This is a genomic window from Pseudomonas sp. NPDC087346 (genome assembly GCF_044744235.1).
Taxonomy (GTDB): domain Bacteria; phylum Pseudomonadota; class Gammaproteobacteria; order Pseudomonadales; family Pseudomonadaceae; genus Aquipseudomonas.
This window is the reverse complement of the sequence record NZ_JBIUXX010000007.1, coordinates 1-57,671: the sequence shown is the minus strand read 5'-3', so window position 1 is coordinate 57,671 and position 57,671 is coordinate 1. Positions and strand designations below refer to the sequence as shown.

The following is a 57,671-nucleotide window of genomic DNA, read 5'->3' as shown; positions in this document are numbered from 1 at the left end:
CAGCGTCACCACGTTGGTGGCGTCATTGATGGCGGCTGACGGGGTAAAAGTTGCCGTCCAGGTAACGCCGCCGTCAGCACTGCTCACCGCCGTCAGCGAGCCGTTGGCAATCGTCAGGTCAGCGTTGGTGAAACCGCTCACCGCTTCGCTGAAGGTGATGGTTACCTGCGATGAATCGCCGATTTTCAGGTTGCTTTGCGCGAACACGATAGTCGAGGTCGGGCGCTGGGTGTCGACTGCGTAGTTGTTCGAATTTGTGGTGCCGGCGCCGGCATTTCCTGACAGGTCAGCGACACCAGTGTTGTCCAGCGTGATGACGTTGGTGGTGTCGGTGATGTTGGAGGTTGGCGTGAAGGTTGCCGTCCAGGTGATGCCACCGTCTGCGCTGCTCACCGCCGTCAGCGTGCCGTTGGCGAGTGTCAGGTCAGCGTTGGTGAAACCGCTGACAGCCTCGCTGAAGGTGATCGTGACCAGTGAGGTTTCACCGATTTTCAGCGCGGTGTCGGCGACCACGATAGTGGCGCTCGGCGGGGCGGTGTCGATCACATAATTGTTCGAGTCGGTGGTGCCCGCTCCCGCATTACCGGCCAGGTCTGTCACTCCAGCATTGTTCAGAGTGATCAGGTTAGTGGCGTCGTTGACGCTGCTGTTGGGGGTAAACGTTGCTGTCCAGGTGATCCCGCCATCAGCGCTGGTGACCGCGGTCAGCGTGCCGTTGGCAATCGTCAGATCAGCGTTGGTAAACCCGCTGACCGCTTCGCTGAAGGTGATGGTCACCAGCGAGGTTTCGCCGATGATCAGATTGTTGTCGGCGACCACCACGGTCGCGGTCGGGCGCACGGTATCGACGACGTAATTGGCTGAATTGGTGCTGCCCGTGCCGGCGTTGCCGGCCAGATCGGCAACACCGGTGTTGTCCAGCGTCACCACGTTGGTGGCGTCATTGATGTTGCTGGTCGGCGTGAAAGTCGCTGTCCAGGTAATGCCGCCATCGGCACTGCTTACCGCCGTCAGCGTGCCGTTGGCAATGGTCAGATCGGCGTTGGTAAAACCGGTCACGGCTTCGCTGAAGGTGATGGTCACCAAAGAGGCGTCGCCTATCTTGAGTGCCGTATCGCCCATCGCGATGGTCGCAGTCGGACGGACTGTGTCGATCGCGTAGTTGTTGGAGTTGGTGGTGCCGACGCCCGCCACACCGTCAGAGACTGCGACCACGCCCGTGTTATCGAGGGTGATCAGGTTGGTGGTGTCAGTAATGCTATTGGTTGGTGTGAAAGTCGCGGTCCAGGTGATACCGCCATCGCTACTGGAAAGGCCCGTCAGCGTGCCGTTGGCAACCGTCAGGTCAGCAGTGGTGAAACCAGTCACTGCGCGACTGAAGGTGATGGTCACCAGTGACGATTCACCGATGGACAGGGCCGTATCGGCGACCACGATGGTTGCGGTCGGCGGTTCTACATAGGCGGTGTTGAGCGTGCCGCCATTGTTGAAAATCCCTGCCAGAGCACTCGGTGTATTGCCGGTCGAACCACCGTTCGAAAGGCCACCGCCACCACTGGCGGCGGCGTTGCCACTGATCGCGGCAAAGTTGCTCGCAGTAATCAGCACCACGCCGCCGTTGTTCCAGATCGCGCCGACGCCACGGCCACCGTCACCGCCGTTGGCGCCGTTGCTGCCAACGCCGCCGCCGCCACCACCGCCGCCACCGGCCGCGATATTGTTGCTGATCACCGAGGTGCCGATGATCTTCAAAGTGCCGCTCGACGCGTTGTAGATGCCGCCCGCCGCATTGGCACCGACGCCACCGACCTTGTCCCAACCCGAGCCGCCACCACCGCCGCCAATGGAAATCGTGCCATTGCTCGCCGTGCCACCATTCCCGCCGTGGCTGTAGCCGGCGCCGGCACTACCGCCGTTGCCGCCCACGCCACCCGTGCTGGTGCCGCCGCGACCACCCATGTCGGTAGGAGAGTAGCCGCCACCGTAACCTCCCGCGTTAGTGCTGCCAGCACCCCCTGCATAGGTCCCGGTGCCGGGGCCGGCAACACCGCCGTGACCGCCGACCTGCCCACCGATACCGCCACCGCCACCACCGCCGCCACCGACGTAGCCGCCGGTGACACCACCGCCACCGCCACCGCCGGAAGCGGCGTTGGCAGTTACCGTGACGTTATTCAGAGTGAGGATGCCGGCGTTGAAAATCCCGCCGCCCATGGCGCTCGCCGCCGCTGCGCCGCCGTTACCACCGGTAGCGGCCACCAGACCTCGGGTAATGACCAGACCGTCGAGGGTCACCGTGTTGCCGGAAGTGACTTCCACCACGCGGGTTTTGTATTGGCCGTCGAGCGTCACATCGGCCACGCCGTCGTTGTTCAAGTCGCCATCGACGGTAATGCTCTTGTTGATCAGCAGCTCAGAGGTGAGCTGGACGGTCATGCCGGAACTGAACGTGACAATGTCACCGTTCTGCGCCGACGCCAGTGCCGCGCGCAACGAGCCGACACCGGTATTGAGGTTGTTGGTCGCGGTCCAGGTGGCCAGGCCCCACTGATATTCGCTCATGGCTTTGGTCGAGAGCACGTTGGCGCTTTCGATGTTGCCGGTAGCGATCTCCAGATTCCAGTCGCCGCCGACCCCGGTGCGGTTGTTCGATGCTGCAATGTCGCGCCCGGTCAGTTGCGCCAGAGAGTCAACGAAACTCAGGCCGCGATCACCTTCGGCGGTGTAGCAGCCGTAGATCAGAATGTCGCCGCCGACGTTCATGTCCTTGCCGATTTCAGCGAGAACCGCGCTGCGTTGGGCGACGTTGTCGGCTGACAGATAGCTGTCACCCAGCCACAGATCGCCGGCATTGCCGTGAGCGATGATCTGCACCGAGCTGATGCCTTGATGGTGATCGAGATAGTCGGCGATCTGTTGCAGGCCGTCCTTGGTTGCATCGAGTTTGACCACTTGCGTGCCCGGCGCAACGCCCTGCAGCAGACTGTCGGCGTCCTTGACCCGGGAATCGACGAACACCACGCTCTGCCCCGGTACCGCGACGGGGCTGGCGGCCGGTGTGGCGTCAGCCTGACCGTGAGTGTCCTTGCTGACGCTCGGGTGATCGGCAGTCGGCGTCTTCGCTGCATCAGCGGCAGGATGGCTGTCGGCCTGGGCTGCCGTATCGGCCACGGTGGCTGCGACTGCGCCGTCGAACAGCATGCGCGGTTCCAGCGGCATGATCATCGGCGTGGCCAGCGAACGCCGGCCCTCGGTTGCCCGCGACTTTACCTTTGCACCGCCAAACAGGGTCCACCACATGTTGCTCACCCGCAATCGAACGCAGTTGTTAACGCATCAATGAAAAACGCCGCGATCAACTGATCGCGGCGTCGGACTTCATACGAATGACATTGGCGGCGCTGGCTGAGCCATCGAGCCAAAAGGACAAATCGGCGTATTGCTTGAACAAGTCCGGCGGCAGAATCGTGCGCCGCGACTGCAAGGCAACCCTGGGTTTGACCTTGTGCAGGCCGGCAAGGCCCAGGCCTTGGTCGAACTCTGGCGCGTCATACGCCAGATGTTCGAAATCGTGTTCGAACCACGGTTCGCCGATAAAGTCATAGACCAGCCGCAACACCCGCTCCGGGGCCTGACTGAGCAAGTCGTAATCGATGATCAGCAAAGAGTCGGCGTGTTCGCCGTAATAGGCTTCCTTGAGCGCCGCCCAGGCAAAACCCACCAGACGATTGCGCTGAGCGAGAGTTTCGCAGCGGCTGTAGACGGTGTTGCGCTCGACGGCATCGCCGAACAGCTTGGTGTTTTCATAGGGGTTGGCGCGGTACAGCCGCTCGAGACTGTCCATCACCCAGGCGACGTTGCGCACGCAGGCGATGACTTTGGCTTTGGGGAACAGATCGTTGATCGCCGGCAGGCGCGAGCTCCACTGGCGGTTGGTGTCGAATACCACGGGTTTGTCGGCCTTGTCGGCGTAGAACGAGTCGAACAGACCTCGCAGCAGGCGCCGGCGCAGGTCGGTGTCGATCACCGCGCCGAACTCGCTGCCGGCGCTGCATTGATCGAGGACTCCGGAAAACAACGAGCCCACTGGACTGGTCATGCCGGCATGAAAACGCGGGTTCTGCAAAAGAATTGCAGAAAGCAGGGTCGAGCCTGAGCGCGGCAAGCCGGAGATAAAGTGGAACTGCTGCAATCCCTTCACCGTAGTCGGAAGTCCTTTTGTCCGACAAATGTAGTTCAACAATGTCCTTTCGACTAGTGGTGTTTTGATATCAAATCGAAACTATTCGAGCCAAATAAATCGAAAATTCGTATGACTCGGCTGATGAATCGATTTAGCGCTCATCCCCCCGGTTTCCCGGTGTCTGGCGGCGTCTGGTACAGACGTGCAAAAGCGCCCGCAGCATGCATGTCACTGCGCCGCTGCCAACCCTCTGGCAGTGCCGCAAAATCATTCGGCTCGTCCAGGGTGCCGATCAACCACACCCGGCCGCTGCCGTTTGGCAAATCGGTCAAACGGTCCAGGTAGACGTCATTGCTGACCAGCGTACCGAACCCGTAAGCATTGGGGCGCGTGGAATGGCCGTCCGCGGCATTCGGGGTGTATAGACGAATCTGCGCATCGGTGCGGTTGTAGTAGACGTAACTCAGGTACCACATCATGTCGCTGGTGACGATCCGGTCGCCCTCGGTGAAGTGCCGGTTGACGTAGTCGACCAGCACACCAAACTGATCATTGCTGTCGACCGTGGCGTTGTTCTTCACGCCTATCAGCTCAACGCCAACGAACAGCACCAGAATCGCCAGCGCCAGCACGCGAAAGCCTGTGTACAGCCGATCAATCGCCAGCGCCACCAGCATCGGCAACCCCAGCGCATAGGCCGTCAGGTAACGCTCGATGAATACCGGCGAGATGAACGACACCACAAACACCAGCAGGATCGGCACCACGCTGTAGCACAGCAGCAGCAAGCTGCCGCGAAAAACACTGCGATCACGTCGTAGCGCGACGCCGATAAGCGCCAGCAATGCCAACGGCAGGGTCATGAACAGCCAGACCGGAAAAGTCCCGCCATCGTCCTGGATCAGCAGCGACCAGACCATCGACGGCAGCGAGACCAGGGTCACCGGGTCTTCCCAGCCAATATCGTTACTGGCCTTGAGCTCAGGGATGTGCTGCAGCAGATCGACCAGATTGGGCACCCACGGCAGGTATGCCAGTGCAATCGCCAGATTCGCCAGCCACCAGGCCGGGCGCTGGATATGCCGCAGTCGATACCCCGGCTGCACGCGCACCGCCGCCAGATACAGCCAGTGACTGATCACGCACAAAGCGGTGAAGTAATGGGTGTAGAACGCTGCCGTCATCAACAGCGCATAAGCCACCAGATAGCGATGCCGCCGTGGTTGCCGGACCCAGTACACCAAGGCAATGGTCGCGCCGATCAGCCACATGCCAAGCAACGCATACATGCGCACTTCCTGGCTGTAACGCACGGCAGTGGGCAACAGCGCCAGCAGCAAACCGGCCAGCAACGCGGCACGCCGGGTTGCGAGCAGATCCACCAGCCACACGCCGAGGCCAACGGTGATGATCCCGGGTATCGCACTCATGCTGCGAATCGACAGCATGCCGTCGCCGAACAGCCCGATCCAGCCATGCAGCAACATGAAATACAGCGGCGGATGCACGTCGTGCGCTGCACGCACCCAGATGTCCGCCAGTGAAAACTGGCTCAGCAGCACGCTGGAACCTTCGTCGAACCAGATCGACGCGGCCGTCAGGTCGTAACAACGCACCACCGCCGCCAGCAACATGATCGGCAGCAGCCAGTGTTCTCTGGCCCATCGAATCAGACGCAGGGCAACCAGCCATGCCCCCGGGACCGCGCGAGGTTCTTGCGTGTCGCCAATCGGCGTTTCTCTGTGTGCTGCCATTACATCCTCTTGCTACGCCGGAAAACCACGACCGTATGACCCCGAAACCTGCCAGTCACTTTAGGTCAGCGACAGGATAGCCGTCGATGGCGGATTACTCATTCACGACATCCGGCAGTCGTGTCAAACCGGGTCTACGCTCTGGCGTGGCGTGACCTGGCTGCGAAAGGAAAGGCATGGAAACCGGCCGAAACCGCGAGTGGCCCGCCGACCAATAACCTGAAGGGATGAGGACTATGGACGTTTACATGGGTACTGTTCTGACGTTTGCCTTTAACTATGCACCCAGCGGCTGGGCGGCGTGCAACGGTCAGATGATGAGCATCGCGCAGTACAACGCGTTGTTTGCGTTGTTGGGAACCACCTATGGCGGTAACGGCACCACGACTTTCGGACTGCCCAACCTGCAAAGCCGCATGCCGATCTGCCAAGGAACTGGCGGGGGCCTGACAACTCGAGTGATGGGTGAAATTTCCGGTACCGAACAAGTCACTGCCACTCTCAACAATCTGCCGAACCACACGCACGCCCTGACGGGCCTTTCTGCCACCACCACGCTGCAACTGGCTAACCCTGCAAGCAATCCGCTCGGTACACCCACCGCGACAAACTCCTACATCGGCGCTTCCGGTACCGGTCCCGGTCTGGCGAATATCTATTCCGACGCCCAAGGCGCTTCACCCGTTGCGCTCAAAGGTGTGGCCACTACCATCGCCGGGACAATCTCACCCACCGGCAACGGTCAGCCGATGCCGATCATGAACCCGTATCTGGTGCTCAACTTCAGCATTGCGCTGCAAGGTATCTTCCCTTCACGTAACTGATTGACCGCCGGGGGAGCACGCTCCCTCGGCACTCACCTGGCTGGAGCAAGACATGCTGCAAACCGTTAGAAGCCAAAACTTCGAAGCGCTACTGGGTCGAATCGGCACCCTGCATCTGCCCGACGGCAGTACGCTGCAAGTCCATATCGGGCAACTGGAAGAAAACCCCTTGGCAAAAATGCGCTACAGCGAGCGCATGCCGTTCAGTGTCGAGCTGAACAGCCTGACTCCAACCGAATTTGTCGATGGCCTGTGTGCGCTGGAGTTACCCGAGCTTGGGCGGGTGCAGGGCATTTTCGTGTCACGAGTGCCGCCGATGGGACGTGATCCGCAATTGGGTTACTTTCATATCACCTTCAACTGATCGCTCTATACAGGAGCGGTATTGTGATCTTTTGATTTTTCTTTCTGAGAACAAGATCAAAAGATCGCAGCCTTCGGCAGCTCCTACAGGGGGCTGTGGTGTGATTGTTATTGCGGGTACCAGACGAGGCGCTCGGCGGCAGGATTGCTTTCTTCAACGGCAAACCCCAGCGCCAGGTAATGCCGGCGTGCATGCGGGTTGTTCGTCCAGACCACCGTGGCCACCGGGCAGCGGATCTGTTGCGCGGCTTTTTGTACGCCTTGCAGCACTTCGCGGCCATAACCCTTGCCGCGTGCCTGGGGGATGAACGCCAGGTACAGCACGCGAATCTCGTTGGGGCCGAAATCGGTACTCAGCGCGCCGATGGCCGTGCCGAGTTTCTCGACCACGTAGTGCATGGCGTTGGGATAGCTTTCGCCCATGCCCTGCTCCTGCACCTGAAACTGCTGCGCAACGATTTGCTGCACCTGTTCCTGCTCGCCATCGATCAATTGCAGATCGGGGCGCGCCTTCTGATACAGGCTTTGCAGAAACGCACCGTCAGCGGTCACCGAAGGTCGCACCACCAATCCGTTTGCCGCCACTGCCGAGTTACCCGCCATCGCCGCTCTCCGTTAAAAACCACTTTCCCTGATACCGAGCGCCGCCAATCGCCGCCAGGCGACACCCAGCAATGACTCGCCGCTGCCCTGCAACACCACCACGCCGCGCAGAGGCTGCATCGGGGTCGGCGCCGCCTCAAGCGTAGCCAGTCGTGCGCCGTATTGCGCCTGCACCGGCTCTGCCCGCTGCTGTTGATCGCGGCGCACGGCAATCGGTCCGTGGTGATCGGATGTCAGCGCTTCCTGATCGACATACGCCACGCCGTTGGTATCGATTTCGTTCAACTGCACGGCCAGCGCCGGGTGCATCGGGTCGTCGGCAATAAACCGCCCGCTGGCGCCCGGCTTAACCCGCCACAGTTCGGCTTCGGCCAGATACCCGCGCAAGCGAGCACCGTCCTCGACCACCCGCGCCAGCGCATCCGTGCTCGACAGCCAACGGCCAACGCTCAGGTTCGGCAGCAAATCTCGCACCGTGCCGGCGTGCGGTGCGCGCAACGACAGACGCTCGCGTTGTGCGCTCAGCCCGCGATATTCGGCCACGGCTTCAGCGAGTTTCTGTTCGACGATACCGGCGTCGGCGGCGGTTTCACTGCGTCCGGCCTGACGTCGCATCAGCAACTGCTGGATCTGGATTTCCCGGCGCACGATGGCCAGTTTCGAATCGAGATCCGGCGATTCAAGCTCAATCAGCACATCGCCCTGTGCGACTTTCTGGCCGTCCACGACGTTCAACGCTTTGACCCGCGCCGCTGCCGGTGCATGCAAGGCACTGGCGCGCCCGGCCTCGAGCATCGTCGGCAATTCCACGGCGCTGCGCCACGGCACGATCAGCACCAGCAACAGGCCAAGCAGCACCAGAGCGCTGAGCAAGACTCGCGGCGCGTGGGCCTGATCGCGGCGGCTCCACCACTGGCGCCACTCATTCATGATTGGCAGAAAGATGAACCACACCAATTCCACCAGCATCAGGAAAATCCCCAACACCTTGAAGAACAGGTGATAGACCGCCAACGCGATCCCGAAAAACAACGCCGCACGCCACAACCACGAGCCATACCCCCAGATCAGCAAACGCCGTTGCATCTTCGGCGACCAAGGCTCGGGCGCCGGTGCGCCGTAGCCGAACAAAAACTCGCGCAATCGCCAGCGACACAAGGCAAACGCCCGCCCCTGAAGATTGTCGACCTCCCACAAATCACTGATCAGAAAGTAGCCGTCAAACCGCATGAACGGGTTGAGGTTGACTACCAGCGTGGTGATCCAGGTGGCGCTGGCCAGCATGAAGGCCGCGGTGCGTCCCGGCCCGTCAGGCAAAAGCGACCAGACCAACAGCGCAATACAGGCCAACAGCAATTCCGCCAGCACCCCGCCAGCACCGATCAGCAGCCGTGCGCGTCGATCATTGACCCGCCAGGCATCGCTGACATCGGTATAAAACATCGGCAGCAGCACCATGAACGCCACGCCCATGCTCTGCACCCGACACCCGGCGCGCTTGGCCATGAATGCGTGGCCGAACTCATGACAGAGCTTGGCAAAAAACAGCGCCACGCCGAACGCCAGCGCGCCGCCGAGGCTGAACAGATGCGGAAACGTACCGACAAAGCGCTGCCAGTCCCGCGACACCAGAAACACCCCGAGACCTAGCGTTGCCGGCAAGCCATAGCGCAACAGGCGCGGGCCGTAACGTTCCAGCCATGGCCAGGCGCGATTGAGAAACGCGTCCGGGCGCCACAGCGGAATACGGAAAAACAGATATTGATGCAGGAGGATTTTCCACAGGCTCTGACGCTGGGCCAAGGCTTTGAGCCGGTAACTGGCGCGCTGCTGATCGTCGAGCGCACTGATCAAATCGTGCCCACGGAGAAACTCCAGCAACTGCTCAAGTTCGCTGCCATCCAGCGGCAGACCCGGTTCACGATTCGCCGCGCGCAGCACTTGTTCGGCGTCGCCCAGCGACCAGTGCCGCAACAGACGCATCGCCGCTGCGCCGAGTTTGAAATAGCGCCCGCGCACCGGATCGGCCAGCGTCCAGCGCGGCGAGCCGTCCAGCGCCGGGGCTGCGGGCGACAACTGTAAATCGGCGCGCAGTCTCGGCAGGTTCATTTACAGACCTACGCTTTGACGCAGGCCCGCCAATGGCCGGCGCAGCAGATACAACGCCAGCGGCGCACGATCGCCGAATATTTTCGCCGTACCGCGCAGACCGATACGCGGCGGAGCCTCGGCAAAATTGGCGTCCAGACGATAAGCCAGCTGTCCACCTGCGGTCGGTTGCGCTTCGTAGGCCGAGCGTTCGAGCGTTGCGAGATGACGCTTGAGCGGATCGCTGTCGAGAAACAGCGCAACTTCGGCGCCGGGGTCCAGCGAGATCGCGTCCCCCACCGCCAGCTCAATGCGCAATTCGGCCTGAGTCGGATCGGCGATTTCCATCAGCCGTTCGCCGGTCTGCACCGGTCTGCCCGTCAAGCGCTCGGCATCGGCAAACACCGCGATGCCGTCGCGCTCGGCACGCACTTCGCTGCGGTTGAGCAATTCGCGGGCATAATCACGTTCGGCGCGTTTTTGCTCGGCACGAGCAGCGAGCAAATCGACCCGGGAGCTGGATTCGGCATCGGTAAACGAACGCTGGGAATTGGATTTCAATTCGGCCTCGGCCACCCCCAACGCCCGTTCGGCAACGTCAGCCTGAGCCTTGAGCGTGGTGCTTTCGAAGCGCAGCAGCAGGTCACCGGTTTTCACCGGCTGATTGGGTTTCACCAGAAACTCGGCGATCACCCCGTCCAGCGGCGCCGCCACCACACGGCCGCCCTGCGGCACCACTTCGGCCGGGGCCAGCACCGATTGGCGCACCGGAATCAACAAACCCAACAACAATACGGCGACCAGCGCCACCTGACGTTTACGCGTCCAGCGCAGCCGCCACGGTTTACGCGGTTGCAGCGCCAGCCAGGCGTGGCTGTAGGTGTCGCCGAGTTGCGACAGCAGCACTTGTTCCGAAGGATTCCACGGCACATCGCGGGCCAGCCACAAACCGCCGAACACCTGCCCTTCGCGGTCCACCAGCGGCAACCAGAACACCTGCGCGGCAGACAAACTGCGCCAGTCGGCCTGAATCGATTCGCCGACCATTTCCGGCTCGATCACCCGCGCCTGCTTCAGCACATCCTGCTTGAACAACTGCGCAACAGCCTGCTCGACGAACGCCACGAACGGCGCATTCGGCTCCACGGCACTGACGCCAGTGACTGCCTGCACCTTGCCGGCGATCAACAGCGCGGCATGGCGAAAGCCGAACAACGACTGGCCGTCATTGACCAGGCTGTAGGCCAGTTGCGGTACATCGCGGGCAGCGCGAGTCTGGCGCTCGAGATCGAGGAAGCGGGCGAACACCTGTTCGGCGCCGCCACTGACCGGGGCGTTCACTTGAGCTCCGCAAAACGCGCCGTGCCGCTCATGCCGGCGAGCAAACCACTCGCGTTCGGCAGTGTTGCGACCAGCAACAGCGTCTGACTGCCCTCATCGATTCGCGCGCCAAGGCGTTTCACCGTGGCATCGAGTGGCTGGCCGGTTTCGTCGGGAACGAAGCTGAATGTCTGACCGGGTTTGAGTTTGGCCATCCAGCGCGACGGCACCAGCAGATGGATCTCCAGCGTGCGGTTATCCACCACGTCCAGCAGCGGTGCACCGGCCGGCACACTTTCAAAACGCTGCACCTTGCGCTCGACCACTTGACCGTCGAACGGCGCGATCACACTGCAGCGTTTGACCTGTACCTGATAAACCTGAGATTGCGCCTGGGTTTCGCTGACCTTGGCCTCGGCCCGCGCCACTTCGAAACGCCCGACTGAATTGAGCGCGGCCAATTGCTTGTTGTGCGCCAGCTCTTCACCCGCCCCGCGATTGGCCGCCTGCGCAGCATTCAACTGAGCCTGATAGGCCGAACAATCGAATCTTGCCAGGGTATCGCCCTTTTTGAACGACTCGCCCTCACTGAAAGGCAACTCGACAATCCGTCCGGACAACTCGCTAGCCAGAACCGCCTGATCCTTGGCCCGCAGCACACCGCGTGCTTCGCTATTCGAAGTCGCCGCTCCGGGTGCGGCGTTATCCAGCAGCGGATCGTCTGGCCCGGGCGTTTGCGCCTGAACCACGCACGTTACAAAGGTCAATCCGATAACCCAAACACGAAAACGCTGCATGACCGCTACTCCCTGACGGATGTGCGGAGTCTACGACAGCGGGGGTTAGCGTCAAGCGAAAGGCCATCATTGCTTGGAAATGTGTTGTTTCAAAAACATCAAGGCCATTCAAGCTGCTCTAAAGATTTCAGAGACCGACAGGCTCTGTATAACTTCCTACACAAATTACAGAGTGGCCTTATCGATCAAACCGTAAGGCGCGACAGACAACTCATAGCTTTTTGTAAACAAGAGGTATATCGCCCTGCGTTGGTAACAACTCTTAATAAAGGAGCAGGTGAAAAGCTTGACCAAGGCGCAGTTGTGCAAACGAAACTGGATGGCCGGTGCTGAAAAAAATCAGCCGAGTGAGCGGTGATCAAATGACGGTTGACCTGCGTGACGCGTTCAATCTAGGATTGCCTTACTCAACCCCGTACGTAGCGATTCAGTTCGCTGGCAGTTGGGGATGAAAAAACCGGCCTAGGCCGGTTTTTTCGTTTCTGAGGAACACTATTCGTGCGCACAGCTTTCTTTGTCGATGGCTACAACTTGTTCTACGGATTACTTGCTGGTACGCCCTATAAATGGCTGAACCTGAGAGACCTTCTCGCACATATCGCGCACGTCGAGAATCCGGAAAACTCGATCGTCTCGGTCGATTACTTCACCTCTCCCATCAAACCTCAGTTAGCAACTCGTGGTCGACTATCCAAAGAAGCTCAAGATGCTTATATAAAAGCTTTGCGCGCAACAAATGTGACGGTCCATTTTGGCCGTCATCAGTTGGAACCGGCAAAAGCTCCAAGATTTGTCGACCGGCATACTGAAGCCTCACGCCAGGACAAAGTCGATATCTGGAAGCTGGAAGAGAAAGAAACAGACGTTCATATCGCAATCAGTATGTATCGCACGGCGAACAAGCAAACGGTGCTGGATTCTCATGAGCGCATTCAACAAATCGTTCTGGTCTCAAGTGATACCGACATGACACCGGCCCTGAAAGCTTTACGAGCGGATTTTCCGCATATGACTATCGGCGTAATCCTTCCTCATCGGGTAGGGTCCAGCCGTCCACCTCCCGGCTCGTTGAAAGATCACTCTCACTGGTTGCGACGGGTCATTACCGCCGATGAGTTGCTTCTGCATCAGCTTCCAGACCGCGTACCCACTCACAAAAAACCAGCGATTAAACCGGATTATTGGTAACAGATGCCGCCACCGGATACACCGACTCCCATCCCCCACCCAACGCCTTGTACAAACCCACCATCGCCAGCGAAACCCCGGTCGAGCTTTCGACCCATTGCTCCTGAGTGGCCAACAACGCACCTTGCACTGTGAGGACGTTGACGAAGTCGACGACGCCTTCGACGTATTGCTGTTGCGCGGTGCGCAGGGCGATCTGGTTCTGGCGCACGGCTTCGGCAAGGCTGTCGCGGCGGCGTTGGCTGGCGTTGTAGGCGGTGAGTTGGTCGTCGATTTCGTGCCAGGCGCGCAGCACGGTTTGTTGATAACCGATCGCCGCTTCCTGTTGCTGGGCCTCACGCAGTTGCAGCATGCCGCGCAAACGGCCGCCGTCGAACAATGGCAGGCTGAATTGTGGGCCGATGCCGAAGGCGCGCGAGCCCCAGGAACCGAAATCGCTGAGCTGCATGGCTTGCGAGCCGAGGTTGCCGGACAGGGTGATGCGTGGATAGAAATCGCCCTTCGCCACACCAATGTTCGCGGTGGCGGCATGCAGTCGAGCCTCGGCCTGACGGATGTCCGGACGGCGTTCGGCCAATTGCGACGGCAGGCCGATAGCGACTTCGAGCGGCGACTGCGGCACTGGCGCGTCTGTGGATAACTGTTTGGCCAAGGCTTGCGGCGGTTCGCCCATCAACAGACTGATCGCATTGATCAGTTGTGCCTGACGCTGCTCCAGCGCCGGTAAACGCGATTCGATGGCGGCAACTTGCGCGGCAGCTTCGGCGACGTCCAGATCAGTCGCCACCCCGTCGGCCAGACGCAGTTGCGAGAGCTTGAGGCTGTGGCGAGCGACGTCAAGGTTCTGCTCGGTCACCGCACGGGTGTTCTGCACACCGCGCAACTGGATGTAGTTCTGCGCAGTGTCGGCAAGGACCGCCAGCAGCACGCCGCGACGGTCATTCTCCGCGACTTCGAGATTGGCATCGGCGGCTTCGGTTTCCCGGCGCACACGCCCCCAGAAATCCAATTCCCACGAGGCGGAAAAACCGGCGTCCCACAGATTGAAAGCCGCGTTGCCGTTACGCCCCGACGGATCGCTCAGGCCTTTGCCGCTGTTGCGCTCACGCCCGTAGCTACCGGTGGCCGCGGTATTCGGGTAACGCTCGGCGGTGATCACCTGGCGAGCGGCGCGGCTTTGTTGCAGACGGCTGCTGGCAAGTTGCAGGTCGAGGTTGTCCTGTACGGCGCGCTGGGTCAGGGCGGAGAGTTGGCGGTCGTTGAAGACTTCCCACCAGCGTTCGTTCAGATGCTCGCTGACAGCTTGGCTGGGGGCGGATTTTGCTGGTTTTGACCAGTCGGCGATTTGAGTGGCTTGGGGTTTCTGGAAATCGGGGCCGATGGTGCAGGCGCTCAGGCTTACTGTGAGCAAGGCACTGAGGGTGAGTTGCTGCCAATGGCCCCATCGCTGGCAAGCTAGCTCCCACAGGGAGCTCTGTATGGGATACAGATTTTTGGCAACCTGCAAAAATCCTGTGGGAGCTGGCTTGCCAGCGATAGCGTCGGCTGATTCAACAAAAATCATCGCTGAGTCACCTCACGCACCGAGGTCGCCGAACTGCGGGTATCGATACTCGCCTCCACCGACATGCCAACGCGCAACCGCTCGGCCAGTGGCTGGCCCGGTTCCAGCAGAATTTTCACCGGAATCCGCTGCACGACCTTGGTGAAATTACCCGTGGCGTTATCCGGTTTCACCGCCGCGAATGTCACGCCGGTGGCCGGGGCGATGCTTTCGACGCGACCGTTGAGCAGCTCGCCGCCGAGGCTGTCGACGCGCACTTGCACGTCCTGCCCGGGCTTCACGTCAGTAAGTTGAGTTTCCTGAAAGTTAGCAACCACATACGCCTGCTGCAACGGCACCACCGCCAGCAACTTGCTGCCCGGCGTCACGTACGCACCAACCCGTACCGCACGCTCACCAACCATGCCGTCCTGCGGCGCGGTGATCCGCGTGTAGGACAACTCGAAACTGGCCATTTCCAACGCCGCTTGCGCGTGTTTCAAACCCCCTTCGGCCGCATCACGCTGGGCCGCGAGGATTTCCACTTGCTTGCGCTCCGCCGCCAGTTTCGCGCTGGCCGTGTCGAGCCGCGCAGAAGCTTGATCGATCCGCGTACGTGCCTGTTGAGCACTCTGCACCGTGCCGGCACCGACGCCAGCCAGATGGTTATAGCGATTCAGTTCCTGCTGGGCGAAAGCCATTTCTGCCTTGGCCGAGACCACCGACGCCTGCGCCTGAGCGATCACCGAAGTCTGACGCTCCAGCGTCGCTTTGGCGTTTTGCAGTTGCGCGCGGGCCACCAGTGTTTGCGCATCGGCCGCTTCGGCGGCGGCGCGCAAATCGCGATCATCAATCAGCGCCAGCAACTGCCCGGCCTTCACTTGCTGGTTGTCTTCCACCAGCACTTGCTTGATGAACCCGGCCACACGCGGCACCACCAACGTGAAGTCGGCGGAAACGAACGCGTCGTTGGTTTTTTGCTCGGTGCGTTTGCCGAACAGCCCCGGCACCGCCAGATACAACAGCACGCCGACAGCCAGCGCGGCCGCCACAGCCACCGCGAGTTTTTGCTTTGCTTGAGTCGTCATAAAAACCTTCTGTTTCAGTGAAGCAATCAGGTCGGCGCACGGGGCGGATAGATCCGCGTCGGCAGCCAGAAAATCAGCAGGATCAGCGTCACCGCGACGCCGGCCATGCACAGATAAAGATCGGAAGAAGTCAGCACCACGGCTTGTTCGTGCAGGCGATGGGCAAGCCCCGGATCGTCACTGGCAGCCAGCGGCGAGTTGCCCAGGCGATCCACCAACATGCTCGAGTGAAAGTGCAGGCGCGCGGTGGTCAGCGCCTCGATCACACCCGTGGCGACCACCGCAGCCAGGCCTTTCACGGTGTTGAACCAGGCCGAGGCGAACGGCCCGTCCAGCGGCGTGATGCTGCCGGTCGACAGCATCAGCAACGGCAGCACCGCCATCGGCTGACCGAAAATCTGCAACCACTGCAACACGTAAAAATCATCGCGAATCCACGCCGAAGTCAGTTGCGATCCGCCCAGACACGACAGCGCCAACATGCTCAAACCGATGCCCAGAACCCAGCGACAATCGACCCAACGCAGGTTGCACAACGCCGCCACCAGCGGCAGCGCGATCAACTGCGGCAACGCCGCCAGCAACATGATCGGCGCGGTCTGCACCGGCCGATAACCCTGCACCTGCGCCAGATAACTCGACGGAATCACCACCACCGCCAGCAACACCACCAGCACGCCGGCCAGGGTCAGCAACGCGAATGACAGGTTGCGGATGCCGAGCATCTGCAACTTAAAGAATGGAATCGGTTGCGACCATTCGTTGATCAGAAATGCCACCAGCAACAGCGACCCGGCACCGAGCAACGCGCAGATCAGACTCGATTCGAACCAGTCCAGCCGATTGCCCTGCAACAGGCCGATCACCAGCATGCAGATCGCCGGGAACCCCAGCAGCAAACCTTTCCAGTTGAACGACTTCAGGCGTTCCAGGCGCAGCGGATCTTGAGGAATGCCATAACCCACCATCAGCATGGCGATCAGGCACGGGGCGATGATCTGCCAGAACGTCCATTGCCAGCCGACGAACTCGGTCCACATTCCGGCCAGCGGCGTGCCAAGGCCGGGACCGAACGTGGCGGTGAGCGCGTAACCGGCGAGGCCATAGAGCTTGAAATTGGCCGGCAGAAAACGCAGGGCGACGGTCATCAGCATCGGTGGCAGAGCACCGCCGGCCAGGCCTTGCAGGGTGCGCATCAGCAGAAGGCTTTCGTAGTTCGGGGCGAGCGGACAGAGCACGCCGAGCAAGGTAAACAAGCTGATCGCGACCAGGGTGAAACGGCGCAGCGAGAAGGTCACCGAGCACCACGGCGCAAACGCCATCGCGGCAACTGAAGTGGCGGTGTAACTGGCGACCAGCCAGGTACCTTCGTCGTAACCGATGCCTAGCGCGCCACGGATATCGGCGAGGGCAACTTTGGTCACCATCTCGTTGAGACCGGACACCAGCACCGCCAGCAGCACACCGACCAGACCGATGATGATCCGCGCCCCGAATACCGGTGGCACGGCCGCCTTCGGACTGGCGGCGGCAAGTGGCGCCGGGACCGTCAGGGATGTCATGGATACAAACTCCGGAGGGAAAAATACCGGAGCATTTTAGTAAGGCTTAGTGCTGACGAAAATTGACTTATTGGCAGTTTATAAGTGCACCAGACACAGCAATTAACCCTGTAGGAGTGAGCCTGCTCGCGATGGCGTCGTTTCAGTCGATATCTTCGTTAACTGATAAACCGCTATCGCGAGCAGGCTCACTCCTACAGGGTTTTGTTTGAGCTTCAGGGTTAGGGCTGGGCCGCGAGCCAGGTTTCGTCGCAGCAAGTCTTGAGGGTTTCCCGCAGCCAGCGGTGCGCCGGGTCCTTGTCGAAACGCGGGTGCCAGGCCTGGGTCAGCATCAAGGTCGGCAACGGGATCGGCAGGTCGAACGAGCGCAGTTTCAGCCCCAATCGACGCACACTCAGCAGCGCCTCTTTGGGCACCGGCAGGATCAGATCCGAGTCCGGCAGCGCAAACATCGCCGCGTGGAAACTCGGTGCAATCACCGCCACTCGCCGCTCCAGGCCCAGCGCATTCAACGCCGTATCAATCGGCCCGCGTGCGATGCCACGGCGCGACATGCTGATATGCGAAAACCCGGCGTAGCGCTCGGCAGTGATTTCGCCGTCCAGCAACGGATGGTCTTCACGCACCAGACCGACAAAATGGGTGGAGAACAGATTCTGTACTTTGACTTCCGGGGTGACCGGCCGGGTATTGCTGACGCTCAGATCGATCCGCCCTTCGCGCAGCGCCTCATCGTCACCGTCGCCTTCCGGGACAAAGCGCAACTCGCAGTGCGGTGCCTGTTGGTCGAGGGTATCGAACAGTTTGCCGCCGTACACGCCAATGAAGAAGTCGTTGGCGCGAATGCTGAAGCGCCGGCGCAACGTGCTCAGTTCGACAGCGTCTGCCGAGCGAAACAGCAGCGCGGCTTGCTCGACCACGTCGCGAACCTGCTCGCGCAACTCCAATGCTTTGGGGGTCGGCACCAGTCCGCGACCGGCGCGCACCAGAATCGGATCGCCGATGGCTTCGCGGATACGCGTCAGGGTGCGGCTCATGGCTGCCGGACTGAGGTTCATCCGCCGTGCGGCGCCGACTACGCTGCCTTCGTCGAGTAAAGCGTCGAGGGCGACCAGAAGGTTCATGTCCGGGAGTTGCATGCTGAGCACTCATGGCTGATCTGGATTGATCTGTGCGCAATGCTAGCAGATCAAAAGATCGCAGCCTTCGGCAGCTCCTACCTTGGAATGCATTCCCCTGTAGGAGCTGCGGCACGCTGCGATCTTTTGATTCTCAGCGTTGCATGCCCCAGCGTTTCACCGTCACCCGCTCCAGCGTGTCGAAGACCAGATTCTCCACCAGCAAACCGATCAGGATCACCACCGCCAACCCGGCAAACACCTTATCGGTGTACAGCTCATTGCGATTCTGGAAGATGTACCAACCGAGCCCACCCTTGCCGCTGGTCGCGCCGAACACCAGTTCAGCCGCGATCAACGTGCGCCAGGCGAAGGCCCAACCGATTTTCAGCCCGGCAAGAATTGACGGCAGCGCCGCCGGAATCAGGATGAACAACACAAAGCGCATGCCCTTCAAACCATAGTTGCGCCCGGCCATGCGCAGGGTTTCCGAAACTCCGAGAAACCCGGCGTAGGTGTTCAGCGCCAATGCCCACAACACCGAATGCACCAACACAAAAATCAGGCTGTTCTGCCCCAGCCCGAACCACAGCAGCGCCAGCGGTAGTAAGGCAATCGCTGGCAGCGGGTTGAACATCGAGGTCAGCGTGCTCAGCAGATCCCGGCCAAACTGGGTCGAGACCGCCAGCGTCGTCAAACCAAACGCCAATATGATGCCGATCAAATAACCCTTGAGCAGCACCACCAAAGATATCCACACCTTGCTCAACAACTCGCCACTAAGCAGACCGTCATACAACGCGTGACTCGTCTGCAAAAAACTCGGTAGCAACAAATCATTGTTTTGCACCCGGGCAACGATTTCCCAAAGCACCGCGAGCAAAATCAGAATCAGGCTTTTACGCAGCCAGCTCTGTTGCCACAGTCGTTGACCGAGCGGCAATTCGCGCTCGACCGGCACACTGGTCAGCGGCTCTAGAACGGTTTCAAACTCTTGTCGTACGGATGATGAATGGCTCATCGGGCAATCCTCCTGGCCGCTCAATAAGCGATGCGAATATCGTTGAAGTCATGTTCACGTTCGGTTTCCGGCGACTGGCCTTCGTCGAACAACAAACGATGTATGCGTCGCGCCGATTCCTGAAACGCGACACCGCCAAGGCTTTGCAGATCGTATTGATGGCTGTGCACTTCCGCCCGCACCCGCCCTGGATGCGGCGACAGCAACAGGATGCGATTACCGACCACCAGCGCCTCTTCAATCGAGTGCGTGACGAACAGCAGCGTGAAGCGCACCTCTTCCCAGAGCAGCAGCAACTCTTCCTGCATCTTGCGTCGGGTCAGCGCATCCAGCGCGGCGAACGGCTCGTCCATCAGGAGGATTTTCGGTTGCATCGCCAGCGCCCGGGCAATCGCCACGCGCGCCTTCATGCCACCGGACAAGGTGTGCGGATAGGCATCGGCAAACGCTGCCAGACCGACTTTTTCCAGATAGTGCAGCGCCCGCTCTTCAGCCTGCTTTTTCTTCAACGTGCGCGATGCCAACAGCGGAAACATCACGTTCTGTTTGACGGTTTTCCACGGTGGCAGTTGATCGAACTCCTGAAACACCACAATCCGGTCCGGCCCCGGCGCATCAACACGCTGGCCCTGCAAACGGATCTCGCCTTCGCACGGCGCAATGAACCCGGCGACCGCTTTGAGCAAGGTCGATTTGCCGCAACCGGACGGCCCGAGCAATACAAAGCGATCCGCCGGATCGATCTCGAAACTGACCTGATGCGTGGCACGCACCACCCGTTGTGGCGTGCGGTATTCGAGGCTGACGTTGTCGACCGCCAGCAGCGCTTGCGTGTTGGCGATCAGGTTGCTGGCCGCGTGGCCTTGCAAAGGGGCGTTCATCTCGATCAGCTCCCTTGCAGCGGTTTGGCGTCCTGGAAGAAGTAATCCTTCCACGATTCAGGTTTGTTCTTGATCGCGCCGACGCGGTAGAGGAACTCGGCCAATGGATAAGTATTTTTTGGCGTGACGCTGAATTCGAACTGCGGGTTGTCGATGATTTTCAGCAGCGTAGCGCGGGCGATCTTGGCTTTGGTCACGCGGATGTAAGTGTCGGCGGCAGCGCCTTTATCGTTCTGCGCAAATTGCGCGGCTTCGGTCAGCGCTTCGACAAAGGCTTTGTAGGTTTTCGGGTTGTCGTTGCGGAATTTCTCGGTGGCGAACAGCACGGTTGGCGAGTTCGGGCCGAGTACGTCATAGGAATTGAGCACGACATGGACGTTCGGATTCTCCAGCGCCTGATCCTGGAATGGCGGGTTGGAAAAGTGCCCGCTCAGCTCGGTGCCACCTGCGATCAACGCGGCGGTCGCGTCTGGGTGCGGGACGGCAATGGTGTATTTATCGAGGCGGTTGAATTCCTTGTCACCCCACTGCTTGGCGGCCGCGTATTGCAGGAAGCGCGACTGCACCGAAACCCCCACCGCTGGCACCGCGATGCGATCCTTCTCGGTGAAGTCGGCGATGGTTTTGACGTTCGGATTATTGCTCAGCAGGTAATACGGGAAGTTGCCGAGCGAGGCCACGGCTTTGACGTTCTGCTTGCCGTGGGTGCGATCCCAGATCGTCAGCAACGGCCCGACGCCCGCACCGGCAATGTCGATCGAGCCGGAGAGCAGCGCATCGTTGACCGCTGCGCCGCCCGACAGCTGCGTCCAGTCGACTTTGATATCGATGCCTTCCTGCTTGCCGTACTTCTCGATCAGGTTTTGATCGCGCACGACGTTGAGCAAAAGATAAACAATGCCGAACTGCTCGGCGATGCGGATTTCACCTTCGGCGTGGGCCACGCTCGGCGCGACCAGACTGCCGGCGATCAGGCTGAAACCGAGGCCAATGGCGGCGGCCAGCGGTGCAAATGGAAGACGTTTGGACATGATCGAATCTCCGGCAAATCAGAAAGGCGCGTCGCCCTGAATGGTCGTGCGGAACAGCTTGCGGCGCAGATAGCTTGGGCAACCGGCGGCAAGATGAATCAGCGAGCGGTTGTCCCAGAACACCAGGTCGTGAGCCTGCCATTGGTGGCGATAGATGTTTTGCGGCAGCACGCTGTGGGCGTAGAGCTCGTCGAGCAGCTGTTTGCTCTCGTCTTCCGGCAGATCCACGATGCGCGTGGTGAAACCTTCGCTGACGAACAACGCCTTGCGAGCGTTTTCCGGATGGGTCCGGACGATGGGGTGCACCACTTCGGCGACCTGAGCCAATTGTTCCGGGGTCAGGGTCGGGCGCCAGTTGCCTTCGAATTTGGTTTCGCTGTAACGCGCCGTGTAGGAATGCGCCGCCGAGCGACCGTCGATGGCTTTACGCAGTGCTTCGGGCAAGTTGTCCCAGGCTTTATGCATGTCAGCGAACAGCGTGTCGCCACCCTCGGATGGCAGTTCCTGCGCGTGCAACATCGAGCCCAGACTCGGTAGTTCTTTATAGGAAAGATCGGAGTGCCAGAACTTGCCGGCATCGCCCAGGCCGATGTTCTGCCCGTTCTCGACGATGTTGGAAACGATGAGGATTTCCGGGTGATTGGCCAGCAGGAACTGCTTGAGCACATGGATCTGCAACACACCGAAACGGCGGCTGAAGTCGATCTGTTGTTGCGGGGTGATTTGTTGGTCGCGGAACACCACAACGTGGTGATCCAGGTGCGCACGATGAATGCGCGAGAAGTCTTGATCATTGATCGGACGGGTCAGGTCCAGGCCGATGATTTCGGCACCGACCGCGCCGCTGAACGGGCGGACGTCGAAGGATTGCGGCGCGACAGTCGCGGCGCTTGGGGTAGCAGTAGCTGCAGACATTCAGATAACTCCCACGCACGGCACGCTCATAGGCGCGCGTCGATCAGAAACTCACGCTGGATTGCGTGTTGGTTCAGGTCGTGCGGCGCGCCGATTGGTCGGCAAGTACGCAGGGGAGTGACTTTATAGCTATAAGAATTGGAAATTAAATACCGTTAGAGAATAACGATATGGCGAATGGTGAGGAATGGACTGGTTGGTGAGTGACGGTTTGTGTCACTTCTGAGCGTTATGCGGCGATTTCATTGACGCCATCGCTGGCAAGCCAGCTCCCACAGGTTTTTGTGTCGGACAACATATATGTGTTCCAGCAGAGAACCCTGTGGGAGCTGGCTTGCCAGCGATGAGGCCAGCAACGCCAACGAAAATCTAGCGCTCGTGCAACGCCTCGGCCCGCGCGCGGATGATCGGCTTCAGCAGATAACTCAGCACCGATTTCTTGCCGGTGATGATATCCACCGACGCCACCATCCCCGGGATGATCAGCAGCGGCTTTTCATCGGTGCCCAAGTGGCTGCGCTCAGTGCGCACCTTGATGATGTAGTAGGTGGTTTTCTTGTCTTCGTCGGTGATGGTGTCGGCGCCGATCTGCTCCAGCTTGCCCTTGAGACCACCATAAATGGTGTAGTCATACGCGGTGAATTTCACCGTCGCTTCCTGCCCCGGGTGCAGGAACGCGATGTCCTGCGGGCGGATCTTCGCTTCGACCAGCAAAGTGTCGTCCAGCGGCACGATTTCTACCAGGTCAACGCCCGGCTGGATCACGCCACCGATGGTGTTGACTAGCAATTTGTTGACGATGCCGCGTACCGGCGAGGTAACCAGCGTGCGGCTGACCCGGTCTTCCAGCGCTTTGCCGGTGGCCTGAGCCTTGTTCAGATCGGTGCGTGCTTCATTGAGTTGGGTCAGCGCTTCACTGCGGAATTTGCCGCGAGTCTCGTCGATCTTGCGTTGCACTTCCTTGATCGCCGACTCGGCACGCGGGATCGCCAGCGTCGTCGCGTCGAGCTGACCACGGGTTTCCACTTCGGCACGCTTGAGGCGCAGCACTTCCACCGGCGATACCGCGCCCTGCGCCACCAGCGGCTCGGACATGTTGATTTCCTGGCGCTGCAAACCCAGTTGCTGGCGGTACTGCGTCTGCTTGGAGCTGAATTCGCGCAGCTCTTGCTGACGCTGGATCAACTGCTCCTGCAAACCGCCGATTTCATCGTGCAGTTGCTGGCGACGGCTGACATACAGCGACTCCTCGCTTTTCGCCTGCCCAGGCACAGCCTTGAGCACGTCGTCGGGGAAGTTCAGCGGACGGTCATCGACCTCGGCGCTCAGGCGCTCGACTCGCAGCAGCATCGACAGTCTGTCGGCCTCGGTTTCACCGACGTTGGAAGCAAATCGCGTGTCGTCCAGACGAATCAACGGCGCGCCGGCCTCGACGATCTGCCCTTCCTTGGCGAACAATTCGGAGACGATGCCGCCCTCAAGGTTCTGGATTTTCTGGATCTTCGACGACGGAATCGCCTTGCCGTCGCCCTTGGTCACTTCATCGATAACGGCGAAATTCGCCCACAACATGAGGAACACGAAGAAACCGATGATCGCCCAGATCGTCAGGCGCACCACGCGCGGCGCATCCTCGATCAGCGCTTTGTTGACCTCCGGCAGCGGCTGGCCCTGCAACGAAGCCGAGCCCTTGAAGTAGCGACGGATCGAATCCTTGAAACCCGACTTAAGCAACACTGATCTGCCCCTTCTTCAACGCTTCCATCACCGCGGCTTTCGGGCCATCGGCGAGAATCTGCCCGCGGTCGATCACCAGCAGACGATCCACCAGCGACAACAGCGAAGCCCGGTGCGTCACCAGCACCACGGTCTTGTTTTCAACGACTGCGGCGAGGCGTTGTTTGAGGCGTTCTTCGCCGGTGTTGTCCATGGCACTGGTCGGCTCATCGAGCAGCAGGACCGGCGGATTGAGTAGCAGCGCCCGAGCCAGAGCGACGTTCTGCCGCTGGCCGCCGGACAGGTTCTGCCCGCGCTCGCCAACTTGCAGTTCGTAGCCTTGCGGGTGCAGACGAGCGAATTCGTGGACGCCGGCCAGTTCAGCAGCCTGCAACACCAGTTCGTCTTCTACATAGCGGGCGCCGGACACCAGGTTGTCGCGCAGGGTGCCAGCGAGCAATTGAATGTCTTGCGGCACGTAGCCAATGTTGTAGCGCAGTTCGCTGACGTCGATCTGGCGGATGTCAACACCGTCTACCAGCAACGCACCATCGTCCGGCTGATACAGCCCGACCAGCAGTTTCGCCAGCGAACTCTTGCCGGAACCACTGCGGCCGATGATGCCGATTTTTTCGCCGGGACGGATCACCAGGTTGATGTTCTTCAGCGCCGGGTTTTGCTGATCCGGATAGGTGAAGTTCAGCTGACGGCACTCGATCGCGCCTTGCAGAACCTTACGGCTCAACGGGCGCTCTTCGAAATTGCGTTCCTGCGGCAGTTCCATCATATGGTCGACCGAGGTCATGGTCACTCGCGCCTGCTGATAACGGGTCAGCAGACCCGACAACGACGCCAACGGGCTGAGCGCACGGCCACTGAGCATGTAGCAGGCGATCAGCCCGCCCATGCTCAGGTGACCGTCGATGATCTGGTAGACGCCGAAGACGATCATGATCACCCCGGCCAGTTGCTGGATCAGCAGGGTGATGTTCATCGCCAGACCGGAAAGCATTTTCACCCGCAGTTCGAGGCGGCTGAGGGTGCCGATGGTCTGTTCCCACTGATACTGACGTTCGCTTTCAGCGTTGTTGACCTTGACCGCATCGAGGCCGGCGAGGGTTTCGATCAGGCTCGACTGACGCTCGGCGCCAAGGGCCATGGTCCGTTCCATGGTCGCCACCAGCGGTTTCTGTAAGGCATAGCCGATCAGCAGGGCAATCGGGAACGCCAGCACCGGAATCCACACCAGATGCCCGCCGAGAATGGCGATCACGATGAAGATCAGAATGGTGAATGGCAGGTCGATCAGGCTGGTCAGGGTCAGCGAGGCGAGAAAGTCGCGCAGGCTCTGAAACTCATGAATGTTCTGCGCGAAGCTGCCGACTCGCGCCGGGCGATATTTCATCGACATGCCGACGATGCGCTCGAACAGCGTCGCGGAGATGATCAGGTCGGTTTTCTTGCCGGCCAGATCCAGGCACAGACTGCGCAGGCTCTTGAGGATCAGGTCGAAAATGTACGCACCGGTAATGCCGAGGGCCAGCACCCACAGGGTCGCTTCGGCCTGGTTCGGTACCACGCGGTCGTAGACGTTCATCACGAACAGCGGCGCGGCCATCGCAATGATGTTGATCAAGAAACTCGCGGCAATCGCATCGGCGTACAGCCAGCGCGAGCGCTTGAGGGTGTCGCGAAACCACGAACGCGCACGCGGGATCAGCGTGCCGTGATTGACGTCGAATTTGTGTTGGGGTTGGGCGAAGAACACTTTGCCTGTGTAATCGTCGGCCAGCAGCTCGCGGCTGACCAATGATTCGCCACCGTCGGTTTCACTGAGCAGCACGCGAACCTGGTCTTCACCCTCCCAGCCCAGCAGGACAGCACTACGGCCATCCTTGAGCAGCAACAGCGCCGGCATCGCAATCGCCGGAATCTCTTCCAGTTTGCGTTGCAGCACTCGACCTTGCAGCCCGGCGCGGGCCGCTGCGCGTGGCAGCAGTTCGACACTCAGGCGTTGCTTGGGCAGCGGCAGACCGGTGGTGAGCATCGCCGCGCTGGCAGGCTTCTGATGCAGCATGCAAAGAGCGAGCAGACCATCCAGTAAGGGATCGTCGTGCAACGCGCGCGGATCATGACTGAGATGAACTCGACTGACTTCTGATTCCACGCTCGGCACTCTTTAACTGTTGAAAAGGGATAACTCAATTCATCCCAGGCAGTTGAACCTTGGGCTTCACGTCGTTTTGCACAACGGATGCCAACGGTGCGACCACTCCTTGGCTTCTGAGCAACTCGCCCATGGTCGCCTTGATTCGGTACTGAGTAAATAACTGAATGTTTTTGATTTCAGCCAGACGACGCGAAGCGGTGAACAACTCGTTTTCGCTGTCGAGCAAATCGAGCAGGGTACGTTCGCCGAGGCTGAACTGACGCTGGTAAGCGGTGCGCACGGCGGTGCTGTGATCAACGTATTGCTGAGCGATTGGCACTTGCGCATTCGCGTTATTCAGGGCGTTCCAGGCCAGGCCCAGTTCTTCGTTCAACTGGCGCAGGGCGTTGTTGCGGATATCCAGCGCCTGGTTCGACAGGTACGACTTGGATTCCAGATCAGCCTTGTTGCTGCCACCCGAATACAGGTTGAAGCGCATGCGCAGCATCGCCTGCCATTCGTTGTTGTGACCGTTCTGGCCGTCGAGATCGTTGTCGGCGGTGCGGCCCAGTTCAGCGTCGAAGCGTGGGTAGAAGGTCGACTTGGCGGTTTCGTACTGCTTCTCGGCAGCAGCGATATCGGACTCGGCCGAGCGCAGGATCGGGCTGTTTTCCAGCATCTGCGTACGGGCTTCGTTGAGGTTGGCCGGCATCATCGCCATGAACGGTGCCGGACGCTCCAGTTGATCAGGCATCTGGCCAACGGCGCTGAGGTAGTTGGTTTCCGAGTCGGCAAGGTTGGTCTGTTCGGTGATCAGGTTGTTGCGGGCCTGAGCCATCCGCGCTTCGGCTTGATCAAGGTCAGCACCGCTGCCCACACCACGCTGGGTGCGCAACTGGATCTGGTCGTAAATGCGCTGGTGGCTCTTGAGGTTTTCGTCGGCCAGACGCACGAATTCACGGCGGGTCAGCACGTCCAGATACACCTGAGCGACAGTCAGACCGGTGCGCTCGGAAGTGCCGAGCAGCGAGTAGGCGCGGGAGTTAACGGTGGCTTGTTGACGCCCGACTTCGCTGGACGTGGCAAAACCGTCAAAAACCATTTGCGACAGACGTAAACTTGACTCCCCGCGGTTCAGGGTTTCCCAGTGATTGCCGCCGCCGTTGGCGCGAGTGGTCACACTGTCGGTGCCTTCACGGCCATAACCACCCAGCAGATCGACCTTGGGCAGGTATCCACCTTTTGCTGCCCTTAACTGATAATCCGCGGCCAATCGACTGTTGACCCCTGCCTGGATTTCCGGATGGACATCCATGGCCTGCTGCATGGCTTCTGGTAGGGATTGTGCTTGTACGAAAGAGGCGGCAAGGGCGAAGGGTAGAGCCTTGAACAAGTGCAAACGCATGGTAAAGATTTCCCAGAACTTCTTGTCTTGAATCACAGCAAAACGTGCTGCTGCGTCGGATGATGGCAACCGGAATGACCGTATGTCGGAAAGTTCAAAATAGGAACTGGATCACACGCTGAAGGACAGGTCGCCGCGGAAATATCAATGTGACATTAGTGGGGCGATTGTTTAGGATGGCACCCATAAGGTCAATAGTTTGGCATAAAGTTAATAGCGAAAGAATATAGCCAAATTATTGACGAACTCATGCGTCAATCTTGTTTCGCAATTTTTTAAAGTACGTCCAGACTGAATCGGCGCCCATGCCATCAGGTCCATGGAAGTCAACTGAACGTGACACCCGGAGAGTCTTCAATGAGCAGTGTTGTTGCCATCGTCAAAAGCATTGTCGGTCAGGTATTCGTGGTGTCGCCGGAAGGCGTGCGCCGCGTGCTCGTTGAAGGCGACCGTCTGATGGTCGGCGACCAGATCGACACCGGTCTGTCTGGCGCCGTCTCTCTGGAACTGGCTGATGGCCGCACTCTGGACCTGGGCCGTGAGACCCAGTGGAGCGCCAACGCGCCCGACTCCAGCACTGATCTGGCCGAGGCCACCGCGCAAGCCGCGCCGTCGGTTGCAGAACTGCAACAAGCCATCGCCGCCGGTGTCGACCCGACTACCGCGCTGGACGCCACCGCTGCCGGCCCAAGCGCCGCAGGCACTGGCGGTGCTGCCGGTGGTGGCCACAGCTTCGTGTTGCTCGACGCCACTGCTGGCCGCGTTGATCCGACCATTGGTTTCCCGACTGCGGGGATCAACTCTGGCGGTCAGGCTGCGCAAAACATCACTGGCGGCCAGACCACCGACACCACGACTAACGCTCTGCGTGATTCGACCCTGAGCCTCAGCGCCACACCGACCATCACCGAAGCCGGCGGCGTGCTGGTCTACACCGCGACCCTGACTCAGGCACCGCTGACCGACCTGACCATCACCCTGTCCAACGGCGCGGTGATCGTGATTCCGGCCGGTTCGACCACCGGTACCGTCAACGTGCCGCTGGCGCCGAACGACACTGTTTATAACGACCCGACCCAGATCGACGTGACCGTCACCGGCACCACCGGCGGCAACGGCATCACCGTGACGCCGCCGACCACGCCGGCCACCACGCAAGTCACCGACACCATCGACACCACCACGGTCACGCTGACCGCCGCGCCGAACATCACTGAAGGCGGGCAGATCACCTACACCGCGACCTTGACCAACCCGGCGCAAACCCCGGTGACCGTCACCCTGTCCAACGGCTCGACCATCACCATCGGCGCTGGCCAGACCACCGGCACCGTCAACGTGCCGACCCCGGTCAATGACGTCTATAACAACGGCAGCACCGTCACCACCACCATCACGGGTGCCACCGGCGGCAACTTCGAAAACCTGGTGCCGAACCCGACACCGGCCGTGACCACGATTACCGATTCGGTCGATACCACCGGCCTGACCCTGACTGCTACCGGCAGCGTCGTCGAGGGTGGCCAGATCACCTACACCGCGACCCTGACCAACCCGGCCCAAACTCCGGTAACCGTCACCCTGTCCAACGGCTCGACCATCACCATCGGCGCGGGCCAGACCACTGGCACCGTCAACGTGCCGACCGCTGCCAATGACGTTTACAACAATGGCAGCACCGTCAGCACCACCATTACCGGTGCTACCGGCGGCAACTTCGAAAATCTGGTGCCGAACACCACACCAGCGACCACCACCATTACCGACTCGATCGACACCACCAACCTGTCGCTGACTGCGACCGGCACTGTGGCTGAAGGTGGTTCGATTGTTTACACCGCGACCCTGACTAACCCGGCCGGTACTCCGGTGACCGTGACTCTTTCGAACGGTGCTGTGATCACCATCGAAGCCGGCAAAACCGTCGGCACGGTGAGCGTTCCGGCTCCGGCCGATGACGTCTACAAAGACGCTGGCAAAGTCGAAGTCACGATCAACAACGCCACGGGCGGCAACTTCGAAAACCTGGTACCAAGCACCGCTCCGGCCGTGACTGACGTTACCGATACCATCGACACCTCGACCGTCAAACTGACCGCGACCGAAACTGCTGCTGAAGGTGGCACCGTCACTTACACCGCGACTGTTGGCGCACCGGTTACCGGCTCCCCAGTCATCGTGACCCTGGCCAACGGCCAGAGCATCACCATCGCCGTCGGCCAGACCACCGGCACCGTGAGCACCACCGCACCGAACGATGTGCTGAACGGTCATGCTCCGCTGACCAACTCGATCACCGACGTCAGCGGCGGCAATTACGAGAACCTCGTTGCCGACAAATCCCCGGTCAGCACCACCGTGACCGACACCGTCGACACCACCAACCTGTCGCTGACTGCGACCGGCACTGTGGTTGAAGGTGGTTCGATTGTTTACACCGCGACCCTGACTAACCCGGCCGGTACTCCAGTCACCGTGACCCTGTCGAACGGTGCTGTGATCACCATCGAAGCGGGTAAAACCGTTGGCACGGTGAGCGTTCCAGCTCCGGCCGATGACGTCTACAAAGACGCCGGTAAAGTCGAAGTCACCATCAACAACGCTGCAGGCGGCAACTTCGAGAATCTGGTGCCAAGCACCGTTCCGGCCGTGACTGACGTTACCGATACCATCGACACCTCGACCGTCAAACTGACTGCGACTGAAACCGCGGCAGAGGGCGGCACCGTCACTTACACCGCCACCGTCGGTGCGCCAGTGACCGGTTCGCCGGTTGTTGTGACCTTGGCTAACGGCCAGACCATTACCATCGCCGTCGGCCAGACTACCGGGACCGTGAGCACCACCGCGCCGAACGATGTGTTGAACGGTCACGCACCGCTGACCAACTCGATCACCGACGTCAGCGGCGGCAATTACGAGAACCTCGTTGCCGACAAATCCCCGGTCAGCACCAACGTGACCGACACCGTCGACACCACCAACCTGTCGCTGACTGCTACCGGCACTGTGGCTGAAGGCGGTTCGATTGTTTACACCGCGACCCTGACTAACCCGGCCGGCACTCCGGTGACCGTGACCCTGTCGAACGGTGCTGTGATCACCATCGAGGCCGGCAAAACCGTTGGCACGGTGAGCGTTCCGGCTCCGGCCGATGACGTCTACAAAGACGCTGGCAAGGTCGAAGTCACGATCAACAACGCCACGGGCGGCAATTTCGAGAATCTGGTGCCAAGCACCGTTCCGGCCGTGACTGACGTTACCGACACCATCGACACCTCGACCGTCAAACTGACCGCCACCGAAACTGCTGCTGAAGGCGGCACCGTTACTTACACCGCGACAGTTGGCGCACCGGTTACCGGTTCGCCGGTTGTTGTGACCCTGGCCAATGGTCAGAGCATCACCATTGCCGTAGGCCAAACCACCGGCACCGTGTCCACCACCGCACCGAACGATGTGTTGAATGGTCACGCACCGCTGACCAACTCGATCACCAATGTCAGCGGCGGTAACTACGAAAATCTGGTCGCCGACAAATCCCCGGTCAGCACCACCGTGACCGACACCGTCGACACCACCACCGTTTCCTTGACCGCCACCGGCAACGTCAACGAAGGCGGTTCGATCGTCTACACCGCGACCCTGACCAACCCGGCCGGCACCCCGGTGACCGTGACCCTGAGCAACGGTTCGACCATCACCATCGAAGCCGGGAAAACCGTCGGCACCGTGACCGTTCCTGCGCCTGCCGACGACGTCTACAAAGACGCCGGCAAACTTGAAGTGACCATCAAGGACACCACGGGCGGCAACTTCGAAAACCTGGTGGCCAACCCGACGCCAGCAGTAACCAACGTCGCCGACACCATCAACACCACGCACCTGACCCTCAGCGCCGAAAGCTATGTGCTCGAAGGCACGTCGATCACCTACACCGCGACCCTGACCAACGCCGCCCAAACCCCGGTGACCGTCAACCTGAGCAATGGCCAGACCATCACCATCGAAGCCGGCAAGACCAGCGGTTCGGTGACCATCGCGGCACCGAGCGATGACGTCTATAAAGATGTCAGCAAGCTCACCGTGACCATGACCGACGCCAGCGGCGGCAACTTCGAGAAACTCGATGTCAGCAAGACGCCGGTCAGCACCACCGTCAACGACACCATCGACAAGACCACGCTGACTCTGAGCGCCAGCGACACCGTCAGCGAAGGTGGCCAGATCACCTACACCGCGACCCTGAGCAACCCGGCCGGCACCGCGATGACCGTGACCCTGGCCAACGGCGCAGTGATCAACATTGCTGCCGGCGCCACCTCCGGCACCGTCAACTTCGCGGCCCCGGCGAACACGCCGTACATTGACGGCGGCAAGGTCCAGACCGCGATTGCCAGCCACAGCGGCGGCAACTTCGAACAGGTCGATGCCAACCGTTCGGCGGTGGTCACCACTGTCACCGACACCGTCGACACCACCACCGTGAGCCTGAGCGCTACCGGTTCCGTGGCCGAGGGAGGCTCGATTGTCTACACCGCCAGCCTGACCAATCCGGCCGGCAATGCCATGACCGTGACGTTGAGCAACGGCGCAGTGATCAACATCGCCAAAGGTGCATCCAGCGGCACCGCGACTGTCGCCGCACCTGCCGATGACGTCTATAAAGACGCCGGCAAAGTCGACGCGACCATCACCAAGACCACTGGCGGCAACTTTGAAAACCTGGTGGTCGACAAGACCCCGGCCGTGACCGACGTCACCGACACCATCGACAACAGCACCGTATCGCTGACCGCCACGGCCAGCACCGTCGAAGGCGGCGTGGTGACTTACACCGCATCGGTCACTGCCCCGGTCACCGGTTCGCCGGTTGTGATCACCCTGTCCAACGGCCAGACCATCACCATCCCGGTCGGCGCCAGCAGCGGCACGGTCAACTTCACCGCGCCGAACGACGCACTCGCCGGTGGCAGCACCCTGAGCGTGAAAATCGACGGCACCAGCGGCGGCAACTACGAAAATCTGGTGACAAACCAGACTCCGGCCGTCACCACCGTGACTGACACCATCGACACCACCAACCTGTCGCTGACCGCGACCGGCTCCGTGGCCGAAGGTGGTTCGATCATTTACACCGCGACCCTGACCAATCCGGCCGGTACTCCGGTGACCGTGACCCTGTCGAACGGCGCGGTGATCACCATCGAGGCCGGTAAAACCACCGGCACCGTGAGCGTTCCTGCTCCGGCCGATGATGTCTACAAAGACGCCGGCACCGTTCAGGCAACCATCAGCACTACGACTGGCGGCAACTTCGAGAACCTGGTGCCGAGCACCGTTCCTGCTGTCACCAGCGTCACTGACACCATCGACACCTCGACGGTGAAACTCAGCGCTTCGGAAACCGCAGCAGAAGGCGGCACCGTTACTTACACCGCCACCGTGGGTGCGCCAGTGACCGGTTCGCCGGTTGTTGTGACCCTGGCTAACGGTCAGACCATCACCATTGCCGTCGGCCAAACCACTGGCACCGTGAGCACCACCGCTCCGAACGATGCGTTGAATGGGCATGCTCCGCTGACCAATGCGATCACCGATGTGAGCGGCGGTAACTACGAAAATCTCGTGGCTGACAAAACCCCTGTCAGCACTAACGTGACCGACACCGTCGACACCACCAATCTGTCGCTGACTGCGACCGGTTCTGTGGCTGAAGGTGGTTCGATTGTTTACACCGCAACGTTGACCAATCCGGCCGGCACGCCTGTGACCGTGACGTTGAGCAACGGCGCAGTAATCACCATTGAAGCGGGCAAAACCGTCGGTACCGTAAGCGTTCCGGCTCCGGCCGATGACGTTTACAAAGATGCCGGTACCGTTCAGGCAACGATCAGCACTGCGACTGGCGGTAACTTCGAGAACCTGGTGCCAAGCACCGTTGCGGCAGTGACCAGCGTTACCGATACCATCGACACCACTACCGTAAAACTCACGGCGACCGAGTCTGCCGCTGAAGGTGGCACTGTCACCTACACCGCGACTGTTGGCGCAGCCGTAACTGGCTCGCCAGTGACCGTGACTCTGGCTAACGGCCAGACCATCACCATTGCCGTCGGCCAGACCACTGGCACCGTGAGCACTACTGCTCCGAACGATGCGTTGAATGGTCATGCTCCACTGACCAACGCGATCACCGATGTCAGCGGCGGCAACTACGAGAATCTGGTGGCCGACAAGGCACCGGTTTCGACTACCGTCACCGACACCGTCGACACCACTAATCTATCGCTGACCGCGACCGGTTCCGTGGCTGAAGGTGGTTCGATTGTTTACACCGCTACACTGAGCAACCCGGCCGGCACTCCGGTGACCGTGACTCTGTCGAACGGCGCAGTCATCACCATCGAAGCCGGTAAAACCGTCGGTACCGTAAGCGTTCCGGCTCCGGCCGATGACGTTTACAAAGATGCGGGCAAAGTCGAAGCGACCATTTCGACGGCCACAGGTGGCAACTTCGAGAACCTGGTGCCGAGCACCGTTGCGGCAGTCACTGACGTCACTGACACCATCGACACCACCACCGTGAAACTGACCGCGACCGAGTCTGCTGCTGAAGGTGGCACCGTCACTTACACCGCGACTGTTGGCGCCGCTGTTACTGGTTCGCCAGTCACCGTGACTCTGTCCAACGGCCAGACCATCACCATCGCTGTCGGCCAAACCACTGGCACCGTGACCACTACCGCGCCGAACGATGCGCTGAATGGTCATGCTCCACTGACCAACGCGATCACCGATGTCAGCGGCGGCAATTACGAGAACCTCGTTGCCGACAAGGCACCAGTTTCGACTACCGTCACCGACACCGTCGACACCACCAACCTGTCGCTGACTGCGACTGGTTCCGTGGCTGAAGGTGGTTCGATTGTTTACACCGCAACGCTGACCAATCCGGCCGGCACGCCTGTGACCTTGACGTTGAGCAACGGCGCTGTCATCACCATTGAGGCGGGTAAAACCGTCGGCACCGTCAGCGTTCCTGCGCCAGCTGACGACGTCTATAAAGACGCCGGCACCGTGCAAGCCACGATCAGCACCGCAACCGGTGGCAACTTCGAGAACCTGGTACCAAGCACTGTTCCGGCAGTCACCAGCGTCACCGATACCATCGACACCACCACCGTAAAACTCACCGCGACCGAGTCTGCTGCTGAAGGTGGCACTGTCACCTACACCGCAACCGTCGGTGCAGCCGTGACCGGCTCGCCAGTCACCGTGACCTTGTCCAATGGACAAACCATCACCATCGCTGTTGGCCAAACCACCGGCACCGTTTCCACCACCGCACCGAACGATGCTTTGAACGGTCATGCTCCACTGACCAACGCGATCACTGATGTCAGCGGCGGCAATTACGAGAACCTTGTTGCCGATAAAGCACCGGTTTCGACTACTGTTACTGACACCGTCGACACCACCAACCTGTCGCTGACTGCGACTGGTTCCGTGGCTGAGGGTGGTTCGATCATCTACACCGCAACCCTGACCAACGCTGCCGGCACCCCGGTGACCGTAACGCTGAGCAATGGCGCCGTCATCACCATCGAGGCCGGTAAAACCACCGGCACTGTGACCGTTCCTGCACCAGCCGATGACGTCTACAAAGACGCCGGCACCGTGCAGGCAACGATCAGCACCGCGACCGGTGGCAACTTCGAGAATCTGGTGCCAAGCACCGTTCCAGCCGTCACCACTGTCACCGATACCATCGACACCTCGACCGTATCGCTGAGCGCCACCGCGAACGTCGCCGAAGGCGAAACCGTGGTCTACACCGCGACCGTGACCGCTCCAGTGACCGGCGCGCCGGTCGTGGTTACCCTGTCCAACGGCCAGACCATCACCATCGCCGTCGGTGAAACCACCGGCACTGTGAACTTCGTTGCACCGAACAGCCCGTTGGCGGGTGGCAGCTCCCTGAGCGTGACCATCGACGGCGCAACTGGCGGCAACTACGAAAAACTGGCGGTCGACAGCAAGCCGGCCAACACCTCAGTATCGGACACCGTCGACACCACCAACCTGAACCTGACTGCGAGCGACTCGGTTGCTGAAGGCGGTTCGATCGTTTACACCGCGACCCTGACCAACCCGGCCGGTACTGCGGTAACCGTAACCTTGTCCAACGGCGCAGTGATCACCATCGAGGCGGGTAAAACTACCGGCACCGTGACTGTTCCAGCTCCGGCTGATGACGTTTACAAAGACGCTGGCAAAGTCGAAGCGACCATTTCGACTGCCACCGGTGGCAACTTCGAGAACCTGGTGCCGAGCACTGTTCCGGCTGTGACCAACGTTACAGATACCATCGACACCACCACCGTGAAGTTGACCGCGACCGAGTCTGCTGCCGAAGGTGGCACTGTCACTTACACCGCGACTGTTGGTGCCGCTGTTACCGGTTCGCCAGTGACTGTGGCCTTGGCCAACGGCCAGACCATCACTATCGCTGTCGGTCAAACCATAGGCACCGTAACCACTAGCGCTCCGAACGATGCGTTGAATGGTCATGCTCCACTGACTAACGCGATCACTGATGTGAGCGGCGGCAACTACGAAAATCTGGTGGCGGACAAAGCACCGGTTTCGACCACTGTTACTGACACCGTCGACACCACCAACCTGTCGCTGACCGCGACCGGTTCCGTGGCTGAAGGTGGCTCGATTGTTTACACCGCAACCCTGACCAATCCAGCGGGCACTCCGGTAACCGTGACTCTGTCAAACGGCGCCGTGATCACCATCGAGGCCGGTAAAACTACCGGCACTGTGAGCGTTCCTGCTCCTGCCGATGACGTGTACAAGGATGCGGGCAAAGTCGAAGCAAGCATTTCGACCGCTACGGGTGGCAACTTCGAAAACCTGGTGCCAAGCACTGTTCCGGCAGTGACCAACGTCACTGACACCATCGACACCACTACCGTAAAACTCACTGCGACCGAGTCTGCGGCTGAAGGTGGCACTGTCACTTACACCGCGACTGTTGGTGCAGCCGTAACCGGCTCACCAGTCACCGTGACCCTGTCCAACGGCCAGACAATTACCATCGCCGTCGGCCAGACCACAGGCACCGTAACCACTAGCGCTCCGAACGATGCGTTGAATGGTCATGCTCCACTGACCAACGCGATCACTGACGTCAGCGGCGGTAACTACGAAAATCTGGTGGCGGACAAAGCACCGGTTTCGACCACGGTTACTGACACCGTCGACACCACCAACCTGTCGCTGACCGCGACCGGCACCGTGGCTGAAGGTGGTTCGATCATCTACACCGCGACCCTGACCAACGCTGCGGGCACTCCGGTGACCGTAACGTTGAGCAACGGCGCCGTCATCACCATCGAAGCGGGCAAAACCACGGGCACCGTGACCGTCCCAGCACCAGCCGATGATGTTTACAAAGACGCTGGCAAAGTCGAAGCAAGCATTTCGACCGCTACGGGTGGCAACTTCGAAAACCTGGTACCGAGCACCGTTGCGGCAGTGACCAACGTCACTGACACCATCGACACCACCACCGTGAAACTCACTGCGACCGAGTCTGCGGCTGAAGGTGGCACTGTCACCTACACCGCGACCGTCGGCGCAGCCGTCACCGGCTCGCCAGTGACCGTGACCCTGTCCAACGGCCAGACAATTACCATTGCTGTCGGCCAAACCACCGGTACCGTTTCCACTACCGCGCCGAACGATTCGTTGAATGGTCATGCTCCACTGACCAACGCGATCACTGACGTCAGCGGCGGCAACTACGAAAATCTGGTCGCCGACAAATCCCCTGTCAGCACCACCGTCACCGACACCATCGACACTACCAACCTGACTTTGGGTGCCACTCAATCGGTCGCCGAAGGCGGTTCGATCATCTACACCGCAACGCTGACCAACCCGGCTGGCACGCCTGTGACCGTGACCTTGAGCAACGGCGCAGTGATCACTATCGAAGCGGGTAAAACCACTGGCACTGTCACCGTCCCTGCTCCGGCAGACGACGTGTACAAGGATGCGGGTAAAGTCGAAGCGACTATTTCGACGGCCACGGGTGGCAACTTCGAGAACCTGGTGCCGAGCACTGCTCCGGCTGTCACTGACGTCACTGACACCATCGACACCACCACCGTAAAACTGACCGCGACCGAGTCTGCCGCTGAAGGTGGCACCGTCACTTACACCGCGACTGTTGGCGCAGCCGTAACTGGCTCGCCAGTGACTGTGACTTTGGCCAACGGCCAAACCATCACCATCGCCGTCGGCCAGACCACTGGCACCGTGAGCACTACTGCTCCGAACGATGCGCTGAATGGTCATGCTCCACTGACTAACGCGATCACTGATGTGAGCGGCGGCAATTACGAAAACCTTGTTGCCGACAAAGCGCCGGTCTCGACTACTGTCACTGACACCGTCGACACCACCAACCTGTCGCTGACCGCGACCGGTTCCGTAGCTGAAGGTGGCTCGATTGTTTACACCGCAACCCTGACCAATCCAGCTGGCACTCCGGTGACCGTGACCCTGTCGAACGGCGCCGTGATCACCATCGAGGCCGGTAAAACTACCGGGACTGTGAGCGTTCCTGCTCCTGCCGATGACGTGTACAAGGATGCAGGCAAAGTCGAAGCAACCATTTCGACCGCTACGGGTGGCAACTTCGAAAACTTGGTGCCAAGCACCGTTGCGGCAGTGACCAATGTCACTGACACCATCGACACCACCACCGTGAAGTTGACCGCGACCGAGTCTGCTGCTGAAGGTGGCACTGTCACTTACACCGCGACTGTTGGTGCCGCTGTTACCGGTTCGCCAGTGACTGTGACTCTAGCCAACGGCCAAACCATCACCATCGCCGTCGGCCAGACCACCGGTACCGTGACCACCACCGCACCGAACGATGCATTGAACGGTCACACTCCGCTGAGCAACTCAATCACCAACGTCAGCGGCGGCAACTACGAGAATCTGGTAGCGGACAAAACCCCAGTCAGCACCACCGTGACCGACACCATCGACACCACCAACCTGACTTTGGGTGCCACTCAATCGGTCGCCGAAGGCGGTTCGATTACCTACACCGCAACCCTGACCAACGCCGCTGGCACACCAGTGACCGTAACGTTGAGCAACGGCGCCGTGATCACCATCGACGCCGGTAAAACCACTGGCACCGTGACCGTTCCAGCGCCAGCCGACGACGTCTACAAAGACGCCGGCACCGTTCAGGCAACGATCAACACCGCAACCGGTGGCAACTTCGAAAAACTGGTGACCAGCAGCACTCCGGCAATCACCAGCGTCACCGACACCATCGACACCACCACCGTGAAGCTGACTGCCACTGGCACCGCAGCCGAAGGCGGAAACGTCGTGTACACCGCAACAGTAGGTGCTGCGGTAACCGGCTCCCCAGTGACTGTGACTTTGGCCAACGGCCAAACCATCACCATCGCCGTCGGCCAGACCACCGGCACCGTAACCACTACCGCACCGAACGATGCGCTGAACGGCCACACCCCGCTGAGCAACTCGATCACCAATGTCAGCGGCGGCAACTACGAAAACCTCGTCGCCGACAAGACGCCGGTCAGCACCACCGTCACCGACACCATCGACACTACTAACCTGTCGCTCACCGCGACCGGCACCGTGGCCGAGGGTGGCTCGATCATCTACACCGCAACCCTGACCAACGCTGCCGGCACACCGGTGACCGTAACGTTGAGCAACGGCGCCGTGATCACCATCGACGCCGGCAAAACCACCGGCACCGTGACCGTCCCAGCACCAGCCGATGACGTCTACAAAGATGCCGGTACCGTGCAAGCAACAATCAGCACCGCAACCGGAGGCAACTTCGAAAACCTGGTGCCGAGCACTGTTCCGGCAGTGACAAGCGTCACTGACACCATCGACACCACCACCGTTAAGCTGACCGCGACCGAGTCTGCTGCTGAAGGTGGCACCGTCACCTACACCGCGACCGTCGGTGCAGCGGCAACCGGTTCGCCGGTCACCGTGACTCTGGCCAACGGCCAAACCATCACCATCGCCGTCGGCCAGACCACCGGCACTGTGACCACCACCGCACCGAACGATGTATTGAATGGTCATGCACCACTGACCAACGCAATCACTAACGTCAGTGGCGGCAACTACGAAAATCTGGTGGCCGATAAAGCACCGGTTTCGACCACTGTCACCGACACCATCGACACCACCAACCTGTCGCTCACCGCGACCGGCACCGTGGCCGAGGGTGGCTCGATCATCTACACCGCAACCCTGACCAACGCCGCTGGCACACCAGTGACCGTAACGTTGAGCAACGGTGCAGTAATCACCATCGATGCCGGTAAAACCACCGGCACCGTGACCGTCCCAGCACCAGCCGACGACGTCTACAAAGACGCCGGCACCGTGCAGGCAACGATCAACACCGCAACCGGTGGCAACTTCGAAAAACTGGTGACCAGCAGCACTCCGGCGATCACCAGCGTCACCGATACCATCGACACCACCACCGTTAAGCTGACCGCCACTGGCACCGCAGCCGAAGGCGGAAACGTCGTTTACACCGCAACAGTAGGTGCTGCGGTAACCGGTTCGCCAGTGACTGTGACTTTGGCCAACGGCCAAACCATCACCATCGCCGTCGGCCAGACCACCGGCACCGTGACCACCACCGCACCGAACGATGCGCTGAACGGTCACACCCCGCTGAGCAACTCGATCACCAACGTCAGCGGTGGCAACTACGAAAATCTCGTTGCCGACAAGACGCCGGTCAGCACCACCGTGACCGACACCATCGACACTACCAACCTGACTTTAGGTGCCACTCAATCGGTCGCCGAAGGCGGTTCGATCATCTACACCGCAACCCTGACCAACGCCGCTGGCACACCAGTGACCGTAACGTTGAGCAACGGTGCAGTAATCACCATCGATGCAGGTAAAACCACCGGCACCGTGACCGTCCCAGCACCAGCCGATGACGTCTACAAAGATGCCGGTACCGTGCAAGCAACAATCAGCACTGCGACTGGCGGCAACTTCGAAAACCTGGTGCCGAGCACTGTTCCGGCAGTGACAAGCGTCACTGACACCATCGACACCACCACCGTGAAGCTGACCGCAACCGGCACCGCAGCCGAAGGCGGAAGCGTCGTCTACACCGCCACCGTCGGTGCTGCGGTAACCGGCTCCCCAGTGACCGTGACTTTGGCCAACGGCCAAACCATCACCATCGCCGTCGGCCAGACCACCGGTACCGTGACCACCACCGCACCAAACGATGCGCTGAACGGTCACACTCCGCTGAGCAACTCAATCACCAACGTCAGCGGCGGCAACTACGAAAATCTCGTTGCCGACAAGACGCCGGTCAGCACCACCGTGACCGACACCATCGACACTACTAACCTGTCGCTCACCGCGACCGGCACCGTGGCCGAGGGTGGCTCGATCATCTACACCGCAACCCTGACCAACGCCGCTGGCACACCAGTGACCGTAACCCTGAGCAACGGCGCCGTGATCACCATCGACGCCGGTAAAACCACCGGCACCGTCACCGTTCCAGCGCCAGCCGACGACGTCTACAAAGACGCCGGCACCGTGCAGGCAACGATCAACACGGCCACCGGTGGCAACTTCGAGAAACTGGTGACCAGCAGCACCCCGGCGATCACCAGCGTCACCGACACCATCGACACCACCACCGTGAAGCTGACTGCCACCGGCACCGCAGCCGAAGGCGGAAACGTCGTCTACACCGCAACAGTCGGTGCAGCGGTAACCGGCTCCCCAGTGACCGTGACTTTGGCCAACGGCCAGACCATCACCATCGCCGTCGGCCAGACCTCGGGCACCGTGACCACCACCGCACCAAACGATGTGCTGAACGGCCATACGCCGCTGAGCAACTCGATCACCAACGTCAGCGGCGGCAACTACGAAAATCTCGTTGCCGACAAGACCCCGGTCAGCACTACCGTGACCGACACCATCGACACCACCAACCTGTCGCTGACCGCGACCGGCACCGTGGCTGAAGGTGGCTCGATCATCTACACCGCAACCCTGACCAACGCTGCGGGCACCCCGGTGACCGTGACCCTGAGCAACGGCGCCGTGATCACCATCGACGCCGGTAAAACCACCGGCACAGTGACCGTCCCAGCACCAGCCGATGACGTCTACAAAGACGCCGGCAGCGTGCAGGCAACGATCAGCACCGCCACCGGTGGCAACTTCGAAAGCCTGGTGACCAACAAGACTCCAGCGGTGACCAACGTCACCGACACCATCGACAAGACCGAAGTCAGCATCAGCGGCAGCTCCTCGGTGACCGAAGGCCAGACCGCCAGCTACACCGTCAGCCTGACTCACCCGGCGCAAACCGAAGTGACCCTGAAAATCGTCTACAGCGGCACCGCCGCCGACGGTTCGGACTTCACCGGTGTGTACACCGTGAAGATCCCGGCAGGCGCCAGCACCGCGACCTTCAACGTTGCGACCATCGACGACAAGATCACCGAAGGCACCGAAAACTTCGTGGTCAAGATCGACTCGGCCACTGGCGGCAACTTCGAGAACCTCGCAGTCAGCGCCACCAATGGCAGCGTCAGCACTTCGATCATCGACAACGACGCACCGCCAGTCATCGATCTGGACGCCAACAACTCCAGCGGCGCGACCGGTGCCGATTATAAGGTGACCTTCACCGAAAACACCCCGGGCGCCGGCGTGTCGATTGCCGACACCGACCTGAGCATCACCGACCCGGACAGCACCATGCTGACCGGCGCGACCATCGTGCTGACCAACCGTCAGGATGGCGATGCACTGAACCTGGGCAACAGCGTCAACGGCATCACCATCAATGCCAACAGCACCAATGGCACCGTGACCCTGACGCTGTCGGGTAACGCGACGCTTGCTGACTACATGCAGGCGATCAAGAACATCAGCTTCACCAACAACAGTGAAGACCCGAGCACCGTGCCGCGGATCATCACCGTAACCGTGACCGACGGCGGCAACTACTCCAACACCGCGACCACCACGGTCAACGTGGTGGCAGTTAACGATGCGCCGGTCGCCGCTCCGGTCAACGTCACCGGTACTGAAGACACCCCGCTGATCCTTGGCTGGTCGACCTTTGGTGTGACCGACGTCGACAGCCCGGCCAGCAGCCTGGGCGTGAAAATCACTCAACTGCCGGGCGAAGGCAAACTGCAGTATCTGGACGGTTCGACCTGGAAAGACGTCGCCAACAATCAGACCTTCAGCAAGGCTGACATCGACGCTGGCAAACTGCGCTTCATGCCGGATGCCAACGAGTCGGGTGTGGACGGTTACGGCGGCACCGGCCTGGGCAACAAGCAGGCTGACTACGCGCAGCTCAAGTTCCAGCCTACCGACGGCCAACTGCTGGGCAACACTGGCACCGTGAAGATCGACATCACGCCAGTGGCTGATGCCCCGACCGTGAGCGTGGCCGACAACAGCGTGAAGTCCACCGGGCTGGTCAAGGAAGTCTGGACCGGTCTGTCGGGCCTCGGCACCAGTGGCAGCGGCGCGGACTCGACCACGTTGAAAAACGTCATCGACGGCGCTGGCACGCCAAACTCCAGCGGCAACGTGACCAACGTGCAGTCCGACGGCAGCGTCGCGGCAGGTACGGCGTCGAAGACGTCCGGCCTGATCTACCTCGAAGCCGGCAAGACCTACACCTTCAGCGGCGTCGCCGATGACAGCCTGCTGATTACTATCGGCGGCAAGAGCGTGGCTTCGGGTACCTGGGGTGCGGGCGGTGCCATCAATGGTTCGTTCACTCCGACCACCAGCGGTTACTACACCCTCGACATCTACCACCACAACCAGAGCGGCCCGGGCAGCTACGATGTGAATCTGTCGGTCAACGGCAGTACACCAATCGACCTGAGCAGCACCGGCGTGCCGATCTACACCGGCGTGCAAGATCTGATCAACTCCGGCGTGACCGTCTCCGATCTGCACGGTACCAACGGCGAAGGCTATTACGACGGCTACAAGCTCAACACCGGCGCCGAAGGCACCACGGTAAAACTGTCGGCGATCACTACCGCGCTGACCGACACCGACGGCTCGGAAACCCTGAGCGTGAAGATCAGCGGCGCACCGGTCGGCTCGGTACTCAGCGACGGCGCAGGTCATACCTTTACCGTCACCGCGACCAGCGGCGACGCCAACGTCACTGGCTGGAGCCTCGGCAGCCTGACCGTGACGCCACCGCCGTACTACAACGGCCAGTTCAACCTGACCGTGACCTCGACCTCGACCGAACAGGTCGGCGGTTCGGCCAGCAGTGTCGCGACGATTCCGGTCACCGTGGTGCCGGCGGTGTACAACGCCATTGTTGCGACCTCGGGCGATGACACCTTCAGCGGCACCGACGGCAACGACATCATGGTCGCTGACATCGGCGGTCTGACCGTGGTGCCGGGCACCAACTACAACATCGCGTTCATGGTCGACAGTTCGGGCAGCATGAGCGCTTCGTCGATCAGCTCGGCGAAGGACTCGCTGACGGCGGTGTTCAACACCCTCAAGCAAAGCCTGGGCGGCAGCAACTCGGGCACGGTGAACATCTTCCTGGTGGACTTCGATACCCAGGTCAACAAGTCGGTGTCGGTGAACCTCAACGACCCGAACGCGCTGACCCAGCTCAAAGCGGTACTGGATTCGATGGCGTCCGGCGGCGGCACCAACTATGAAGACGTGTTCAAAGCCACGGCCAACTTCTTCCAGAGCGCTGATGCAGTCGCAAACACCGGGGCGAAGAACCTCACGTACTTCATCACCGACGGCCAGCCGACCTACTACCAGACCGGCGAGCAGACCAACCCGACGCTGTACGGCAGCGTGAAGTTCGATAGCGTGGTGACGACCAGCAACTACAAGTTGGGCGATACCTTCAGCACTTACATCGACAGCACGCACTATCTGAGCATCAGCGCCAACGGCGCAGCCCAGTTGCAGATCTACACCAGTCGTTACGGCTGGACCGCGACCAACCTGGGCACCGTGCACGCTCAGGGCGATGGCACCTATGAGTTGTCTAGCCTGGCGGGCACCGGTAGCAGCACTACCTCGGCAACCACCGATAACGCCGGCAGCAGCTTCGCCTTGTTGAGCGGTCTGTCGAACGTCGAAGCCATCGGCCTCAACAGCGGGGTCAGCCTCAACGACCTGAAACCGTACGACTCGGACAAGACGCCGCAAACCAACATCGATCCGAAGGATCTGGCCAACTCGATCATCGGCCACACCGAAGCGACACTGCCGGGTAACGACACCGTCAGCGGCGGCAACGGCAACGACATCCTGTTCGGCGATCTGGTGAGCTTCAACGGCATTGCTGGCGAGGGTTATCAGGCGATGCAGGCGTTCGTTGCGCAGCAGACCGGCGTCGACGTCAGCAAAGTCACCACCAGCAACGTGCACCAGTACATCACCGAGCACTATCAGGCGTTTGATGTGTCCGGCGCGCATGACGGCAACGACACCCTGCTGGGTGGCGCAGGCAATGACATCCTGTTCGGCTCGGGCGGCAACGACGTGCTCGATGGCGGTAAAGGCAATGACATCCTGCTCGGCGGCACCGGCAACGACACGCTGATCGGTGGCCCGGGCAATGACATCCTGATTGGTGGTTCGGGTGCCGATACCTTCGTCTGGAAATCCGGCGACACCGGCAACGATGTGATCAAGGACTTTAACGCCAGCGAAGGTGACCGTATCGACCTGCGCGATCTGTTGCAGGGCGAGACCGGCAGCACCATCGACAACTTCCTGAAGATCAGCACGGTCGATGGCGTGTCGTCGCTGCAAGTCAGCTCGGGCGGCAAGTTCAACTCCGGCGATGCGGCAGCCGCGACACCGGACGTGACGATCAAACTGGAAGGCAACAACTGGTCCACTGCCAACATTCATAACCTGATTGCCGGCAGCGATCCGACCATCAAAGTCGACCACAACAACAGCTGACAAACGAACAACGGCCGCCTCTTATGGGGCGGCCGTCACGTTTCCAGCCGTCACAATCGTGACGATTTCGTCGCCGCACCGCATACTCGCGTGCAGTTGGCTATGCTGCTGACAGCATGACGCTGGTTCATTTCCGAGGGACGCTCAATGTTTTACGTGCAACGCGATGCGCAGGGCCAGTTGGTTCGCGTGGAAGCTGCGGCCTATGCCGAGGCCTCGGAAACGCTGCCGGCCGACCATCATGAAATCCAGGCATGGTTTGCCAACGCCGCCGTGGAAAACAGCCTCAAACAGCTCAAGCAGAGCGACTTTGAAATGATTCGGGTACTCGACGACCTGATTCAGGTGCTGACCAGCAAAGGGGTGATCCGCGTCACCGACCTGCCGCCGGCGGCACAGGCCAAACTGATGGATCGTACCCAGGCGCGTGAGGCGTTGGGCGGCTTGAGTCATTTGATCGATGAGGATGAGAGCGGGTTGATCTGATTCAGGATCTTCGGCGACTGAGCTGGCCTCTTCGCGAGCAAGCTCGCTCCCACACTGGATTGTGTCGTTTCACAAATCCCTGTGGGAGCGGGCTTGCCCGCGAAGAAGCATCACTGACACCGCACCTGCAAAGGCTTACTTCCAGGGCTTGGGCTCACCAAACAGCTGCCCCTGAACCCCATACAAACCCATCTCGCGAATCACCGACATTTCCCCCTCGGTCTCGACCCGCTCGGCAATCAGCGGCAGATCAATGCTGTGCGCCGCCCGCTGGATCGCCTCAATGAACAGGCGCTTGTCACTCTCCTGATCAATCGCGCGAATGTAGCTGCCGTCGATTTTCAAGTAAGCCAGCCCCAGCCGCGCCAGGTTACCGATCATGCTGAAGCGCCCACCGAAGCGTTGCAGGCTCAGCGAGAAACCGAGTTCGCGCAGTCGCCGGGTCAGTTGCTCGAGCACCGCTTGCTCAGGCAATTGCTCCTCGCCGATTTCCAGCGTCAGGCGTGAGCCGAGGTTGGAATGCGCTCGCAGAATTTCGAAGACTTTGTTCAGCGCCTGCGGGTCGGCCAATGTCGCCGAGGACAGGTTCAATGCCAGCGATTGCTCATGTTCTTTCATCTGCTCCAGCACGCGCTCGAGCATCAGCCGATCCAGCCGCGCGGTCCAGCCGAAGCGCTCCAGCCATGGCAGGAAGCGTCCGGCCGGAATGGTCTGGCCCTGCTCGTCAAGCAGTCGCGACAGCACTTTGTAATGCAGCACCAGTCGCGTGTCCTGTGCGGCCACCACCGGTTGGAAATACAACTTGAAACGCTGCTGACTCAACGCTTGATCGAGCAGGCGATGCCAGGCGTGGTGATCGTCACCAACGCTCGCCGACAGACCGTGCTCAAGACACGCCCAGTTCTGCTCGCCCTGCCCTTCGGCCTGCGCCAGCGCCTGATCGCCGAGGCTGAGCACCGCTTGCGGCGAGTCGCCATGAACGAACGGCGCCAGACCGATGGAGGCCACCGCCGCCACATCGGTAGCACCCGTGGCGTGCAGACTGCTCAACGCATTGTCGAGGTTCTGCGCCAGTTGCAGCGCTTCTTCACGCACCAGTCCGGGCGCCAGTACAGCGAATTCACCGCCGCGAATACGCGTGACAAGGTTCTGGGTTTCCGGGTACTTGGCGCACTCGCGGGACAATTGCTCGCCGACTGCTTTCAACAATTCATCGGTGCGCTGACCGCCAAGACGCTGGTTGAGACCGGCCAGATCCTTGACCCGCAACAGCAGCAGATAACCCGAGCTGGCCTGCTCCGGGTTGCTCACCCGGGCGTTCAACTGCATCTCGAAATAACGTCGGTTGGCCAACCCTGTGAGGTTGTCCTGATAGGACTCGGCGCGCAGTTTTTCACTGCGCTCGGCCTGTTCCTGAAACAGTGCCTTGAGCTTCTCGACCATCTGATTCATCGCTTGCACCACACGGCGCAGTTCCGGGGTGCGCGGCAGTTCCGGCAGACTGAGGAACTCGCGACGGGCGATGGCGTGGGATTGTTTGACCATGTAATCCAGCGGGCGCAATTGCCGACGCAGCAGCAACGCCCCGAGCACCGCACTCACCGCGCCGCAGATCAGCAGCCAGCCAAGGCTGCCCAACGCGCTCTGCCAGAGTTTTGCCAAGGCGAACATCGGATGGCTCACCACCTCGACCCGCGCCGCCTGTTCCCAGCCACGGCTGACCAGAGCGTCGCCACCGGCCGGTTCGAGTCCGATCATTTTGACGAACCAGTCCGGCACGTTGGTGACTGCCGGGATACCACTGCGCTCGACGATGGTCTTGTCGGTTTTCAGATCGACCACGCGGATGCTCGCGTAATAACCGCTGTCGAAAATCGAACTGACCAGCAACTCGACCATCGCCGGGTCGTCGATATTCGGCGTCAGCGACAGCGCCAGCGCCGTGGCCGCGTCCTGGGCGTGGGAACGCAACTGGTTGACGTACTGAGTACGCGAGCTTTCCAGACTGACCATGAAGCTGCCAGTGAAGGCGACCACCAGGAACAGACAGATAGCGATCAACAGCTGTTTGAACAAAGACATCTGAGCGCGTGCTCCTAGTTAGTCGTTTGGAACCGGAAAACATCGGCCATCATTTTATTAAACACCTCCTTCCAGCCGTACAGGGGTTTTGTGTCAACCTCCTTTTTGTTGCCCTTCGCGCCGGGCAGGTACAGACCTTCGGCATTGAAAGAATAGACCGGCAGCAAATCGGTCCGCTGCGAGGCCGGCTGGATCTGATCGATCAGGCTGTCGAGCACCAGCGGCATCGCCTCGGGGCTGGAATAGTAAGTCAGCACCATGTGCGCACGATTCTGGCGCAGTGCCTTGACGTAGGTGATGCGCAGCTTGTCACTGGAAACCCCCAGATGGCGCAGGCTGAAATACTTGGCGATCGCATAGTCTTCGCAGTCGCCTGCACCCTTCCACAGCGCTTCGATGGGCGTTTCCCAATAATCGACCTGGCCCCAGAGATCGATGTCTTCGACGTAGCGCATCTGTTTGTTGAAAAACAGGTTCACCACTTTGAGCTTTTCCACCTCGCTGACTTGTTTTTGCGTCGCCAGCAGATTTTGCCAGGCATCGATTCGCTGTTGCCCGGCGCCCAGTGGTCCGTAGAGTGCCGTGGCCTTGCGGCTGATCGCGGAAAAATCCCAATCGGCATGCAGACCGCCCAGCATGAGGCCGGCCAGCAGCAGTGCGCAGCCAAACCAGCGCACAATCCGAGGGATCGCGAAACGTACCGCCACAGCAGGCATCCGAGGAGGGCAGAAAGGAAAGCGTTTGATGGTGAAGGTTAGCCCGTTAAAAAACAATGGCACCCTGAGATCATCACTCACGCACTAAGCTGAATAGATGAGCAATCCTCTACACGGTTTGACATCTTGTAGAGCAATCTCTAGTGTCCATTGGATCCAAATCAGATTGTAGCGAGGGTGTGTAGTCGTGACACAGAAGCCCAAACCGCTGCACAGCATCAAGGTCGATGGGCCGATTCCCGCGCATCTCGCACGCTCGATCATCGAAGAAACCCTGCGCTCGGCCATCCTCGATGGACGTCTGCCCTGCGGCACCGCGCTGCGTCAGCAAGATCTGGCGGACCTGTTCGGAGTCAGCCGCATGCCGGTGCGCGAAGCTCTGCGCCAACTGGAAGCCCAGGATCTGGTGACAGTCACCGCCCATAAAGGCGCGGTGGTTGCGCCGTTGATTCAGGGCGATGCCACCCAGACTTACGAGCTACGAATCCTCCTCGAATCGGAAGCGCTGCGGCAATCGGTTCCGCTGCTGACGAGTGCCCACCATGCACGCGCGGCCAGCTATATCGAGGAACTCGAAAGCCAGCACGATTACGGCGAAATCGGTCGGCTCAATCGCCTGTTCCACATGGAGTTGTACAGCGAGGCGCCCAACAAGCGGCTACTGCGACTGGTCGAAGACGGGCTCAACGAGGAAGAACGCTTCCTGCGCTTCAATCTCGAGGCGATGGGCCTGGGCAAACTGTCTCAGGAAGATCACAGGGGTATTCTGCGAGCGGTGCAGGCGGGTGATGTCGAAGGGGCTGTGAAAGCGCTGGAACAGCATCTCAACCGTGGCGTCGAGGCGATCAATCGCTATCTCGCCAGCGCTGCGGCGGCGGGGCGAAACGTTTCGTTGACTTGAAAGCATCGCGAGCAAGCTCGCTCCCACAGGTTTTTGGGTGAACACAGTATTTGTGTTTAACCGGGACCTTGTGGGAGCGAGCCTGCTCGCGAAGAACGATCACGCGGTGTTACCCAGTGCAAATCAGATCTTGAAGCTGTCCACCAACTGCTTCAACCGGTTGGCCTGCTGCGACAACGCATCACAATCCTTCAACGTCTCGTTGAGGTTGGCCACGCTCTGCTGGTTCAACAGGTTGATCTGGTTGACGTCGACGTTGAGGGTTTCCACCACCGCTGTCTGTTCCTCGGTCGCCGCAGCCACCGACTGGTTCATGCCGTCGATCTCGCCGATGCGCTGGGTCACGCTGACCAGTCGCAGACCGGCCTGGTTCGCCACTTCAACGCTCTGCTCGCTGGACGCCTGACTGGCGTTCATGGTGCTGACCGCCTCACGCGAGCCGACCTGCAACGAAGTGATCATCTTGTGGATCTCTTCCGCCGACTCTTGCGTACGGTGGGCAAGGTTACGCACCTCGTCCGCCACCACCGCAAAACCACGACCGGCTTCACCGGCACGGGCCGCTTCGATGGCCGCGTTGAGCGCCAGCAGGTTGGTCTGTTGCGAGATGCCTTTGATCACATCGAGAATGTGACCGATGTTATCGGTGCTGGCGTTGAGTGTTTCGATCTGCGTGCACGACAGGCTGATCTTCTGCGACAGCTCGGTCATCGCCTGAATGGTTTGTTCCACCACCTGACGGCCATCATCGGCCTGCTCGCTGGCGCCGCTGGCGTGCTGCGAAGCATCGGCAGCGTTGCGGGCGATTTCCTGAGTGGCGGCACCCAGCTCGTTGATCGCGGCGGCTACGCTGTTGGTGCGGGCGCTCTGCTCATCCGAGCCGACAATCGAGGCGTTGGACGAGGCCATGACCCGTTGCGACAAATCGTGTACGTGGCGAGTGGCCGAAGACACTTCGGAAATCGACGCGTGAATCCGCTCGACGAACTGGTTGAAGGCACTGCCCAGCTCACCGAACTCATCTTTGCTTTCCACCACCAGACGACGAGTCAGGTCGCCTTCACCCTGGGCGATGTCTTGCATCGCACGGCCCATGGTGGTCAACGGACGCATCAACACGTTGATCAACAGGCTCAACAACAGCGCAATCGCGCTCACGGCGACAAACATCGCAATCAGCGCCGAGGTACGGAATTGGCTGAGCGCGGCGTAGGCCTTGTCGCGGTCGATCGACAGACCGATGTACCACTCGGCATTCGGCAGATCGCTGACCGGGGTGAACGACAGAATCCGTTCGTGGCCATTGAGGACCACGTTCTGGTTACCCTTCTGGATGCGTACGGTGGTGTCCGGGTAAATGTCTTTGAGGTTCTTCATCACCTGATCTTTGTCCGGGCTGACGATCACCTGACCGTCGCCGCTGACCAGGAACGCATGGCCGAGACCACCGAAGTCCACCGAGTTGATGATCTTCACCAAGGTTTCCAGACTCAGGTCACCGCCGACAACGCCGAGCAGTTCACCGTTCTTCTTCACCGGCATGGCGATGGTCACCACCAGCCCACCGACCGCGGCCATGTAAGGCGGGGTCAGCATGGTTTTGTCGGCGGCTACCGCTTGCTTGTACCACGGGCGCTGACGCGGGTCGTAACCGTCCGGCATCTTCGCGTCAGGGCGCTGGGTGAAGACACCGTTGGCCTGACCGACGTAGGTGAACTGGAAGTTCGAGGTGAAGGCTGGTTGATCGACCAGGCCCGGGAAATCGGCGTCTTTACCTTGATGGGCAACGTTCTGCGCAAGGTTTTCCAGTACCAGAATCCGCCCGCTCATCCAGTTCTGCACGCTGCTGGCGGTCAGATCGCCGGCCTGCTGCACGGAGGACTGGAGGTTCTGGCGAATGGTATTTCGCTGCAGATAGTCGTTGTACAAAGTGAACAGCGCGAACGCCAGGACCACGACGCCCGAGGCGGCCAACAGAATTTTATGGCTGAACTTGAGATTCATTTCATGGGACTTCTTATGCCAAAAGTGGGGATGCGTTCCGGATGCAACATTCCATGTACAGCGCAGGCAGCGTTCTTGTGGCCGCTCTACTTTGGTGCACGCATGTCTCACTAGTCTGTCGGCACGTGTCGGGGAAATCTTAGGGTTATGTGGGAAATGGGCGGCATTTCTGCCAGATTCCCGCCGAACGGCGTGCCAGAGCGTTCGCCGTAAGATTTTTTACCCACGTTGATCGAGTGAAGGTTGCAAAATTTTCGTCGCTTGATAAAAATGCGACTAATTATCATTTGTGACGTTTTCGGGCTACCGCGTTCATGTCCTCACCTGAGTTTGCAGTCCAGGCGCTATACAGCAGTCATCACGGCTGGCTGAACACTTGGCTGCGCGTACGGCTGGGCAACGCCGCCGATGCAGCGGATCTGGCTCAGGACACCTTCGTGCGCCTGCTGCAACGTACCGAACGGCTCGAACTCAAGGCGCCGCGTGCATTCCTGCGCACCATCGCCCGAGGTCTGGTGATCGACCACTGGCGTCGCGAAGAAATCGAACGTGCCTACCTCGAAACCATCGCTCACTTGCCCGAAGCCGAAACCCCGAGTGCCGAAGCCCGTGCGCTGGTGATCGAATTGCTCGAAAGCATCGCGCGCATGCTCGAAGGACTGAAGCCAAAAGTGCGTCAGGCATTTCTGCTCGCGCAGTGCGAAGGCTTGACCCACAAACAGATTGCCGCGCAGATGGGCCTGTCTCTGCGCTCGGTTGAACGTTACGTCGCCGAGGCGCTGTTTCACTGCTATGTCTTGCGGTACGAAAGCTGATGCCGACGGATAACCTCTCGCTCGGCCGTCGTGCCGAACCACAGCAGCAGGTGGTCAAACAAGCCATCCACTGGCTGCTGCGCCTGCGCAACAATCATGGTAACTCGCGCCTGAACCGTCAGTGCGAAGCGTGGCGCGCCGAGCACCATGATCACGAACTGGCGTGGCAACGGGTGCAGTCGCTACAGGCTGAGTTGAGCAACAATCTGCGCACGGTGCCCGGCGCACAAGTGGCGTTCAATACTCTGGAAAACAGTGCGCAGGGCCTGGGTCGGCGTCAGGCCTTGAAGTTGTTGTCCGGCGCGTTGCTGATGGGCTCTGCGGCCTGGTTGGCCAAGGACACCTCTGCCTGGCAACAGTGGAGCGCCGACTATGCCACCGCCACTGGCGAACGCCGTGGATTCCAGTTGCCGGACGGCACGCGGATCGAGCTCAACACCGCCAGTGCGGTGGATCTGGATTACACGAAGCAGCAGCGACTGATCAAACTGACTCGTGGCGAAATCATCGTCACCTGTGGCGGTGCCGACGAAGGTGCCTCAATCAATCGACCGCTACGGGTGCAAAGTCGGCATGGCAGCTATGAGCCATTTGATGCGCGATTCATCGTGCGTGAAGAAGCCAATTGCACACGGTTGAGCGTCACCAAGGGCCGCGTCGCGATTGTTTCTCCGCGCGCAGTCGATGGCGATTCCATCGAAGTGCTCGCTGGACAGAGTTATCTGATCGATCACCATCAGGCTCGTCTCGCGCCGCCACTGGATATGGATGTCGGGGCATGGGTCGACGGCATGATCGTGACGCGCAATATGCGTCTGGCAGACTTCCTCAGTGAAGTCGGTCGCTATCGCCAAGGCTTCCTCACCTGTGCATCTGACCTTGCGGATCTGCGCTTGTCCGGAGTCTTCCGCCTGGAGGACACCGACAAGCTGTTGGCGGTCCTGCCGCAGACACTGCCGGTGCAATTGCGCTATCGCACTCGCTGGTGGGTAACGCTGGAACGGGCGGTCTGAAATTATTTTGGCGGGTTTTCGCAGCAAGTCCGGCTTAGTCAGTAAGCACTTCAACTCTGCCTCCGCGACTTCCTACGGAAACCTACAATGACCGTCCGCGCCACCTGTAAGAACCCTCTGAATTTCACTGCCGAATCCGGCCTGCTGCGCCAAGCCGTTCGCGCCGCACTGTTTTCCACCGCACTGAGTGTGGGTGTGTTGCCTGGCCTGAGCATCGCGGCAAGCAGCAGTGAAGTGAGCAGCCATCGCTATAACATCGCCACAGGCCCGTTGGGCGATGCGCTCAACCAGTTTGCGCGTCAGGCCGGCATCACCTTGTCGATGACTCCTCAACAGACTCAGGGCCGGCAATCGCCGGGAGTGCAGGGTGAGTATTCAACCGATCAGGCCTTGAGCCATTTGCTCGGCGGCTCAGGTCTGGAAGCGGTCAGTCAGGATGGCAGCAGTTACGTTTTGCGCCCGATTGCCGAATCAACGGCCCTGGCCTTGCCAACCACAGACATCAAGGGCTTCGCGCTGGGCAACGCACTCGGCAGCATGGACGGCTACAACGCGACGCACAGCCAGATCGCCACCAAGACCAGTACCGCGCTGCTGGAAACCTCGCAAAGTGTTTCCGTGGTCACCCGCGAGCAGATGGACGATCAAGGCTCGCAAACCGTATCGCAGACCATGCGTTATACCCCCGGTGTGCTGACCAATCCGTACGGCGCAACCCATCGCTATGACTATGTGGCGATGCGCGGTTTCAACGACGGTTCGGTGGACAACATCTACCTCGACGGCCTCAAGTCGATGGGCGACAGCGGCACCTACAGCACCATGCAGGTCGATCCGTATTTCCTTGAGCGCGTGGATATTCTCAAAGGGCCGTCGTCGGTTCTGTATGGCCGCAGCTCGCCGGGCGGTCTGGTGGCACTGACCAGCAAGAAACCCTTGTACGAGGCTTACCACCAGGTGCAGGCCACCGTCGGCACCCAAGGCCAGCGCGGTGTGGGTTTTGACTTCAGCGGCCCGGTCGATGACGACAAGCGCATCGCCTATCGTCTGATCGGTTTGACGGATCAGTCCGACACGCAGTTTGACCACAACAAGGAAAAGCGCTTCGCTCTGGCACCGACGGTCAGCATCGATTTCAACGAAGACACATCGCTGACCCTGCAAGCCTATCTGCAACACGATCCAGACGGCGGCTACCACGGTGGTGTACCCGCCGACGGCACGATTCATCAGCGCAACGGCAACCGTATCTCGCCACATTTCTTTGAAGGCGAGCCGGGTGTCGACGGTTACTCGCGTGATCAACAATCGTTCGGCTATCAGTTCGAACATCGCTTCAACGACGTCTTCACCGCACGGCAGAACTTCCGCTACCTCGATTCCAAAGTGAACATGGATCAGGTCTATGCCTATGGCTGGACTTCGCCGACGAGCAACGAACTGAACCGTTATTACACCGGCGGTGATGAGCGCCTTCACGCGTTCATCCTCGACAACATGCTGCAGGCCGAATTCTTCACCGGTGCCACCAAACACACCGTGTTGATGGGTGCGGACTATCAGCGCCGCAAAACCGTGGTCGACTGGACCAGCGGTGGCCTGGCGCCGATCAATGCTTTCAATCCGGTGTACGGCAATTCGGCGGTCGATATGTATGGCGAGACCAGCTATCTGCGTCGTCTGGAGCAGACCGGCGTCTACCTGCAAGACCTGATCGAGATGGACAAATGGCGCTTCTCGCTGGGCTTGCGTCAGGACTGGGTCGAGACCTCCGACGAGAACCGCATCGCTGAAGCCGAGCGCCCGCTGGGCACCGAAATCAACGATAAACGCACCAAGCTGACTGGCCGAGCGGGCGCGCTGTATCTGTTCGATAACGGCTTGGCGCCGTACATCAGCTACTCCGAGTCGTTCAACCCGAACTCCTATGCTGACAGCGCCGGCAACCCGCTGGCACCGACTGATGGTACGCAATGGGAAGTGGGCCTGAAGTATCAACCGCCGGGCACTGACAACCTGTTCACCGCCTCGCTGTTCCGCATCGATCAGGAAAACCTCGCGACCAAACTACCGCAGGAAAACTTCTATCGCGCTGTAGGTGCCGTGCGTTCTCAGGGTCTGGAACTGGAAGCGCACATGCAGCTCACCGACAATCTGAAAGTTCTCGGCAGCTACACCTTCACCGATATCGAGTACTCGAAGTCGATGGTCAGCACGCTGAGCACAGCGACCGATGTGATCGAGAACAAGGGCAACTCACCGACTCAGGCGCCCCGGCACATGGCGTCGTTGTGGGCTGACTACAAGTTCGACAGCGCGGCACTTGACGGTCTGCGTCTGGGTGGAGGCGTACGTTATGTCGGCTACAGCTGGGCGGATACCGAGAACACCATGAAGGTGCCGTCCTACACGCTGTTCGACGCCTCGATCGGTTATGACCTGGGCAAGGTCGGCTTGAAGGGCGTCGACGTACGCCTGAATGCGAACAATCTGACCAACGAATCCTACGTGGCTTCCTGCGCCAGTCTGAACTTCTGCTACATGGGCGAAGAGCGCAACGTCGCGGCCACGGTCAGCTATCAGTTCTAAACCTTTGTCTTGCGCATAAAAAAGCCAGCCCCTGATTTCAGGGGCTGGCTTTGTCGTATCTGTGGGGAATTTTTCATGCGTGCTTATATGGTTTTATTGCATCGCTACATTGGGCTGGTCACAGCTGTGTTTCTGCTGCTGGCCGGGATTACCGGGAGCATTCTGGCGTTCAATCATGAGCTAGATGAATGGTTGAATCCCGAGTTCTACGCGGCATCGGCCGGAGGGCAACGCTTGCCTCCGGGGACTCTTGTTGATGCTGTGCAAACGGCGCATCCCAAGCTGCAAGTCTGGTACATGGAGTATCCGAACGAGGCGGGACACACGGCTTTACTGGCAGCGGTTGCGCGTAACGATCCGGCAACCGGGAAGCCGTTCGAAGAGCGCAATCAGGTGTTCTATCTCGACCCGGTGAGTGCTGAGCAGAAGGGTAGTCGTTATTGGGGCGAGTGCTGTTTTCAACGGGAGAACTTCGTCCCGTTCATTCTCGAGTTCCACTACAACCTTACATTGCCGGGGAACTGGGGATTGTTGTTGATGGGACTGGTCGCCATCGCTTGGGTGATCGACTGTTTTGTCGCGCTGTGGCTGACGTTGCCACGAGGTAAGCCCTTCTGGAAGAAGTGGTCGACTGCCTGGAAGATCAAGGGCGGGCATGCTTATCGGCTCAACTTCGATCTGCATCGTGCGGGGGGATTGTGGCTGTGGTTGTTGTTGCTGCCTATTGCTGTCAGCAGCGTCGCCATGAACCTGCCGAGCCAGGTGTTTAAACCTGCCGTGTCGCTGTTTTCGCCGATTGAACCTAGCGTCTATGAGGCCCGAGGGCGAATGCCTCCGGCAGACTTGGGCGTGACGCAGTTAAGTTATCAACAGGCGTACGAAAGGGCATTAGAGGAGGGCAAAAGGTTAGGGCTGACGGCAGCAATCGGTGAGTTGTATTACAGCTTTGAATACAACTTCTACGGGGCTGGATTTGGACAGCATGACACTGAAGCTCACGGTAAATCCTGGCTGTTCTTTCACGGTACCGATGGGCGATTGTTGGGGCAGGAGATAGCAGGACAGGGAACGTTGGGAGAGCGGTTTTATCGGTTGCAGTTGCCGATACATGGTGGACGGATCATTGGACTCACCGGGCAAGTGATGATCGCGGTGTTAGGTGTTTTGATCGCAGGATTGTCAGGGACAGGGGTCTACATCTGGTGGCGTAAATGGCAGGCCCGTCGAAGCAGCAGCAGACGTAAAGCGGTTTGAAGGTCCGAATTTTGTAAACCCTGAAACGACAAAACCCCTGTCTGCGTTAGCAGACAGGGGTTTCGGAATTCAATCTTGACGATGACCTACTCTCACATGGGGAAACCCCACACTACCATCGGCGATGCATCGTTTCACTACTGAGTTCGGGATGGGATCAGGTGGT

General features: G+C 60.1%; 31 protein-coding genes, 1 rRNA gene and 1 pseudogene (1 of these 33 running past the window's edge). 10 read left to right on the top strand and 23 right to left on the bottom strand.

All coding sequences use genetic code 11. The features are described from left to right. From ACIOZM_RS06255 to ACIOZM_RS06245, 3 genes are all read right to left on the bottom strand, one after another. Nucleotides 1–3,300: the 5' portion of an Ig-like domain-containing protein gene (locus ACIOZM_RS06255; RefSeq protein ID WP_401210792.1), read on the bottom strand. The gene continues 3,108 nt to the left of window position 1, outside the view; only the first 3,300 of its 6,408 coding nucleotides appear in the window; it begins with the start codon at nucleotides 3,298–3,300; its stop codon lies off the left edge, out of view. A 55-nt stretch (nucleotides 3,301–3,355) separates the two neighbouring features. Beyond that, a complete protein-coding gene (locus tag ACIOZM_RS06250) occupies nucleotides 3,356–4,201 on the bottom strand; it encodes a sulfotransferase family protein (RefSeq protein ID WP_401210789.1) in 846 nt (281 codons plus the stop codon). Between the two features lie 140 nt (nucleotides 4,202–4,341). After that, nucleotides 4,342–5,937: a glycosyltransferase family 39 protein gene (locus ACIOZM_RS06245; RefSeq protein ID WP_401210787.1), complete on the bottom strand. Its 1,596-nt coding sequence runs from the start codon at nucleotides 5,935–5,937 to the stop codon at nucleotides 4,342–4,344. 236 nt (nucleotides 5,938–6,173) lie between these two features. On the opposite strand from ACIOZM_RS06245, the gene ACIOZM_RS06240 reads away from it, so the two are divergent. Then, on the top strand, nucleotides 6,174–6,761 hold the full coding sequence (locus ACIOZM_RS06240; protein WP_401210785.1) for a phage tail protein: 588 nt from the start codon (nucleotides 6,174–6,176) through the stop codon (nucleotides 6,759–6,761). A 52-nt stretch (nucleotides 6,762–6,813) separates the two neighbouring features. Further along, entirely contained in the window at nucleotides 6,814–7,125 is a 312-nt protein-coding gene (locus ACIOZM_RS06235) for a DUF6916 family protein (RefSeq protein WP_401210782.1), read from the top strand. A 107-nt stretch (nucleotides 7,126–7,232) separates the two neighbouring features. Here ACIOZM_RS06235 and ACIOZM_RS06230 read toward each other — a convergent pair whose 3' ends face one another. From ACIOZM_RS06230 to ACIOZM_RS06215, 4 genes are read right to left on the bottom strand one after another with little or no spacing between them, the layout of a single operon-like run. Continuing rightward, nucleotides 7,233–7,727: a GNAT family N-acetyltransferase gene (locus ACIOZM_RS06230; RefSeq protein ID WP_401210780.1), complete on the bottom strand. Its 495-nt coding sequence runs from the start codon at nucleotides 7,725–7,727 to the stop codon at nucleotides 7,233–7,235. Between the two features lie 12 nt (nucleotides 7,728–7,739). Next, nucleotides 7,740–9,836 carry a biotin/lipoyl-binding protein gene (locus ACIOZM_RS06225; protein WP_401210777.1) on the bottom strand — a complete coding sequence of 699 codons (2,097 nt, stop codon included), beginning with the start codon at nucleotides 9,834–9,836 and terminating at the stop codon, nucleotides 7,740–7,742. Then, the gene (locus ACIOZM_RS06220) at nucleotides 9,837–11,156 is read right to left on the bottom strand and encodes an efflux RND transporter periplasmic adaptor subunit (protein ID WP_401210774.1); all 1,320 of its coding nucleotides are present in this window, start codon (nucleotides 11,154–11,156) and stop codon (nucleotides 9,837–9,839) included. After that, nucleotides 11,153–11,932, bottom strand: a complete 780-nt coding sequence (locus tag ACIOZM_RS06215) for an efflux RND transporter periplasmic adaptor subunit (RefSeq protein ID WP_401210771.1) — start codon at nucleotides 11,930–11,932, stop codon at nucleotides 11,153–11,155. The genes ACIOZM_RS06220 and ACIOZM_RS06215 overlap by 4 nt, the downstream gene beginning before the upstream one ends. 498 nt (nucleotides 11,933–12,430) lie before the next feature. On the opposite strand from ACIOZM_RS06215, the gene ACIOZM_RS06210 reads away from it, so the two are divergent. Further along, nucleotides 12,431–13,120, top strand: coding sequence for an NYN domain-containing protein (locus ACIOZM_RS06210; protein WP_401210768.1), 690 nt, complete (start codon nucleotides 12,431–12,433; stop codon nucleotides 13,118–13,120). Here the strand turns inward: ACIOZM_RS06210 and ACIOZM_RS06205 are convergent. The 11 genes from ACIOZM_RS06205 to ACIOZM_RS06155 form a co-directional block, all read right to left on the bottom strand. Further along, entirely contained in the window at nucleotides 13,101–14,684 is a 1,584-nt protein-coding gene (locus ACIOZM_RS06205) for an efflux transporter outer membrane subunit (RefSeq protein WP_401210765.1), read from the bottom strand. The genes ACIOZM_RS06210 and ACIOZM_RS06205 overlap by 20 nt on opposite strands. Continuing rightward, on the bottom strand, nucleotides 14,681–15,751 hold the full coding sequence (locus ACIOZM_RS06200; RefSeq protein ID WP_401210762.1) for an HlyD family secretion protein: 1,071 nt from the start codon (nucleotides 15,749–15,751) through the stop codon (nucleotides 14,681–14,683). The genes ACIOZM_RS06205 and ACIOZM_RS06200 overlap by 4 nt, the downstream gene beginning before the upstream one ends. A gap of 26 nt (nucleotides 15,752–15,777) precedes the next feature. Continuing rightward, nucleotides 15,778–17,313, bottom strand: a complete 1,536-nt coding sequence (locus ACIOZM_RS06195) for an MFS transporter (protein ID WP_401210759.1) — start codon at nucleotides 17,311–17,313, stop codon at nucleotides 15,778–15,780. 221 nt (nucleotides 17,314–17,534) lie between these two features. Then, nucleotides 17,535–18,452 (bottom strand): LysR family transcriptional regulator, encoded by a 918-nt coding sequence (locus ACIOZM_RS06190; RefSeq protein WP_401210756.1) that lies wholly within the window; start codon nucleotides 18,450–18,452, stop codon nucleotides 17,535–17,537. 133 nt (nucleotides 18,453–18,585) lie between these two features. After that, a complete protein-coding gene (locus ACIOZM_RS06185; RefSeq protein WP_401210753.1) occupies nucleotides 18,586–19,452 on the bottom strand; it encodes an ABC transporter permease in 867 nt (288 codons plus the stop codon). A gap of 20 nt (nucleotides 19,453–19,472) precedes the next feature. After that, nucleotides 19,473–20,333 carry an ABC transporter ATP-binding protein gene (locus ACIOZM_RS06180; RefSeq protein ID WP_401210751.1) on the bottom strand — a complete coding sequence of 287 codons (861 nt, stop codon included), beginning with the start codon at nucleotides 20,331–20,333 and terminating at the stop codon, nucleotides 19,473–19,475. A 5-nt stretch (nucleotides 20,334–20,338) separates the two neighbouring features. Next, entirely contained in the window at nucleotides 20,339–21,364 is a 1,026-nt protein-coding gene (locus ACIOZM_RS06175; RefSeq protein ID WP_401210749.1) for an ABC transporter substrate-binding protein, read from the bottom strand. Nucleotides 21,365–21,382: 18 nt separating this feature from the next. After that, a complete protein-coding gene (locus ACIOZM_RS06170) occupies nucleotides 21,383–22,279 on the bottom strand; it encodes a TauD/TfdA dioxygenase family protein (protein ID WP_401210746.1) in 897 nt (298 codons plus the stop codon). A 369-nt stretch (nucleotides 22,280–22,648) separates the two neighbouring features. Beyond that, entirely contained in the window at nucleotides 22,649–24,016 is a 1,368-nt protein-coding gene (locus ACIOZM_RS06165; protein WP_401210744.1) for an HlyD family type I secretion periplasmic adaptor subunit, read from the bottom strand. Next, the gene (locus tag ACIOZM_RS06160; protein ID WP_401210741.1) at nucleotides 24,006–26,162 is read right to left on the bottom strand and encodes a type I secretion system permease/ATPase; all 2,157 of its coding nucleotides are present in this window, start codon (nucleotides 26,160–26,162) and stop codon (nucleotides 24,006–24,008) included. The genes ACIOZM_RS06165 and ACIOZM_RS06160 overlap by 11 nt, the downstream gene beginning before the upstream one ends. Before the next feature lie 34 nt (nucleotides 26,163–26,196). After that, on the bottom strand, nucleotides 26,197–27,549 hold the full coding sequence (locus ACIOZM_RS06155; RefSeq protein ID WP_401210738.1) for a TolC family outer membrane protein: 1,353 nt from the start codon (nucleotides 27,547–27,549) through the stop codon (nucleotides 26,197–26,199). 357 nt (nucleotides 27,550–27,906) lie between these two features. Between ACIOZM_RS06155 and ACIOZM_RS06150 the strand changes: the two genes are divergently transcribed. Then, complete coding sequence (locus ACIOZM_RS06150; RefSeq protein WP_401210735.1) at nucleotides 27,907–45,645, top strand: immunoglobulin-like domain-containing protein; 17,739 nt, start codon at nucleotides 27,907–27,909, stop codon at nucleotides 45,643–45,645. Nucleotides 45,646–45,792: 147 nt separating this feature from the next. Then, on the top strand, nucleotides 45,793–46,131 hold the full coding sequence (locus ACIOZM_RS06145; protein ID WP_401210733.1) for a tryptophan synthase subunit beta: 339 nt from the start codon (nucleotides 45,793–45,795) through the stop codon (nucleotides 46,129–46,131). 135 nt (nucleotides 46,132–46,266) lie between these two features. Here ACIOZM_RS06145 and lapD read toward each other — a convergent pair whose 3' ends face one another. Beyond that, nucleotides 46,267–48,213, bottom strand: coding sequence for a cyclic di-GMP receptor LapD (gene lapD / locus ACIOZM_RS06140; protein ID WP_401210730.1), 1,947 nt, complete (start codon nucleotides 48,211–48,213; stop codon nucleotides 46,267–46,269). Nucleotides 48,214–48,227: 14 nt separating this feature from the next. Next, a complete protein-coding gene (gene lapG, locus ACIOZM_RS06135) occupies nucleotides 48,228–48,920 on the bottom strand; it encodes a cysteine protease LapG (protein ID WP_401211040.1) in 693 nt (230 codons plus the stop codon). Nucleotides 48,921–49,116: 196 nt separating this feature from the next. Between lapG and ACIOZM_RS06130 the strand changes: the two genes are divergently transcribed. After that, nucleotides 49,117–49,830, top strand: coding sequence for a GntR family transcriptional regulator (locus ACIOZM_RS06130; protein WP_401210728.1), 714 nt, complete (start codon nucleotides 49,117–49,119; stop codon nucleotides 49,828–49,830). 123 nt (nucleotides 49,831–49,953) lie between these two features. Here the strand turns inward: ACIOZM_RS06130 and ACIOZM_RS06125 are convergent, their stop codons facing one another. Further along, nucleotides 49,954–50,739 carry a methyl-accepting chemotaxis protein gene (locus ACIOZM_RS06125; protein WP_371924622.1) on the bottom strand — a complete coding sequence of 262 codons (786 nt, stop codon included), beginning with the start codon at nucleotides 50,737–50,739 and terminating at the stop codon, nucleotides 49,954–49,956. A 69-nt stretch (nucleotides 50,740–50,808) separates the two neighbouring features. Next, nucleotides 50,809–51,834, bottom strand: a pseudogene (locus ACIOZM_RS06120) (cache domain-containing protein); the annotation flags it as partial. A gap of 314 nt (nucleotides 51,835–52,148) precedes the next feature. Between ACIOZM_RS06120 and ACIOZM_RS06115 the strand changes: the two are divergent. From ACIOZM_RS06115 to ACIOZM_RS06100, 4 genes are all read left to right on the top strand, one after another. Beyond that, nucleotides 52,149–52,649, top strand: a complete 501-nt coding sequence (locus tag ACIOZM_RS06115; RefSeq protein WP_401210725.1) for a sigma-70 family RNA polymerase sigma factor — start codon at nucleotides 52,149–52,151, stop codon at nucleotides 52,647–52,649. Next, complete coding sequence (locus tag ACIOZM_RS06110) at nucleotides 52,649–53,662, top strand: FecR domain-containing protein (protein WP_401210722.1); 1,014 nt, start codon at nucleotides 52,649–52,651, stop codon at nucleotides 53,660–53,662. Before ACIOZM_RS06115 ends, ACIOZM_RS06110 begins: the two co-directional genes overlap by 1 nt. An 87-nt stretch (nucleotides 53,663–53,749) precedes the next feature. After that, the gene (locus ACIOZM_RS06105; protein WP_401210720.1) at nucleotides 53,750–56,251 is read left to right on the top strand and encodes a TonB-dependent siderophore receptor; all 2,502 of its coding nucleotides are present in this window, start codon (nucleotides 53,750–53,752) and stop codon (nucleotides 56,249–56,251) included. Nucleotides 56,252–56,326: 75 nt separating this feature from the next. Beyond that, on the top strand, nucleotides 56,327–57,505 hold the full coding sequence (locus ACIOZM_RS06100; protein WP_401210718.1) for a PepSY-associated TM helix domain-containing protein: 1,179 nt from the start codon (nucleotides 56,327–56,329) through the stop codon (nucleotides 57,503–57,505). 73 nt (nucleotides 57,506–57,578) lie between these two features. Here ACIOZM_RS06100 and rrf read toward each other — a convergent pair. Continuing rightward, a 5S ribosomal RNA gene (gene rrf, locus ACIOZM_RS06095) occupies nucleotides 57,579–57,671 on the bottom strand; the annotation flags it as partial.

What these genes read in the sequence shown, in the direction of transcription:
- ACIOZM_RS06205 (WP_401210765.1), bottom strand. Translation starts at nt 14,684, where the DNA reads ATGATTTTTGTTGAATCAGCCGACGCTATCGCTGGCAAGCCAGCTCCC.
- ACIOZM_RS06190 (WP_401210756.1), bottom strand. Translation starts at nt 18,452, where the DNA reads ATGCAACTCCCGGACATGAACCTTCTGGTCGCCCTCGACGCTTTACTC.
- ACIOZM_RS06245 (WP_401210787.1), bottom strand. Translation starts at nt 5,937, where the DNA reads ATGGCAGCACACAGAGAAACGCCGATTGGCGACACGCAAGAACCTCGC.
- ACIOZM_RS06240 (WP_401210785.1), top strand. Translation starts at nt 6,174, where the DNA reads ATGGACGTTTACATGGGTACTGTTCTGACGTTTGCCTTTAACTATGCA.
- ACIOZM_RS06235 (WP_401210782.1), top strand. Translation starts at nt 6,814, where the DNA reads ATGCTGCAAACCGTTAGAAGCCAAAACTTCGAAGCGCTACTGGGTCGA.
- ACIOZM_RS06100 (WP_401210718.1), top strand. Translation starts at nt 56,327, where the DNA reads ATGCGTGCTTATATGGTTTTATTGCATCGCTACATTGGGCTGGTCACA.
- ACIOZM_RS06185 (WP_401210753.1), bottom strand. Translation starts at nt 19,452, where the DNA reads ATGAGCCATTCATCATCCGTACGACAAGAGTTTGAAACCGTTCTAGAG.
- ACIOZM_RS06195 (WP_401210759.1), bottom strand. Translation starts at nt 17,313, where the DNA reads ATGACATCCCTGACGGTCCCGGCGCCACTTGCCGCCGCCAGTCCGAAG.
- ACIOZM_RS06105 (WP_401210720.1), top strand. Translation starts at nt 53,750, where the DNA reads ATGACCGTCCGCGCCACCTGTAAGAACCCTCTGAATTTCACTGCCGAA.
- lapD (WP_401210730.1), bottom strand. Translation starts at nt 48,213, where the DNA reads ATGTCTTTGTTCAAACAGCTGTTGATCGCTATCTGTCTGTTCCTGGTG.
- ACIOZM_RS06175 (WP_401210749.1), bottom strand. Translation starts at nt 21,364, where the DNA reads ATGTCCAAACGTCTTCCATTTGCACCGCTGGCCGCCGCCATTGGCCTC.
- ACIOZM_RS06145 (WP_401210733.1), top strand. Translation starts at nt 45,793, where the DNA reads ATGTTTTACGTGCAACGCGATGCGCAGGGCCAGTTGGTTCGCGTGGAA.
- ACIOZM_RS06230 (WP_401210780.1), bottom strand. Translation starts at nt 7,727, where the DNA reads ATGGCGGGTAACTCGGCAGTGGCGGCAAACGGATTGGTGGTGCGACCT.
- ACIOZM_RS06170 (WP_401210746.1), bottom strand. Translation starts at nt 22,279, where the DNA reads ATGTCTGCAGCTACTGCTACCCCAAGCGCCGCGACTGTCGCGCCGCAA.
- ACIOZM_RS06150 (WP_401210735.1), top strand. Translation starts at nt 27,907, where the DNA reads ATGAGCAGTGTTGTTGCCATCGTCAAAAGCATTGTCGGTCAGGTATTC.
- ACIOZM_RS06115 (WP_401210725.1), top strand. Translation starts at nt 52,149, where the DNA reads ATGTCCTCACCTGAGTTTGCAGTCCAGGCGCTATACAGCAGTCATCAC.
- ACIOZM_RS06180 (WP_401210751.1), bottom strand. Translation starts at nt 20,333, where the DNA reads ATGAACGCCCCTTTGCAAGGCCACGCGGCCAGCAACCTGATCGCCAAC.
- ACIOZM_RS06125 (WP_371924622.1), bottom strand. Translation starts at nt 50,739, where the DNA reads ATGGCCTCGTCCAACGCCTCGATTGTCGGCTCGGATGAGCAGAGCGCC.
- ACIOZM_RS06200 (WP_401210762.1), bottom strand. Translation starts at nt 15,751, where the DNA reads ATGACGACTCAAGCAAAGCAAAAACTCGCGGTGGCTGTGGCGGCCGCG.
- ACIOZM_RS06155 (WP_401210738.1), bottom strand. Translation starts at nt 27,549, where the DNA reads ATGCGTTTGCACTTGTTCAAGGCTCTACCCTTCGCCCTTGCCGCCTCT.
- ACIOZM_RS06110 (WP_401210722.1), top strand. Translation starts at nt 52,649, where the DNA reads ATGCCGACGGATAACCTCTCGCTCGGCCGTCGTGCCGAACCACAGCAG.
- ACIOZM_RS06215 (WP_401210771.1), bottom strand. Translation starts at nt 11,932, where the DNA reads ATGCAGCGTTTTCGTGTTTGGGTTATCGGATTGACCTTTGTAACGTGC.
- ACIOZM_RS06225 (WP_401210777.1), bottom strand. Translation starts at nt 9,836, where the DNA reads ATGAACCTGCCGAGACTGCGCGCCGATTTACAGTTGTCGCCCGCAGCC.